57 protein-coding genes, 1 other RNA gene, 6 pseudogenes and 2 riboswitches (1 of these 66 running past the window's edge) are annotated in these 55939 nt (G+C 41.6%); of the genes and pseudogenes, 31 read left to right on the forward strand and 33 right to left on the reverse strand.

From position 1 onward, the window contains the following. The first annotated feature begins 70 nt into the window (after positions 1 to 70). Positions 71 to 1232, forward strand: a pseudogene (locus tag JEU79_RS17130) (IS3 family transposase). A 69-nt stretch (positions 1233 to 1301) separates the two neighbouring features. Here JEU79_RS17130 and JEU79_RS17135 read toward each other — a convergent pair. The 8 genes and pseudogenes from JEU79_RS17135 to JEU79_RS27610 form a co-directional block, all read right to left on the reverse strand. Continuing rightward, a complete protein-coding gene (locus JEU79_RS17135; RefSeq protein ID WP_198265083.1) occupies positions 1302 to 1853 on the reverse strand; it encodes a transposase in 552 nt (183 codons plus the stop codon). A gap of 74 nt (positions 1854 to 1927) precedes the next feature. Beyond that, positions 1928 to 2119: an IS66 family insertion sequence element accessory protein TnpB gene (gene tnpB / locus JEU79_RS26715; protein WP_343075015.1), complete on the reverse strand. Its 192-nt coding sequence runs from the start codon at positions 2117 to 2119 to the stop codon at positions 1928 to 1930. An 11-nt stretch (positions 2120 to 2130) separates the two neighbouring features. Next, positions 2131 to 2262: pseudogene (gene tnpB, locus JEU79_RS27605) on the reverse strand (IS66 family insertion sequence element accessory protein TnpB); the annotation flags it as partial. 277 nt (positions 2263 to 2539) lie between these two features. Continuing rightward, complete coding sequence (locus JEU79_RS17145) at positions 2540 to 3241, reverse strand: IS3 family transposase (RefSeq protein ID WP_425511153.1); 702 nt, start codon at positions 3239 to 3241, stop codon at positions 2540 to 2542. 56 nt (positions 3242 to 3297) lie between these two features. After that, a pseudogene (locus JEU79_RS28770) lies at positions 3298 to 3522 on the reverse strand (transposase); the annotation flags it as partial. Between the two features lie 100 nt (positions 3523 to 3622). Next, a complete protein-coding gene (tnpA, locus tag JEU79_RS17150; RefSeq protein ID WP_198262602.1) occupies positions 3623 to 3946 on the reverse strand; it encodes an IS66 family insertion sequence element accessory protein TnpA in 324 nt (107 codons plus the stop codon). 99 nt (positions 3947 to 4045) lie between these two features. Further along, on the reverse strand, positions 4046 to 5293 hold the full coding sequence (locus JEU79_RS17155) for a Wzz/FepE/Etk N-terminal domain-containing protein (RefSeq protein ID WP_198265085.1): 1248 nt from the start codon (positions 5291 to 5293) through the stop codon (positions 4046 to 4048). A gap of 65 nt (positions 5294 to 5358) precedes the next feature. Beyond that, the gene (locus tag JEU79_RS27610; RefSeq protein WP_281400943.1) at positions 5359 to 5493 is read right to left on the reverse strand and encodes a hypothetical protein; all 135 of its coding nucleotides are present in this window, start codon (positions 5491 to 5493) and stop codon (positions 5359 to 5361) included. 54 nt (positions 5494 to 5547) lie between these two features. Here JEU79_RS27610 and tnpA (JEU79_RS17160) point away from each other — a divergent pair, with 54 nt between their 5' ends. The 5 genes from tnpA (JEU79_RS17160) (at position 5548) to JEU79_RS27620 (ending at position 7884) form a co-directional block, all read left to right on the forward strand. Continuing rightward, positions 5548 to 5877 (forward strand): IS66 family insertion sequence element accessory protein TnpA, encoded by a 330-nt coding sequence (tnpA, locus tag JEU79_RS17160; RefSeq protein WP_198263024.1) that lies wholly within the window; start codon positions 5548 to 5550, stop codon positions 5875 to 5877. Beyond that, positions 5874 to 6239 (forward strand): IS66 family insertion sequence element accessory protein TnpB, encoded by a 366-nt coding sequence (tnpB, locus tag JEU79_RS17165; protein WP_198263025.1) that lies wholly within the window; start codon positions 5874 to 5876, stop codon positions 6237 to 6239. The genes tnpA (JEU79_RS17160) and tnpB (JEU79_RS17165) overlap by 4 nt, the downstream gene beginning before the upstream one ends. Before the next feature lie 106 nt (positions 6240 to 6345). Next, on the forward strand, positions 6346 to 6750 hold the full coding sequence (locus JEU79_RS26725) for an IS66 family transposase (protein ID WP_198264909.1): 405 nt from the start codon (positions 6346 to 6348) through the stop codon (positions 6748 to 6750). A gap of 11 nt (positions 6751 to 6761) precedes the next feature. After that, a complete protein-coding gene (locus tag JEU79_RS27615) occupies positions 6762 to 7217 on the forward strand; it encodes an IS66 family transposase (RefSeq protein WP_281400944.1) in 456 nt (151 codons plus the stop codon). After that, the gene (locus tag JEU79_RS27620) at positions 7198 to 7884 is read left to right on the forward strand and encodes an IS66 family transposase (protein WP_281400945.1); all 687 of its coding nucleotides are present in this window, start codon (positions 7198 to 7200) and stop codon (positions 7882 to 7884) included. The genes JEU79_RS27615 and JEU79_RS27620 overlap by 20 nt, the downstream gene beginning before the upstream one ends. Here the strand turns inward: JEU79_RS27620 and JEU79_RS17175 are convergent. The 10 genes and pseudogenes from JEU79_RS17175 to JEU79_RS17215 form a co-directional block, all read right to left on the reverse strand. Next, positions 7860 to 8123 carry a transposase domain-containing protein gene (locus JEU79_RS17175; protein ID WP_425511184.1) on the reverse strand — a complete coding sequence of 88 codons (264 nt, stop codon included), beginning with the start codon at positions 8121 to 8123 and terminating at the stop codon, positions 7860 to 7862. The genes JEU79_RS27620 and JEU79_RS17175 overlap by 25 nt on opposite strands. Beyond that, positions 8106 to 8740, reverse strand: a pseudogene (gene tnpC, locus JEU79_RS17180) (IS66 family transposase); the annotation flags it as partial. The pseudogene tnpC and the gene JEU79_RS17175, both read right to left, overlap by 18 nt. Positions 8741 to 8765: 25 nt before the next feature. Then, on the reverse strand, positions 8766 to 9065 hold the full coding sequence (locus tag JEU79_RS17185) for an IS66 family transposase zinc-finger binding domain-containing protein (protein WP_198265087.1): 300 nt from the start codon (positions 9063 to 9065) through the stop codon (positions 8766 to 8768). Continuing rightward, the gene (locus JEU79_RS17190) at positions 8999 to 9388 is read right to left on the reverse strand and encodes a transposase (protein WP_198265088.1); all 390 of its coding nucleotides are present in this window, start codon (positions 9386 to 9388) and stop codon (positions 8999 to 9001) included. The genes JEU79_RS17185 and JEU79_RS17190 overlap by 67 nt, the downstream gene beginning before the upstream one ends. 163 nt (positions 9389 to 9551) lie before the next feature. Continuing rightward, positions 9552 to 9818, reverse strand: coding sequence for an IS66 family insertion sequence element accessory protein TnpB (tnpB, locus tag JEU79_RS17195; protein WP_198265089.1), 267 nt, complete (start codon positions 9816 to 9818; stop codon positions 9552 to 9554). Then, the gene (gene tnpA / locus JEU79_RS17200) at positions 9815 to 10138 is read right to left on the reverse strand and encodes an IS66 family insertion sequence element accessory protein TnpA (protein ID WP_198262602.1); all 324 of its coding nucleotides are present in this window, start codon (positions 10136 to 10138) and stop codon (positions 9815 to 9817) included. The genes tnpB (JEU79_RS17195) and tnpA (JEU79_RS17200) overlap by 4 nt, the downstream gene beginning before the upstream one ends. Before the next feature lie 86 nt (positions 10139 to 10224). Next, positions 10225 to 10848, reverse strand: a complete 624-nt coding sequence (locus JEU79_RS17205; RefSeq protein ID WP_214660613.1) for a 5-formyltetrahydrofolate cyclo-ligase — start codon at positions 10846 to 10848, stop codon at positions 10225 to 10227. 88 nt (positions 10849 to 10936) lie between these two features. Further along, positions 10937 to 11115: non-coding RNA, 6S RNA (gene ssrS / locus JEU79_RS28775), on the reverse strand. Between the two features lie 56 nt (positions 11116 to 11171). Further along, positions 11172 to 11483 (reverse strand): cell division protein ZapA, encoded by a 312-nt coding sequence (locus tag JEU79_RS17210; protein ID WP_198265091.1) that lies wholly within the window; start codon positions 11481 to 11483, stop codon positions 11172 to 11174. Further along, positions 11480 to 11734 carry a TIGR02449 family protein gene (locus JEU79_RS17215; RefSeq protein ID WP_246540364.1) on the reverse strand — a complete coding sequence of 85 codons (255 nt, stop codon included), beginning with the start codon at positions 11732 to 11734 and terminating at the stop codon, positions 11480 to 11482. Before JEU79_RS17215 ends, JEU79_RS17210 begins: the two co-directional genes overlap by 4 nt. Positions 11735 to 12043: 309 nt before the next feature. Here JEU79_RS17215 and JEU79_RS17220 point away from each other — a divergent pair, with 309 nt between their 5' ends. The 4 genes from JEU79_RS17220 (at position 12044) to JEU79_RS17235 (ending at position 17111) form a co-directional block, all read left to right on the forward strand. Next, entirely contained in the window at positions 12044 to 12661 is a 618-nt protein-coding gene (locus JEU79_RS17220; RefSeq protein ID WP_198265092.1) for a YecA/YgfB family protein, read from the forward strand. Positions 12662 to 12686: 25 nt separating this feature from the next. Next, a complete protein-coding gene (gene pepP / locus JEU79_RS17225) occupies positions 12687 to 14144 on the forward strand; it encodes a Xaa-Pro aminopeptidase (protein ID WP_198265093.1) in 1458 nt (485 codons plus the stop codon). A 189-nt stretch (positions 14145 to 14333) separates the two neighbouring features. Continuing rightward, entirely contained in the window at positions 14334 to 15677 is a 1344-nt protein-coding gene (ubiH, locus tag JEU79_RS17230) for a 2-octaprenyl-6-methoxyphenyl hydroxylase (protein ID WP_198265094.1), read from the forward strand. Between the two features lie 177 nt (positions 15678 to 15854). Then, entirely contained in the window at positions 15855 to 17111 is a 1257-nt protein-coding gene (locus JEU79_RS17235; protein ID WP_198265095.1) for a UbiH/UbiF/VisC/COQ6 family ubiquinone biosynthesis hydroxylase, read from the forward strand. Between the two features lie 8 nt (positions 17112 to 17119). Here the strand turns inward: JEU79_RS17235 and JEU79_RS17240 are convergent, their stop codons facing one another. Beyond that, positions 17120 to 18172 carry an ABC transporter ATP-binding protein gene (locus JEU79_RS17240; protein ID WP_198265096.1) on the reverse strand — a complete coding sequence of 351 codons (1053 nt, stop codon included), beginning with the start codon at positions 18170 to 18172 and terminating at the stop codon, positions 17120 to 17122. Positions 18173 to 18328: 156 nt separating this feature from the next. Here JEU79_RS17240 and JEU79_RS17245 point away from each other — a divergent pair. After that, positions 18329 to 19825, forward strand: a pseudogene (locus JEU79_RS17245) (ISKra4 family transposase). A gap of 27 nt (positions 19826 to 19852) precedes the next feature. On the opposite strand, the gene JEU79_RS17250 reads toward JEU79_RS17245, so the two are convergent. Together JEU79_RS17250 and JEU79_RS17255 are read right to left on the reverse strand one after the other, a co-directional pair. Continuing rightward, positions 19853 to 21490 carry an ABC transporter permease gene (locus tag JEU79_RS17250; protein ID WP_246540366.1) on the reverse strand — a complete coding sequence of 546 codons (1638 nt, stop codon included), beginning with the start codon at positions 21488 to 21490 and terminating at the stop codon, positions 19853 to 19855. A 13-nt stretch (positions 21491 to 21503) separates the two neighbouring features. Further along, positions 21504 to 22553 carry a Fe(3+) ABC transporter substrate-binding protein gene (locus JEU79_RS17255; protein ID WP_198265097.1) on the reverse strand — a complete coding sequence of 350 codons (1050 nt, stop codon included), beginning with the start codon at positions 22551 to 22553 and terminating at the stop codon, positions 21504 to 21506. A 196-nt stretch (positions 22554 to 22749) separates the two neighbouring features. Between JEU79_RS17255 and arfB the strand changes: the two genes are divergently transcribed. The 12 genes from arfB (at position 22750) to dsrE2 (JEU79_RS17315) (ending at position 34235) form a co-directional block, all read left to right on the forward strand. Then, positions 22750 to 23184: an alternative ribosome rescue aminoacyl-tRNA hydrolase ArfB gene (arfB, locus tag JEU79_RS17260; protein ID WP_198265098.1), complete on the forward strand. Its 435-nt coding sequence runs from the start codon at positions 22750 to 22752 to the stop codon at positions 23182 to 23184. Between the two features lie 68 nt (positions 23185 to 23252). Continuing rightward, a riboswitch (glycine riboswitch) is annotated at positions 23253 to 23365 on the forward strand. A 35-nt stretch (positions 23366 to 23400) separates the two neighbouring features. After that, a riboswitch (glycine riboswitch) is annotated at positions 23401 to 23479 on the forward strand. Positions 23480 to 23676: 197 nt separating this feature from the next. Then, on the forward strand, positions 23677 to 24684 hold the full coding sequence (gene lipA / locus JEU79_RS17265) for a lipoyl synthase (RefSeq protein ID WP_198265099.1): 1008 nt from the start codon (positions 23677 to 23679) through the stop codon (positions 24682 to 24684). Positions 24685 to 24754: 70 nt separating this feature from the next. Further along, positions 24755 to 25885: a glycine cleavage system aminomethyltransferase GcvT gene (gcvT, locus tag JEU79_RS17270; protein WP_198265100.1), complete on the forward strand. Its 1131-nt coding sequence runs from the start codon at positions 24755 to 24757 to the stop codon at positions 25883 to 25885. A gap of 57 nt (positions 25886 to 25942) precedes the next feature. Then, the gene (gene gcvH, locus JEU79_RS17275; protein ID WP_198265101.1) at positions 25943 to 26338 is read left to right on the forward strand and encodes a glycine cleavage system protein GcvH; all 396 of its coding nucleotides are present in this window, start codon (positions 25943 to 25945) and stop codon (positions 26336 to 26338) included. Between the two features lie 44 nt (positions 26339 to 26382). Continuing rightward, a complete protein-coding gene (gene gcvPA / locus JEU79_RS17280) occupies positions 26383 to 27798 on the forward strand; it encodes an aminomethyl-transferring glycine dehydrogenase subunit GcvPA (protein ID WP_198265102.1) in 1416 nt (471 codons plus the stop codon). Further along, a complete protein-coding gene (gene gcvPB / locus JEU79_RS17285; protein ID WP_198265103.1) occupies positions 27791 to 29284 on the forward strand; it encodes an aminomethyl-transferring glycine dehydrogenase subunit GcvPB in 1494 nt (497 codons plus the stop codon). Before gcvPA ends, gcvPB begins: the two co-directional genes overlap by 8 nt. Positions 29285 to 29419: 135 nt before the next feature. Continuing rightward, positions 29420 to 29782: a diacylglycerol kinase gene (locus JEU79_RS17290; RefSeq protein WP_198265104.1), complete on the forward strand. Its 363-nt coding sequence runs from the start codon at positions 29420 to 29422 to the stop codon at positions 29780 to 29782. A gap of 37 nt (positions 29783 to 29819) precedes the next feature. Next, positions 29820 to 30752, forward strand: coding sequence for a carbohydrate kinase family protein (locus JEU79_RS17295; RefSeq protein ID WP_198265105.1), 933 nt, complete (start codon positions 29820 to 29822; stop codon positions 30750 to 30752). A gap of 484 nt (positions 30753 to 31236) precedes the next feature. Next, entirely contained in the window at positions 31237 to 31458 is a 222-nt protein-coding gene (locus tag JEU79_RS17300) for a cold-shock protein (protein WP_198265106.1), read from the forward strand. Between the two features lie 323 nt (positions 31459 to 31781). Beyond that, positions 31782 to 32978: a class I SAM-dependent rRNA methyltransferase gene (locus tag JEU79_RS17305; RefSeq protein WP_198265107.1), complete on the forward strand. Its 1197-nt coding sequence runs from the start codon at positions 31782 to 31784 to the stop codon at positions 32976 to 32978. Further along, positions 32978 to 33778 carry a prolipoprotein diacylglyceryl transferase gene (gene lgt, locus JEU79_RS17310; protein ID WP_198265108.1) on the forward strand — a complete coding sequence of 267 codons (801 nt, stop codon included), beginning with the start codon at positions 32978 to 32980 and terminating at the stop codon, positions 33776 to 33778. The genes JEU79_RS17305 and lgt overlap by 1 nt, the downstream gene beginning before the upstream one ends. Next, positions 33771 to 34235, forward strand: coding sequence for a sulfur carrier protein DsrE2 (gene dsrE2 / locus JEU79_RS17315; protein ID WP_198265109.1), 465 nt, complete (start codon positions 33771 to 33773; stop codon positions 34233 to 34235). Before lgt ends, dsrE2 (JEU79_RS17315) begins: the two co-directional genes overlap by 8 nt. 73 nt (positions 34236 to 34308) lie before the next feature. On the opposite strand, the gene dsrE2 (JEU79_RS17320) is transcribed toward dsrE2 (JEU79_RS17315), so the two are convergent. Next, a complete protein-coding gene (dsrE2, locus tag JEU79_RS17320) occupies positions 34309 to 34836 on the reverse strand; it encodes a sulfur carrier protein DsrE2 (protein ID WP_198265110.1) in 528 nt (175 codons plus the stop codon). A gap of 428 nt (positions 34837 to 35264) precedes the next feature. Here dsrE2 (JEU79_RS17320) and JEU79_RS17325 point away from each other — a divergent pair, with 428 nt between their 5' ends. Beyond that, complete coding sequence (locus tag JEU79_RS17325) at positions 35265 to 36194, forward strand: TauD/TfdA family dioxygenase (RefSeq protein ID WP_198265111.1); 930 nt, start codon at positions 35265 to 35267, stop codon at positions 36192 to 36194. 210 nt (positions 36195 to 36404) lie between these two features. Here the strand turns inward: JEU79_RS17325 and JEU79_RS17330 are convergent, their stop codons facing one another. Together JEU79_RS17330 and JEU79_RS17335 are read right to left on the reverse strand one after the other, a co-directional pair. Next, the gene (locus tag JEU79_RS17330; protein ID WP_198265112.1) at positions 36405 to 37256 is read right to left on the reverse strand and encodes a thymidylate synthase; all 852 of its coding nucleotides are present in this window, start codon (positions 37254 to 37256) and stop codon (positions 36405 to 36407) included. Between the two features lie 2 nt (positions 37257 to 37258). After that, positions 37259 to 39187 (reverse strand): transglycosylase SLT domain-containing protein, encoded by a 1929-nt coding sequence (locus JEU79_RS17335; protein WP_198265113.1) that lies wholly within the window; start codon positions 39185 to 39187, stop codon positions 37259 to 37261. A 267-nt stretch (positions 39188 to 39454) separates the two neighbouring features. Between JEU79_RS17335 and dusA the strand changes: the two genes are divergently transcribed. Continuing rightward, complete coding sequence (gene dusA, locus JEU79_RS17340; protein WP_198265114.1) at positions 39455 to 40435, forward strand: tRNA dihydrouridine(20/20a) synthase DusA; 981 nt, start codon at positions 39455 to 39457, stop codon at positions 40433 to 40435. Positions 40436 to 40660: 225 nt separating this feature from the next. After that, entirely contained in the window at positions 40661 to 40801 is a 141-nt protein-coding gene (locus JEU79_RS17345) for a hypothetical protein (RefSeq protein ID WP_198265115.1), read from the forward strand. Positions 40802 to 40951: 150 nt separating this feature from the next. Here the strand turns inward: JEU79_RS17345 and JEU79_RS17350 are convergent, their stop codons facing one another. Next, positions 40952 to 41803: a PP2C family protein-serine/threonine phosphatase gene (locus JEU79_RS17350; protein WP_198265116.1), complete on the reverse strand. Its 852-nt coding sequence runs from the start codon at positions 41801 to 41803 to the stop codon at positions 40952 to 40954. A gap of 46 nt (positions 41804 to 41849) precedes the next feature. After that, a complete protein-coding gene (locus JEU79_RS17355; protein WP_281400949.1) occupies positions 41850 to 42218 on the reverse strand; it encodes a SecY-interacting protein Syd in 369 nt (122 codons plus the stop codon). Positions 42219 to 42294: 76 nt separating this feature from the next. Here JEU79_RS17355 and JEU79_RS28780 point away from each other — a divergent pair. Next, positions 42295 to 43444: pseudogene (locus tag JEU79_RS28780) on the forward strand (IS3 family transposase). A 156-nt stretch (positions 43445 to 43600) separates the two neighbouring features. Here JEU79_RS28780 and JEU79_RS17365 read toward each other — a convergent pair. The 3 genes from JEU79_RS17365 to JEU79_RS17375 are packed head-to-tail and all read right to left on the reverse strand — an operon-like array spanning position 43601 to position 48712. Further along, the gene (locus tag JEU79_RS17365) at positions 43601 to 43888 is read right to left on the reverse strand and encodes a SecY-interacting protein Syd (RefSeq protein WP_198265119.1); all 288 of its coding nucleotides are present in this window, start codon (positions 43886 to 43888) and stop codon (positions 43601 to 43603) included. Beyond that, on the reverse strand, positions 43889 to 44524 hold the full coding sequence (locus JEU79_RS17370) for a YigZ family protein (RefSeq protein ID WP_198265120.1): 636 nt from the start codon (positions 44522 to 44524) through the stop codon (positions 43889 to 43891). Positions 44525 to 44545: 21 nt separating this feature from the next. Next, on the reverse strand, positions 44546 to 48712 hold the full coding sequence (locus JEU79_RS17375; protein ID WP_198265121.1) for a cyclic nucleotide-binding domain-containing protein: 4167 nt from the start codon (positions 48710 to 48712) through the stop codon (positions 44546 to 44548). A gap of 255 nt (positions 48713 to 48967) precedes the next feature. On the opposite strand from JEU79_RS17375, the gene hrpA reads away from it, so the two are divergent. After that, positions 48968 to 53152, forward strand: a complete 4185-nt coding sequence (hrpA, locus tag JEU79_RS17380) for an ATP-dependent RNA helicase HrpA (protein ID WP_425511185.1) — start codon at positions 48968 to 48970, stop codon at positions 53150 to 53152. A 20-nt stretch (positions 53153 to 53172) separates the two neighbouring features. Here hrpA and JEU79_RS17385 read toward each other — a convergent pair whose 3' ends face one another. After that, positions 53173 to 53808, reverse strand: coding sequence for a trimeric intracellular cation channel family protein (locus tag JEU79_RS17385; RefSeq protein ID WP_198265123.1), 636 nt, complete (start codon positions 53806 to 53808; stop codon positions 53173 to 53175). Further along, positions 53805 to 54008: an SAP domain-containing protein gene (locus JEU79_RS17390; RefSeq protein WP_198265124.1), complete on the reverse strand. Its 204-nt coding sequence runs from the start codon at positions 54006 to 54008 to the stop codon at positions 53805 to 53807. The genes JEU79_RS17385 and JEU79_RS17390 overlap by 4 nt, the downstream gene beginning before the upstream one ends. Before the next feature lie 213 nt (positions 54009 to 54221). Here JEU79_RS17390 and JEU79_RS17395 point away from each other — a divergent pair, with 213 nt between their 5' ends. From JEU79_RS17395 to JEU79_RS17405, 3 genes are read left to right on the forward strand one after another with little or no spacing between them, the layout of a single operon-like run. Next, positions 54222 to 54446: a DUF2835 domain-containing protein gene (locus tag JEU79_RS17395; RefSeq protein ID WP_198265125.1), complete on the forward strand. Its 225-nt coding sequence runs from the start codon at positions 54222 to 54224 to the stop codon at positions 54444 to 54446. Next, a complete protein-coding gene (locus tag JEU79_RS17400) occupies positions 54446 to 54928 on the forward strand; it encodes a PaaI family thioesterase (RefSeq protein ID WP_198266057.1) in 483 nt (160 codons plus the stop codon). Before JEU79_RS17395 ends, JEU79_RS17400 begins: the two co-directional genes overlap by 1 nt. A 56-nt stretch (positions 54929 to 54984) precedes the next feature. Further along, the gene (locus JEU79_RS17405) at positions 54985 to 55347 is read left to right on the forward strand and encodes a pentapeptide repeat-containing protein (protein ID WP_198265126.1); all 363 of its coding nucleotides are present in this window, start codon (positions 54985 to 54987) and stop codon (positions 55345 to 55347) included. A gap of 45 nt (positions 55348 to 55392) precedes the next feature. On the opposite strand, the gene JEU79_RS17410 is transcribed toward JEU79_RS17405, so the two are convergent. Beyond that, complete coding sequence (locus JEU79_RS17410; RefSeq protein WP_198265127.1) at positions 55393 to 55728, reverse strand: PilZ domain-containing protein; 336 nt, start codon at positions 55726 to 55728, stop codon at positions 55393 to 55395. Positions 55729 to 55854: 126 nt separating this feature from the next. Next, positions 55855 to 55939, reverse strand: partial view of an IS66 family transposase gene (locus JEU79_RS17415; RefSeq protein ID WP_198265128.1) — the final stretch only. It continues 428 nt past the right edge of the window; only the last 85 of its 513 coding nucleotides appear in the window; its start codon lies off the right edge, out of view; the stop codon is at positions 55855 to 55857.

Genomic DNA, 55939 nt, shown 5'->3' on the forward strand with positions numbered 1-55939 from the left:
TCATTAATGTGGCTATACTTAACCGGACACACAACTTAAAATAACTAAAAGATAAAAAGTGTGACCTAAAATGAATGATCAAACAAAAAAACCGAATAAAAGCTATACATCAGAATTTAAAGAATCAGCTGTCAAATTAGCTAATGAGACGGATCAACCCGTTTCTCAGACTGCCAGGGAGCTAGGTGTTAATGTAAATACTCTACATACCTGGATCAGTAAATATTCCAAACCGGTGAAGACGGTAGCCAATAGAAGTGATGAACACATTTATGATGAAGTAAAACGTCTGAAAAAAGAATTGGCAAAAGTGATTCAGGAGCGTGATTTATTAAAAAGGCCACAGCGTACTTTGCAAGGGAAACTTTGTGAAGTACGCATGGATAACTGATCAGGCTAAAGATTACCCGGTAACGATTCTGTGCCGTTTTATGGATGTTTCCGTAGTTGCTATTATGATTGGGTTAGCTCTCCTAAAACGGATAGAGAGAAAGAAAATGAAGCGCTTACTGAGCAGCTAAAAAAACTGTTTGAAGACAGTCGCAAGACTTATGGAACCCGTCGTCTTAAAAAGAAAACTGGCTGAAAAAGGCGTTCATATAAGCCGCCGGAGAATTGGTCGATTAATGAAAAAAGCCGGTTTGTTTTGTAAAACGAAGAGACGCTTTAAAGCGACGACTAATTCCAAGCATAATAAGCGTATATCTCCAAATTTACTGGAAAGAGAGTTTACTGTCTCTCAACCTGATCGCTACTATGTGGGTGATATTACCTATATTGCCACCAAGGAAGGCTGGTTATATTTAGCGGTTGTCATTGACTTATTCTCTAGGCAAATTGTTGGCTGGTCGATGGATGAGCGAATGAAAGCCAAGCTAGTCAATGATGCTTTACTGATGGCCATATGGAAGCGTAAACCAATGGATGGATTGCTTTGGCATACTGACCGAGGTAGCAAATATGCCTCTGATAGTCATAGAAAAATATTGTCGGATCATAACATAATTCAGTCTATGAGCCGCAAAGGAAATTGCTGGGACAATGCTGTATCAGAGAGCTTCTTTCATAGTTTGAAAACTGAATTGACGCACCATTGTCGATTCAAAACCAGAGTAGAAGCAAAGCAGGCAATATTTGAATATATTGAGGTATTTTATAATCGGGAGCGACTTCATTCGGCTAATGATTATTTGTCACCAGTCGATTATGAAATACAGCAGGAAATAGCTTAAATCGATTGATTGAAGAGGGGTAAAAGGCGACATAAATGCCGCCCATTACCGTTGACGGCCATCGGCTCCTCAGCCTGTGCCGTGAAGATATTGTAACAGGATCATTACCGTTGTGAAAATACCTTGGGTGAATGGAACGGCTCTATCGTTCCAGAGGGCAAAGCCCTTTCTCTTCATCTGTTTAAAGTTAACATGAGAAACTAAAATGATAGGAAATACAAAATGACAAAAATCACTTGAAACAGCCAAAAAATATTTAGAAAACTGTCCGGAAAAGTGTTGACACATCACATGCAAGTGATGACCGCAGTCACAGACTTGTTCTGCTTCAGATAACTCATGACGAACAACTTTACGAGGTAGGTCTTTAGGTAAAGGCTTACGACCGGGCTTTTTACGCTCATAAGTAATGGTTTCACGGACTTCCGGTGCTTCTTCGGCGAACGTTTCTGCCTCATTAAAGAAGTCGGGGTGAACTTCTTTTTCACTGGAAGTACCAAACCGTTTATGTTGCAACAGACGAAATTGTTCCTCATACCAGTCCACTTTTGACTGGAGTTCAAGCACCCTGTTTTTGAGCGTTGGTATCTCTTCTGGTAGTATTTTGTCTGTTGAACTCATGCGTTATATTATACTAAAAATGAGCGTTAAATGCTTGTATTTATTCTGTTTAATGCGCATCTAAAGGGACTTTTTTAGTTGTTTTCCAGACCATGAATTTCAGGGTGAGCATGGTGTTGTGTGCAAGATAAACCATCCAGTAACCACTGTAATTCTCTCAGTGTTAACGAAAGAGTGGGTTGTTCTTTTTCCATCGGCCACTGGAATTTCCCTTTTTCAAGTGTACGATAGTAAAGCCAGAAACCATTACGCTCCCAGTACAGTATTTTAAGTTTATCTCGCTGACGATTACAAAAACAAAGACACTGCCATCAAAGGGATTGTGTTCCAATTGCTCTGAGACAATCAGTGATAGCCCATTGGTTGCTTTTCTCATATCGGTAACACCAGAAACCTGATGTGTCAACACTTTTCCGGACAGTTTTCTAAATATTTTTTTGGCTGTTTCAAGTGATTTTTGTCATTTTGTATTTCCTATCATTTTAGTTTCTCATGTTAACTTTAAACAGATGAAGAGAAAGGGCTTTGCCCTCTGGAACGATAGAGCCGTTCCATTCACCCAAGGTATTTTCACAACGGTAATGATCCTGTTACAATATCTTCACGGCACAGGCTGAGGAGCCGATGGCCGTCAACGGTAATGGGCGGCATTTATGTCGCCTTTTACCCCTCTTCAATCAATCGATTTAAGCTATTTCCTGCTGTATTTCATAATCGACTGGTGACAAATAATCATTAGCCGAATGAAGTCGCTCCCGATTATAAAATACCTCAATATATTCAAATATTGCCTGCTTTGCTTCTACTCTGGTTTTGAATCGACAATGGTGCGTCAATTCAGTTTTCAAACTATGAAAGAAGCTCTCTGATACAGCATTGTCCCAGCAATTTCCTTTGCGGCTCATAGACTGAATTATGTTATGATCCGACAATATTTTTCTATGACTATCAGAGGCATATTTGCTACCTCGGTCAGTATGCCAAAGCAATCCATCCATTGGTTTACGCTTCCATATGGCCATCAGTAAAGCATCATTGACTAGCTTGGCTTTCATTCGCTCATCCATCGACCAGCCAACAATTTGCCTAGAGAATAAGTCAATGACAACCGCTAAATATAACCAGCCTTCCTTGGTGGCAATATAGGTAATATCACCCACATAGTAGCGATCAGGTTGAGAGACAGTAAACTCTCTTTCCAGTAAATTTGGAGATATACGCTTATTATGCTTGGAATTAGTCGTCGCTTTAAAGCGTCTCTTCGTTTTACAAAACAAACCGGCTTTTTTCATTAATCGACCAATTCTCCGGCGGCTTATATGAACGCCTTTTTCAGCCAGTTTTCTTTTTAAGACGACGGGTTCCATAAGTCTTGCGACTGTCTTCAAACAGTTTTTTAGCTGCTCAGTAAGCGCTTCATTTTCTTTCTCTCTATCCGTTCTTTTTTCAGACGTTTTACTTCATCATAAATGTGTTCATCACTTCTATTGGCTACCGTCTTCACCGGTTTGGAATATTTACTGATCCAGGTATGTAGAGTATTTACATTAACACCTAGCTCCCTGGCAGTCTGAGAAACGGGTTGATCCGTCTCATTAGCTAATTTGACAGCTGATTCTTTAAATTCTGATGTATAGCTTTTATTCGGTTTTTTTGTTTGATCATTCATTTTAGGTCACACTTTTTATCTTTTAGTTATTTTAAGTTGTGTGTCCGGTTAAGTATAGCCACATTAACCAGATAAACCTGATTGACTGTGATGCCCGTTATCATGAAACAGTCCTGAGCAAATCCAGAATGGACTTGAGCTGATTCAGGTTCGTATCAGAATTGATTTCCAAACTGAAACCATTGGTATGGCTTACTTTAATTGCATTGCTTGTGGGGGAATTGGCCAGTAAATTAATGGGAATGAGTTGATTGTTGGTGTTGACCTGTTTTGATGAGCTAACATAACCCAACTTCTTTCGATAATAGCTAAAAATATGAGAGGGTATCTTATGTTGTTGACAATAAACTGCCTGGCTTAAGTTACTGGCTTGGCAGGCCTCTATGTGTTGCTTCATCGAAGCATCTTTTGAATGGTTGCTCATTTGTATCTCCAAATTACGAATTGAAGATCATAGTTTGAGCTAACTGAAGCTTATTGTGAACGTGGGTTTTAATTGACGTTTACGCTGTTCGTTAAGCGCTTACAATTGTTCTGCTTTTCTATTGTGTTTCAGTAGTGCTAGTTTTTTTTCTAAACCACGTAGCTCCGTAATAAAAGGGTCGTCATTAGTACGATTTTTGAGTTGTTCTACTTTTCTATTGTATTTAAGCAATTTCAGTTTTTCTTCCAGACCTCTTAACTCTTTGATAAAAGGATTATCATTTGTTCGCTTTGTGAGAGAGACTATTTCCGCTTCTAATGCTTCATAGCCTCGGGTGTACAGTTGTGGTGTATTACTTGAGATGTCCGTCATGATTTGAGATTTGATGTTGGCTGACTTACTAATTTTCTTCAATTTATAAGCAATAGGCTCTTTGAGCCCCATTGAATGGGCAATTTCACTGGCCTCGACTAGTTTTTTGATACGATCTAGGCGCTTGCCTTTTGCAGAGCCCTTCAAGGTATTTATTCTATCTGTGAGTTTTTTTCGTTCTAATAAATTTGCCGTTTCTAGGCGATCAATTTCATCCAAGCGTTGTTTTTTGGCTAATTCCCTGAGACTTTTTATTTGATCTTCAATTTTTTTCCGCCCTAGAGAGTCAGCTGTTTCAAGTCGTACGGCTTCATCCAAGCGTTGTTTTTTGGTTTTCTCTAACAATAAGTTCATTTCGAGTTTAAGTTGTTTTTTTTGTTCGACCAGCCTAGCATTTATATCAGCAATCAATTCTGTTTTGGTTGTCAGCTCAGCCTGTGTTGCAAAACTATTGAGAATATCGGCAATCAGTACGGGGTCTCTTCCTTCTAACGAGAAGATGCTCGTTGGGAGTGAATAACCCCCTTTTTTGGGGTTAGGAATGGTTAACTTAAAATATTCATTAAATTGATTAAAAATTTCATTCACATTAGTATCTTTGTTGCGGTTAGGCTCAAAGTGATCAACCAAGTTCATTTGTTCAAACAATTGTTTTCTAATCGAAATTGAGCCTAAATTCTCTCGAAACATTGCATACACGGTTTCTGCTTTAACACTTGAAACACCCTCAATATTCAAGGATTGTATGTCATTGTTTGCTGGTGGCAGAAATATTATTTCTGCTTTATAGATTGGCGTGGTAAAAAGAGCATAAAGCAGCGCTAAGAGGGTGACAATGGCTATTGTTGATAAGATTGCTTTTTTCTGTTTGACCAATGCTTGCCAAAGGTCATAAAGGTTAATTTCATTTTCATCCTGAATTGGATATTGGGGGTAAACCAGGACTTGCTGTGGAGGTGTATTCTTATCAGTCATAGAAGGAGGTCTTATTGCTCATTTTTTTAGATGACAGGAATTCTAGCACTTTTTATCAGAATTGTTTATTTTATTACTGTATTTATTTTTTTATCCATGATATTTGCAGTTATTTCTAAAATCATGGGATAAAATTGAGCAATTTCTGCTTGCTGCTGGATAGGATAAGGGTAAGCGCTTAACCATCTAGCGTTATTCAAAAAATATCTCCCCTGCCTCATAATCAATCCATCGATTAATTATGAGGCACATCAATGAAACCAGAAACCCAAGCCAACTCAAAACAATTTTGGCAAGACCACGTTAATCAATGGAATGAAAACAGTATCAGCCAGGCATCCTATTGTCAGGAACATGGGCTACCCATCAAACGTTTTGGCTATTACAAGCGTAAGTTGCTGGGTGCAACAACGCAAACCAGTGCGATGACAAAGGGGAATGGTTTTATTCAACTATCCTCCCCGAAACACTATTCAGCCCGCACCTCAGCATTAATTGTAGAATTACCCAATCAGCTACGCATTGAAGGGGTGACTGCCGATAATGTACAGCTGGTAAAACAATTAGCAGGACTGTTCCAATGAAGTCAGCCATACGTCCATCACTCAGCCTGCCACAGGTGTATCTCTATCTGAAGCCTGTTGATTTTCGTAAAAGTTTTATTGGCCTCAGTGCCATTGTTGAATGTGAATTAGGTCATAATCCTTTTGCAGGCCATCTGTATGCCTTTACCAATCGTCAGCGTAATAAAATTAAATGCCTCTTCTGGGATAATACCGGTTTTGTACTCTATTACAAAAGTCTCTCAGAAGAAAAGTTCAAATGGCCAAAGGGTGAAGATGACCTGATGAATATCACCGGACAACAAATCAACTGGCTATTAGACGGCTATGATATCAGTGTCATGAAACCGCATAAGAAATTGCATTATGAGTCTGTATTTTAAGTACTTTTAGTCTATTTTTTGTTATAATAAAGCCATGCAAAACAAGGCTGAATCCACAAAAAACGACTCTATATTTTCCGCTTTTTCACACGCGGACAAGAATGAATTGTTGAGTGTCATTGAACAGAAAAACCACCGTATAAAAATACTGGAAGAAGCCCTTCGTCTGGCTCGTAGTAAACGCTTTGCACCCAGCAGTGAAAAAAGTGATGGTCAGGAACGCTTATTTGATGAAGCTGAGCAGGCGGCTGACGATGAGGGGCTCCCTGAACCTAAAACCACTTCGCCTAAGAAGAAAGAAAAAACAGGCAGGAAGCCTTTCTCAAAGACTATTCCAAGAGTCCCTGTCTTCATCGATCTGACAGATGAAGAAAAAGCCGGTGCCATTGAGGTTTTTACACTAAAGTCAGAGAAGAGCTGGATATCATTCCAGCTAAAGTCCAAATACTGGAATACTTCCAGGAAAAAGCCGTCTTTGCAGGCACCAATGACACAGACAGTCGTTCAATGAAAGCTGCGGTCATGCCAAAACATCCATTACCTAAATCAATGGGCAGTATTCACCTGATGGCACACATCATTATCTCAAAATATGCCGATGGTTTGCCTCTGTATCGAATGGAAGGCATATTATCACGCTATGGCGGCGATATAACCCGAGCCACCATGGCCAATTGGGCTATTAAACTGGCTCATCAGTTCCAGCCGCTCATCAACCTCATGCGAGAACATCAACTGTCGGGTGACATCATCCAAATGGATGAAACGGTGCTCAAAGTATTAAAAGAGCCGGGACTCAGTGCTCATTCGAACAAATACATGTGGGTCAGTCGTGGCGGGCCACCTGGACAACCCAGTGTGCTGTTTGAATACGATCCTTCTCGTAAGAAGGAAGTACCACTGCGCCTGCTTGATGGCTTTAGCGGCTATCTGCAAACCGATGGCTATGCCGGTTACAATGCCGTGTGCACAAAATAATGCCACATCGGTCGGCTGCTGGGATCACACTCGCCGTAAATTCAAAGATTCTCAGACGGCACAACCAAAGAAAAAGAGCAATCAAAAGCCTACAAAAGCCGATGTGGCACTGGCCCATATCAATAAGCTGTATTTAATTGAGCGTGAGATAAAAGAAGCCAGTGTTAATGAAAAATTTAAGGTTCGTCAGAAACAGAGCCTGCCGCTTCTTGAGAAAATAAGAACATGGGTCGATAACACCCTGGGCAAAGTGCCGAACGACAGCTTGACAGGAAAAGCACTCACCTATATTAATAATCAATGGCCTAAGCTGACTGTTTATTGTGAAGATGGTCGGTTGAATATCAGTAATGTGCTGGCAGAAAATGCTATCCGTCCATTCTGCGTGGGTAGAAAGGCCTGGTTATTTTCAGATACGCCAAAGGGTGCACATGCCAGTGCAGTTCATTATAGTTTTATTGAAACCGCTAAGGCCAATGATATTGAGCCATATGCGTATATGGTCTATGTATTAACCCAATTACCTTATGCGGATACGGTTGAAAAGCTGGAAGCATTGCTTCCCTGGAATTTTAAAAAATCAGAATTGGAAAAGGTAAAGAACGCTGTTCGGTATACGTCAAAACTTCCCACGTTGACGTATCATTCCACTTTATTTAAAGGCTGAATTTTTTCAGTCAAATTCCATGGCAACAATTGCTCTAAAGCCTCATCATCATAATGCCTGCCCAGCTTAGGTAACTCAGTCAGAATGTGTGTTAAAAAGGCAAAGGGCTCTAGGTTGTTTGCTTTCGCTGTTTGCACGATTGAATATAAAATAGCACTGGCCTCAGCACCACGAGGATTTTGGTTCATGACCCAGTTTTTGCGCCCAATCACAAAGGGTTTGATCCGCCGCTCTGCCATATTATTATCAATCTGGAGGTTGCCCTCTTCAAGATAGACAGTCAGATACTTCCATTGATTGATCACATAACGAATAGCGACACCCAACTTACTGTCTTTTGTTGTTTTAGTCACTTTATCATCACACCACTTTTTAAAGTCATCCAGTGTGGTTTGCTTTTTTCCTGACGGATCAGGTAACGTTGTTCAGCATTGAGCGGTTTGATTTGTTTTTCAATCGCATACAATTTAGCAATTTTACTGATCGCCATTTGTACCATGCCAGGCTTTTTCTGACTGTTCTTGGGTAATGCTTTTAAGGCATCATGGAACTTGCGACGAGCATGTGCCATGCAGCCTAATAAAGTGACTTCACTGTTCTCATTTTCGAATATATGATAACCGGGAAAGCCATCCGTTTGCAGGTAACCTGAAAACCCCGTTAAAAAGGTTTTGGCATGTTGGCCTGCACGAGTAGGCTGATACTCATACAAAACAATGGGACACTTGGAATGATAGCCGCCACTTTGATAGAGCCACATATAAGATTTAGGGCAATTCTCACGTCCATCATGGATCACTCGCATCGTTGTTTCATCGGCCTGGATGATTTTCTGCCTAATGAGATAATACAACAACCGATTATAAAAGGGTTTGAGTAATTCAGCTGATTTTAAGCACCCAGTTGGACATACTGGCTCTGGAAAGTGTTATCTTATAGCGTTTAAATATCGCTTCCTGTCGATAGAGAGGCAAGCTGTCTAGGAATTTAGAAACAATGATATAGGCCAGCAGGCTGGGTGATGCAAAACTTCTAGGAATGGGCTGTGCAGGCTTAGGAGCAGTTTTAACGCCTTCCTCACAAGCACGACAGGCATATTTAACCTGAACATGTTCTACAACATATACCTGAGCAGGAACAATTTCCAGTTGCTCTGAGGTCTCTTCACCAATTTCATGCAAGTGATGACCGCAGTCACAGACTTGTTCTGCTTCAGATAACTCATGACGAACAACTTTACGAGGTAGGTCTTTAGGTAAAGGCTTACGACCGGCTTTTTACGCTCATAAGTAATGGTTTCACGGACTTCCGGTGCTTCTTCGGCGAACGTTTCTGCCTCATTAAAGAAGTCGGGGTGGGCTTCTTTTTCACTGGAAGTACCAAACCGTTTGTGTTGCAATAGACGAAATTGTTCCTCATACCAGTCCACTTTTGACTGGAGTTCAAGCACCCTGTTTTTGAGCGTTGGTATCTCTTCTGGTAGTATTTTGTCTGTTGAACTCATGCGTTATATTATACTAAAAATGAGCGTTAAATGCTTGTATTTATTCTGTTTAATGCGCATCTAAAGGGACTTTTTTAGTTGTTTTCCAGACCATGAATTTCAGGGTGAGCATGGTGTTGTGTGCAAGATAAACCATCCAGTAACCACTGTAATTCTCTCAGTGTTAACGAAAGAGTGGGTTGTTCTTTTTCCATCGGCCACTGGAATTTCCCTTTTCAAGTGTACGATAGTAAAGCCAGAAACCATTACGCTCCCAGTACAGTATTTTAAGTTTATCTCGCTGACGATTACAAAAAACAAAGACACTGCCATCAAAGGGATTGTATTCCAATTGCTCTGAGACAATCAGTGATAGCCCATTGGTTGCTTTTCTCATATCGGTAACACCAGAAACCAGATAAACCTGATTGACTGTGATGCCCGTTATCATGAAACAGTCCTGAGCAAATCCAGAATGGACTTGAGCTGATTCAGGTTCGTATCAGAATTGATTTCCAAACTGAAACCATTGGTATGGCTTACTTTAATTGCATTGCTTGTGGGGGAATTGGCCAGTAAATTAATGGGAATGAGTTGATTGTTGGTGTTGACCTGTTTTGATGAGCTAACATAACCCAACTTCTTTCGATAATAGCTAAAAATATGAGAGGGTATCTTATGTTGTTGACAATAAACTGCCTGGCTTAAGTTACTGGCTTGGCAGGCCTCTATGTGTTGCTTCATCGAAGCATCTTTTGAATGGTTGCTCATTTGTATCTCCAAATTACGAATTGAAGATCATAGTTTGAGCTAACTGAAGCTTATTGTGAACGTGGGTTTTAATTGACGTTTACGGTTTATAAAAATTTGCTATAAGCCTTTTCTGTAACAATGCCATTAAGCTTGATGTCCCATGCTTGCGATTCTAGCTGTGTTACTTTTTGCAGTGCGTGGGCAATACCCATAAAAATGGGTTTTTCAGCTGAATTTGCTTGCATATGTTGTAGCGCGCGGTCATAAAAACCACCCCCCATTCCCAAGCGATTACCTAGGTCATCAAAGGCCACCAAGGGCGCTAATACAAGATCTAATTGTTGCGCCGATTTGAGTTGTGAGTCTTGATATTCAGGCTCAAGTATCCCAAAGTTGTTCTTTTTCAACACTGTTTGTTCACCATAAGCGGCAAAGGCCATCATGCCTTGCGTTTTGTCCAGAATGACTGGTAGATAAGCGTATTTCCCATCTAATGCTATGTGCCTGAGTAATGGTTCGAGATCAACTTCCCCATCAGCGGATAAATACAAAGCAATGTGCTGAGCATCTTGATACTCTGTGGAGTCAATGATGGTCTGACAAATGCTTGTGCTATGTTGTTCTTGATCAGAAGCCGTTAATTGACGTCGTTTTTCCCGCAGTGTATTTCGTAGTGCTTTAGCTGAGGTTTTATTGCTATGCGTTGCAGAGAAATTTTCAGGGGTCATCATATATTGCCAAGATGGATACGAGTATGTATAGATTAAGAAATTAGAGATGAAAGTGTTGAGGTAAAAAGAAGAGAGTGGAAGAACAATTTGCACCGTCGCAAACTTTCGCTCTTGAACCTATCGGTTCAAGTGGAGATATGACTGATAAATTAGGCTTTCTGCTCACTTATAAAATAAGGGCAGGCATGCACACATCATCAGGCGCGCATCCCCGGGGTAAAAGATTACGGCTCAAGAAGTACCCAGTTTGCTAACCTGTGTAAAGAGAACTTCCACAGGCTTAATTATAAACCTCTCTTTCTCAGGATAAAAGCAATTCCTTATAATTCCATCTGTTTACTTTCGTTCACGGCTCCGTCAATTTTCTCTCTTAACTGTCTAAGTTGTTGTTGTATTTGACTTTCATTGGCAGTTTGATGCTGTTGCTGCAATAAATCATGGGCTAGATTTAATGCTGCCATCACCGCAATGCGGTCACTACCGATGACTTTGCCGGTGGTGCGTATTTCCAGCATCTTGTCATTTAATAAGGCTGCCGAGTCTTCTAAACTCTCTTTATGATTGGGTGCGCAGGCAATGCGGTAGTCTTTTTCCAGTATTTTGACTGTAACGGGTACTGTTTCGCCTTTCATCCGTTACTCTCCATGCCTTTGAGACGGTTAATGATTGCTTCGACACGGGTGCGAGCGGTTTCGGTTTTTTCCATAAGTCTGGAACGCTCGACCTGTAAAAATTCTTGTTGTGAACGCAACTGAATATTTTCTTCCTTTAGTTGGTTGATGGTGCCTAGTAGCACATCGACGCTTTCATCCAGTCGCTTGAGTTCGATATCCGTATCGGTGGCGACATTTTCGACTATCTTTTGAGCCATAGTTTCAATCATATTTCTACCCTATTGGCTACTCTGTTGTTTTTGTTTTTATAACGTTTTTATAACAGTGTAGGTATACTCATTACTTTTAGTGTCTATAGTAGAATTCATTCCGGCAATGGTCAATGGGAAAACAACAATCTATAAGGGAAATGTTGATTAACTGGGGTATAATTCTATTATTTAGAGAATGAATCACATTTTGTTCGCTTTCGAGGCGTAAGGTGTGGTTTTAAATAAGCAACCGTAGGCTTTTTGTCGGTGGCGAGTTTTGTTTTAATAGATGGATGTCATTTAATAATTGAGTAGTCAGAAGGGTTTATGTCAGAAGTAAAGGAAATAGCAGTAAATATTGCACAGATCAAAGCTGATCTTGAGAAACTGGATAGTGAAATGTCGCCATCAGAGGTGCATGGCACTTTGTGTGGTGCGCTATGTGGTAAGCCAGATTTGAATTTACATGACTGGCTATCAATGACTTTTTTTACGGCGGATGATGAGAACGTGAACGCGATTACTTCGCGTGGTTTATTATTTGAGGCGATTGCTGATTCGTTTAAAACATTCTTTTTAGAGACGGTTAAAGCACTTTCTGATAATAGTTTGAATTTTCACCCGCTTTTACCCGAAGAAGGCAGTGAAAGTATGCGTTTACAAGCCATTGCTGAGTGGGCTCAGGGTTATTTGATGGGGCTGAGTTTGGCTGGGGTGAAAGGCTTTACAGATTATCCTGGGGAAGTTAAAGAATTTGTCGAGGCCATGGCATCCATTGCAACCGTAGATGACTATGAATTAGCAGGTGATGATAGCGACGAAGAAGCCATTATCGAGTTTATCGAATTTATTCGCATCGGTGTGTTATTGACCAATGAAGAAATGAACCCAATAAGAGTGCCCATAGACATTCCACCCACCGATAACGAAGATACACTTCATTAAACATTAAATACTAAATACTCAAACTATGATAACAACTAAAGAGTTCACTCGTCGCAGAAAACACCTAATGCAGGACATGGGCAATGATAGCATTGCTATCCTACCCACCGCTGTTGAGCAAGTTAGAAATCGGGATGTGAATTTTATTTTCCGCCCAGATAGTGACTTTTTGTATCTCACTGGATTTTGGGAGCCTGAAGCCGTATTAGTCTTGATTCCCGGACGCAAGCATGGCGAATACGTTTTGTTTTGTCGGGAAAAAGACGAAACGCAAGAAATCTGGCATGGTCGCCGTGCGGGTCAAGAGGGCGTATTGGAAAAATTCGCGGCGGATGATTCTTTTCCTATTTCGGACATTGATGAGATTCTGCCGGGGCTGATGGAAAATAAAACCCGGGTATTTTATACCATGGGTATTCATGCCGATTTTGATCAGCGTTTGACTGGCTGGGTGAACCAGTTGAAGCAAAAAGTGCGTATGGGTGTCAATGCGCCGGGTGAATTCGTTGCGCTGGATCATGCTTTGCACGAAATGCGCTTGTTCAAATCCGCCAGTGAAATTAAAATGATGAAAAAAGCGGCCAGTGTTTCTTGTCTGGGACATGAGCGTTTAATGAAAATATGCCAGCCGGGCTTATACGAATATCAACTGGAAGCAGAATTTATTCATCATTGTATGTTTAATGCCTGTCGAGAACAGGCCTACCCATCCATTGTTGGTGGCGGTGAAAATGGCTGTATTTTACATTACACCGAGAATAATATGCCCTTGAAAGCGGGGGATTTAGTCTTAATCGATGCCGGTGGTGAATATCAGGGCTATGCCTCGGATATTACTCGCACTTATCCAGTGAATGGACGTTTTTCGACTGAGCAAAAAGCGCTTTATGAATTAGTGTTGGAAGCACAATTGGCGGCCATTGAAATGGTTTATCCCGGCAGTCATTGGAACGCGCCTCATGAAGCGGCAGTAAAAGTCATTACTCGGGGGCTGGTTAAATTAGGCCTGCTCAAAGGGCGTGTAGATAAGCTGATCAAAGAAGAAGCCTATAAGCCATTTTATATGCATCGTACGGGGCATTGGTTGGGTTTAGATGTGCATGATGTGGGTGATTACAAGATTGATAATGAATGGCGTATGTTAGAGCCGGGTATGGTGTTGACGATTGAGCCGGGAATTTATACCGGCGATAATCGTAAAATTGCTAAAAAGTGGCGTAATATAGGGATTCGTATTGAGGATGATGTGCGTGTTACGCGTACGGGCTATGAGGTCTTGACGGCACGTGCCGCAAAGACTGTGGATGATATCGAAGCCTTGATGGCCAGTGGCAAAGCATTAGTGGAAACGCCAAGGCTAATAGTGAAAAAAGCAGCGATAAAAAAGACAATAAAAAGAACGCCAGCAAAAAGAACAGTCGCAGTTAAAAAGAAGGCGAAAGTTCCGTCTAGTAAGAAAAAAGTAGTAAGAAAAAAGCGGTGAGTCGAGTTCAAGCCAAATAAAACAGCATTTGTAGGATGCGGTGAGTGCAACGAACCACATCGAAGACGTTTGTTTAAGAAGGTTATTGATGCGGTTCGTTCCTCACCACATCCTACAATTGAAGTGAGTGTTTCCATTGTTATATTTTCATCTTAAAATGTGCAACAAATTATAATTAATAGAGTCAGTATGAGCGAAGCAAGCAATAACTTTTTTGATGTCGTTATCGTTGGCGGCGGTTTAGCCGGAGCGAGTATGGCGCTGGCCTTAGCGCCTGCCTTGGCAAAATCAAAGCGTCGCATTGCGGTGATTGAAGCGCACCCCTATCAGCAACAGCGTTTGCAACCTAGTTTTGATGATCGCTGCCTTGCGCTTGCCTGGAGTTCCAAACAAATCTATCAGTCAATGGGAATTTGGGATGAATTGGCTAAGCATTGTCATGAGGGACAGAGTGATGGCTTTGCGGCCATTAAGCAAATTCATATTTCTGAGCGAGGGCATTTAGGTGTGACCCGTTTGGATCAGCAAAAAGAAGCTGTGCCGGCTTTAGGCTCTGTGGTTGAAAGTCGGGTTTTGGGTGAGGTGCTGGTTGAGCAAATGAAATTGCATGATAATATTCACGTATTTTGTCCTGCGAGCATTGAACAATTGGCAACTAATGCTGATGAAGTCAGTATCAGTCTTATAGTTGATCCTGAGACTGAGCTTGAACCTGAACCTGAGTCGGCTCAGGCGCAGAGCAAGCATCAGAAAATCAAAGCAAGCTTGCTCATTGTTGCAGATGGTGTGAATTCACAAACTCGTGAGTCTTTGGGGATCAAAGTCAATCAAAAAGCGTATGCCCAGACCGCAATCATTGCTAATATTGAAACAGCAATGCCGCATAATAATATTGCCTATGAGCGTTTTACCGACTCAGGGCCTTTGGCGGTATTGCCCTTGACTCGCAATCGTAGTTCATTAGTCTGGACAGTGAAAGATGAGCAATTAGATGACGTGATGGCCATGAATGATGCTGAGTTTAGTCAGGCTTTGCAACAGCGCTTTGGTCATCGCCTAGGACAGATAAAAAAGGTAGGTCATCGTGCGGCTTATCCATTGATGTTAATGACAATTGATAATGAGACACTTGCCTATCAGCAGCGTGTGGCATTGATTGGTAACGCCGCACATGGGGTGCATCCAGTGGCAGGGCAGGGCTTTAATCTAGGTTTGCGTGATATTTCTGCCTTGGCAGAGCTCATTGTAGCTGAAGTGCAAGCCCATAAAAGCGCTGATCTGGGTAATGATGAGTTATTGTCAAGGTATTGGCAATGGCGACAGGCTGACATTAAACAAGTGACTCGTATTACCAATGGCCTGATTAAATTATTTTCCAACCATTCGACTTCTTTGGCAATTTTGAGAAACTCTGGCTTATTCCTGACGGATATTATTTCACCTTTGAAGCATGTGATTGCACATGAAGCCATGGGTAATGGCATATTGCAGGGTAGAATGAGTAAGATGGCAGTGGGTCAGTCCTTGCTTTGATTGGCAGTTAAGTAGGGTGGGCATAGCTTTATCTGCCCACGCTGACTCAATACTTTGTATAGTGACCGTAGGATGCTGCTGAGGAACGAAGCGCATCATCAATAGCAAAATATACATAAAAAATTTAATTATTAACCAGTCCTAGAGTCAGCAACACATAACCCAATAGAACAAACCATGACACAAAAACAAAAACAAGATAAAGCACAAATAAATAAACCGAAGCATTACGACATTGTCATCGTCGGTGGCGGCATGGTGGGTGCAACATTAGCCTGTGCATTAGGCAATAGCTCACTCAAAGTTGCCGTCATTGAAGCCTATCAAAGTGACTTTAACTGGCCAAAAAATTCCCATGACATCCGTGTCAGTGCCATCACTCATGCTAGTCAGCATATTTTTGAAAATCTGGGTGTTTGGGATAGTATGCAACAGGATGGCGTGGCCGCTTACACTAAAATGCATGTCTGGGATGCAACAGGTCAGGGGCAAATTCATTTTGACAGTGTCGAGGTCGGACAGGCTGATCTGGGTCACATTATAGAAAACCGTATTATTCAAAAAGCAGTACAAAATAAATTGGCTGATTTTGATAATATCGAATTATTAATGCCCTTACAATTACAGTCATTACAGATGTATGATTCAGGTGTTGAATTGATTAGTACCGATGGTCAAAAAATAACAACCGATCTTTTGGTGGGTGCAGATGGTGCTAATTCATGGGTGCGAAAACAAACGGAAATCAGCCTGACGACCTGGGCTTATGAACAGAGTGCAGTGGTCTGTAATGTCAGTACCTCAGAAGCCAATCAAAGTGCTTGCTGGCAGCAGTTTATGCCCACGGGGCCATTAGCTTTTTTACCCCTTGAAGATGGCCAAAGCTCCATCGTCTGGTCAACGACTGAGGAGCAGGCTCAGGCATTGGTCGCGATGGATAAACAAGCCTTTAATCAAGAATTACAGATGACCTTTGGTAGTTCTTTGGGGCGCATTCAATTAACGTCCGAACGTGCCAGTTTTCCTTTGCGACTCAGACATGCGAATCAATATGTACAAGAACACCTGGCCTTAATTGGTGATGCCGCACATACGGTACATCCTTTGGCGGGTCAGGGTGTGAATTTGGGCTTATTGGATGCTGCGGTGCTAGCAGAAGAGATTTTACGCGCCCATGAACAACAGCGAGTACTGGGTGGCTTGGCAACACTGCGTCGCTATGAACGTCGTCGTAAGGGCGAAAATATTGCTATGTTAGCAGCAATGGATGGCTTTAAACGTTTGTTCAGCAATGATATTACTCCCTTTAAATTATTGCGCAATTCCGGGCTGAACCTTGCAGATAAACTCAGCCCAGTGAAAAATCTATTGATCAAACGTGCGATGGGTTTGTTGGGTGAGCAAACACCTCTTTTAGCGCGACTCAAATTATAAAACACCGATTATTTCTGGCGTTTAAAAACCACAATATGGCTCACATCTAAGGTAATACCTAAGAGGCTACCTAAGGGATGGTTGTGATGACTCGGGGTGATACATAAAACATTGTTATTGGCGTTGACTTTTAATGTATATAAAAATTCAGCGCCACGAAATACTTTGTCAATGATTCTTAATTGGTTGGGGCTATTATCATCATGAATAATATCATCAGGGCGAATCAATAGTTCTAGTTGACAGCCTTTGCGGCAGCCTTCAGGTATCTTGCCATGAATATTGCCCAAGTCAGTTTTAATGGTGCGATTGCCAATGACTTCACCGGGAAGCATTACCCCCTGACCAATAAAGTTGGCTGCATATTGACTCTGTGGTTCATGGTATAAGTCGTAGGGACTATCCCATTGAATGATCTTACCCTGATGCAATAAACCAACTTTATCAGCCATGGCAAAGGCCTCATGTTGGTCATGAGTGACCAGTATAGCCGTAATCCCTTCTTGCTTAATGATTTTTCCTACTTCAGTGGCTAATTGCTCTCGTAGTTCTACGTCTAAACTGGAAAAAGGTTCATCTAATAAAAGTAGGTCAGGTTTTGGTGCTAAGGCACGGGCAAGTGCCACTCTTTGCTGTTGGCCACCGGAAAGTTGGTGCGGGTATTTATCCCCCGAACCTTCAAGGCCGATCATGGATAATAATTCATTCACCCGTTTTGCTGTGTCAGCGACATTGAGTGCACCGAGGCCAAAGGCAATGTTTTTATTGACGCTGAGGTGTGGAAAAAGAGCAAAATCTTGAAACACCATACCAATATTACGTTGCTCAGGTGGGGTATGGGTGCAATTATCATTGACGACTTTATCACGAATACGTATTTCACCTGTATTGGGTTTCTCAAAGCCCGCGATACTGCGTAATAAGGTGGTTTTTCCGCAGCCGCTTGAGCCGAGCAGACAGCCAATTTCACCTTCTTGTAAGTGCAGATTAATGGCTTGGATCACGGGATGTTTGCCATAGCTAAGACAGACATCGCTAATATTTAAAAGAGGCTTAGTCATGTTTAACAGGCTCGTATTGATTTGGGTGCAGATCTTCTAAAACGATGAAAATAAACAATAAATTCAATAGTTAATGCTTGAAAAATGAAAAGAGAAAGATCAAAATATTGTTTTATAAGCTTCTTAGTTTCATAACCCAATAAAAAGACCTCTCTCATGAACATAGCATACCTAAATTCAAACGATTATTCATTCTTTTTTGGTGCTCAGGATCAACTTGAACAGTTGATTAAACAATTACAAACAGATAAACATAAAAATTGTGAACATGGTGACATAGAAGATTTTATTAACAAGGAAGGTCAGGAAATTTTAAGACGACTACTGCAGGGCTGGCTAGATTTAAAAGCCGCCAACGAGGAAAAAAGAAGCTGTGTTAACACCGTTTCAGGAGACAAGCTGAATTATGTCCGTACAAACACCCATCGTTCGCTGAATAGTTTGTTTGGTCAGGTCACTGCCACCAGAAATGGTTATAGTCAAAGAAATAAAGACAGTTTATTTCCTATTGATGCTGAACTGAATTTATCAACTAACAGTTACAGTGATGGTATTTATTTCAGAGTGTCTAAAGAAGCCATTCGAGGTTCATTCGATGATGTCGTTGAAAGTATTGATAGTACAACTGCTGGTCATGTGCCCAAAAGACAGTGCCTCAATATAGTGAGAGATGTTGCTCAGGATTTTGAAGGTTTTTATAAGAAAAAACGATTTATTGAACCCGAAAAAACATCAGATTTTCTGGTCTTAACCTTTGATGGAAAAGGGATAGTTATGCGACCTGAAGGTTTAAGAGAATGCACAAAGAAAAATGCCCAGAAGAATAAGAAGCTCAAAAGTCGTCTGAGTCAGGGAGAGAAAAAAGACCGAAAACGTATGGCACAAGTGGCTGCCGTTTATACCGTACAATCTCATATTCGTGCTGCTGAATCTATTATGAAAGTAGCAGAAGATGATAATGTCGTTCCTTTTCGAACCCCATTAGAAATAAGCGGGTTTGGGCGAGTGTTGAGCGAGAGGCAGAAACTGTTATTGAGGAAGCATTTCAGGAAGCACTACAAAGAGATCCAAAACAAAAGAGGGAATGGGTTATTTTAATTGATGGTTTACCTCACCAGATCAAACTCATCAAAAAAAAGTGATGAAGAAACTGAGCATCAAAGCAACTATTGTAATGGACTTTATCCATGTCTTGGAATATCTCTGGAAAGCAGCTTGGTGCTTCTTTGATAAAGGTGACGAAGCGGTTGAGGAATGGATAGCTGAAAGAGCAGTCAAAATACTTAATGGCCATTGTTCACAAGTAGCCAAAGGGATCAGACTCAGTGCCACAAGACGGAAAATAGAAAGTAGAGAAAATATTGATAAATGTGCTGATTATTTACTAAAAATAAAGAGCGGTTGCAGTATGGCATCGCATTAAAAGCGGGTTATCCTATTGCCAGTGGCGTTATTGAAGGTGCATGCCGTCACCTCATTAATGACCGACTTGATATAACCGGTGCTCGTTGGAGTCTGCAGGGAGCAGAAGCAGTATTGAAATTACGCTCACTAAAATCCAGTGGTGACTTTGAAATGTATTGGAAGTTTTATAAGAAAATGTCAAAAAAAAGAAATTATGATTTTTTAGAGGTTAACAACTTTGGGCAATGAATTTTGTCGTTTTAAAGGAACTACACCCTATTGATTTTTGGTAATGGCCAGACTGAGCAAGATGACCGGGATAATGCCGGTCATCACAATCATGATAGCAGCACTGGATGCATCGGCAAGGCGTTCATCGGCGGCTAATTCATAGGCGTGTACGGCAAGGGTATTGAAGTTAAAGGGTCGTAGCAAGAGCGTTGCCGGGAGTTCTTTTAACACATCAACAAATACCAGCAAAATAGCAGTGAGCAAAGTGGTTCTCATGATGGGAATATGGACTTTTTTGAGTACTTGAAATGGAGTAAAGCCCATGGAGCGAGCCGCATCATCCATTGAGGGTTTTATTTTCCCAAGTGATGATTCAACTGAGCCGACGGACACCGCTAAAAAACGCACTAGATAGGAAAAAACTAGGGCAAATAAAGTCCCGGAGAATATCAGTCCTGTGGAAAAATCAAACTGGCTTCTAGACCAGTCATCAACGGTATTATCCAACCAGGCAAAGGGGATGACCACACCAATGGCGATGACAGTACCGGGAATGGCATAGCCCATAGAAGCGATACGCACCATTAAACGAATAAAGGGGGTGTTTTTTAAGCGCTGGCCATAGCCCATAAACAATGCCAGCATTAAGGCCAGTAATGATGTCACTAAGGCTAAGGAAAGGCTATTGGCGACCAGAGCATAAAAGTCACTATTGATCATTTCATCAGCCGTTTCTATGGTCCAGATCAGTAATTGAGTAAAAGGTAGGCCAAAACCCAGTATCAGTGGAATCGCACAGGCAGTCGAAGCTAACCAGGCTTGTTTAGGTGAAAGTTTAATGCGTCGGGCATGTGCTTGGCGACCAATTTGTTGATGATATTGTGCCTGACGACGAGAAAAGCGTTCCATCAGAATCAGTATAAAGACAAATACCAATAGTGTTGAAGCCAGTTGCGAGGCAGCAGCGGTATCGCCCAGACCAAACCAGGTGCGAAAAATTCCCGTGGTAAAGGTGGCAACACCAAAATATTCAACCGTGCCAAAGTCGGCTAAGGTTTCCATTAATGCCAAAGATAGGCCAGTGATAATAGCTGGTCGTGCCATCGGCAAGGCAATGGCAAAAAAACTTTTCCAGGGCCCCATGCCCAAGGAACGACTGGCTTCTAGGGTAGTGCTAGATTGTTCCAGAAAAGCTGCCCGAGTGAGTAGATAAACATAAGGATAAAGTACCAGCGACAGCATCATCATAGCCCCGCCCAAAGAACGTATTTCGGGAAACCAATAATCCCTAGGCCCCCAGCCAAATAACTCTCTGAGAAATGTTTGCAAAGGTCCGGAAAAATCTAACATGCCGGTATAGGTATAAGCAATAATATAGGCGGGTACGGCCAAGGGGAGCAATAGTGCCCATTGAAAGAATTTACGCCCGGGGAACTCACAAATACTGGTGAGCCAGGCGGTGGTGATGCCAATGCTTAAGGTGCCAACACTGACGCCGAGCATTAATAATAATGAATTACTGACATAATCAGCCAGTACCGTATCAACTAGGTGTTGCCAGACATCATTGCTGCCCTGAAAGACAAAACTGGTGACGGTGATAACGGGGATAGCAAATAGCAGGCTAATAAAAATTATCCCGAGTTGCCAACGATCAAAGAAGTGCTTGATTAAGTTTTTCAAAGTCGTCTATGAGTTACTTCCAGCCTGCACGATCCATAATCTTAACCGCTTCGGCATTATTCACACCTAATTGATTTAAATTAATGGTATCGGCTTTAAATTCCCCCCAACTTTGCAGTAATTCACTGGCAGGCACGTCCTTGCGTATGGGGTATTCGAAATTGGCATCAGCATACCAGCGTTGTGATGCTTTACTGGCGAGAAACTCAATGAGTTTTTGTGCATTGGCAGCGTTTTTAGCATATTTGGTGACGGCTGCACCGCTGACATTGACGTGAGCGCCACGATCATTTTGGTTGGGCCAGAAAATCGCCATGGCGGCAGCAGCTTTTTTCTGATCGGCTTTTTTCCCCTTGATCATTTTGCCAAAATAATAGGTATTGGCAATGGCAATATCACATTGACCGGAAGCTGCACCTTTTATCTGGTCTCGATCACCACCCTTGGGCTTGCGGGCAAAGTTAGCAACGAACCCATTGGCCCATTGCTGCGTTTTTTCCGCACCATCTGCTGCTAGCATTGAAGCGACTAAGGATTGGTTGTAAATATTGTTGGATGAACGGATACAGATACGATCTTTAAATTGTGGTTCTGCAAGGGCTTCATAAGTGGATAGTTCTTTAGGATCTACGATGCCTTTAACATAAAAAATAGGTCGAGCACGCATGGACAGGCCATACCAATAGCCTTCGGGATCACGTAAATTGGCTGGGATAGCCTGATTTAATGTCTCAGATTGAATGGCTTGTAGAACACCCGCTGCTTTAGCGCGGTATAAACGTCCGGCATCGGTGGTGATAAATACATCGGCATGGGTATTTTTGCCCTCAGATTTAATGCGTTGCAATAAAGCATCAGCCTTGCCGGTGATTAAATTCACCTTAATGCCGGTTTGTTGGCTAAAAATATCTACGATGGGTTTAATTAAGGCTTCTTTGCGAGCTGAATATAAATTAACCTCGGCTGTTTGCGCCCCGGCATTTTGCACAAAGAGTGCTTGAGAAAATGTGCTGATGCTTGCCAGTAATAAGATGTTGATCGTTTTTTTGCTAATGGAAAACATAATATCGAACCTGCTTCTAAAATAAATGATCGAATTTTATACAAACAGGCATCTAATTGCAAATGATAATGTTTATCGTTTGCAATTACTTTGATCTAAATCAAATTAGGGGGGATTTCTATTTCTTATAATCGTAAACTAGTGACTTTCTACGCTTATGCTGTAAATTTGATACAAAAAGAGAGCAAATGAGAACATGAATGATGTGCCGTCTTCTACGCTGGTCATTTCCAATACCGTGACCCTGTCAAATAATGAAATTGAAATGAATTGCATTCGAGCTCAGGGTGCAGGGGGGCAACATGTTAATAAAGTCTCAACTGCTGTGCATCTGCGCTTTGATATTCGTGCCTCTTCCTTGCCTGAAATATATAAAGAAAAATTACTGGCCTATAAAGATCATCATATTACAGCGGATGGAGTGATTATTATTAAGGCGCAACGCTTTCGTTCACAGGATAAAAACAAAGAAGATGCTCGACAGCGTTTGCTTGAAATTATCAAAAAAGCCATGAAAACAGAGAAAAAAAGACGTCCCACCAAGGCCACACGAGGCTCGAAATTGCGTCGAATGGACAAGAAAACAAAGCAGGGTCAACAGAAAAAGTTACGCCGTAAAGTGGCTTATTAAGTAAAAAAGTGAGCAAAAAAAATGAGTTGCTCGGTTTTGCAAAAAACGGTATCATGTGCGCTCGACGCATAGTCCATATGGGAGAGAATGATGTTTAGCTAAGCAATTGCTCGCTAAATCAGTCATCACCGAAGGCGCAACTCACCCGGAAACGCTCAGGTTTCAGAACTGTATGGCTTAGGTATATATGCCTATGATTATCATAGATATATATACCTCGTTGACTCTGGAGAGAGATGGTTCTTAATCCACCGAAGGGGCTCAAGCTCTCAGGTAATTGGACAGAGGGGTGCTTTTTTAGCGCTGATTTTGCAATCGCACGCGGTAAAAAATAGGTCACGTATTTTACACTCACGTATTTTACACTCACGTATTTTACACATTGATACGCTATGATGCGCATTATAATACAAACAGTGACCTTAAAAAGCACCTGAGTAAAATTCAGTTTAGAATTAATACTCTATTTTCAGTCAATAGGCCGGGCTAGTAATGACAAACGATCCACAACTTAAAAATAACATCACCAAGCCACACCAAGCCAAGCTTCACCAGCAAGGCACGGTCACACCTGCACAGCGTTTTATCCCTATTTTTGATCATTCCGATAAGCCAAATGGCTCTCGTATGCCTAGCTATATTCGTCAGGCACTCACGAGTAAAACTAATTTTTCCTCAACGGCTGCCAGCGTTCATGAAAACAAACTAGTGACCGTGTGCGAAGAAGCGCATTGTCCTAATATGAATGAATGTTGGAATCGCGGCACTGCAACCTTTATGTTGCTTGGCGACACCTGTACTCGTGCCTGTGGCTTTTGTGCGGTAAAAACCGGCAAGCCGGATAAGGTCGATCAGACCGAACCGGCTCGTATTGCGCAGGCGGTGGCTGAAATGGCCTTGGATTTTGTGGTACTGACTTCCGTGAACCGTGATGAACTGTCTGATGGCGGGGCGACTATTTTTGCTGAAACACTGACTGAATTGCGTAAAATGGATGACGCAATCGGGGTAGAGTTTCTGACCCCTGACTTTAGAAACTGTCAGGAAAAAGCCGTTGATATTATTACGCAAGCCCTAGAAACAGCCCCTTATTCACCTGATGGCACTCATACAAAAGATACCCGCTTAATCTGGGGACACAATATAGAAACCGTGCCTTCATTGTATAAAGAAGTACGTAAGGGCAGTAAATATCAGCGCTCCTTAGATATGTTGCGCTTAGCCGCTGAGGTGGCGCGAGTAGAAACCAAATCCTCAATTATTTTGGGCTTGGGTGAAAGCGAAGATGAAGTGTATCAGGTGATGCAGGATTTACGGGCTAATCAGGTGAGTCGTATTGCTTTGGGACAATATTTACGTCCCACGCGATATCATTTGCCGGTGAAAAAATATTTACCTCTAGAACAATTTGCTACTTATGAAGTCATGGCTAAGGAGCTAGGCTTTAGCTGGGTAAAATCCGGCCCAATGGTACGCTCTTCTTACCATGCGGAAGATTAGCCGTTTCTACGGTACTATTTGAATGAATATAATAATTAACTAAACAACCAAAGAAAGCGAAGACCAAACTATGACTGATTCTACTGCGCAAGAGACACTGAAAGAAACGCCGATTATCAAGGCGCACCAAGATATGGGTGCTAAGCTGGTTGATTTTGGCGGCTGGAATATGCCCATTCATTATGGTTCACAAATTGATGAACATCATCAGGTGCGTCAGGATGCCGGTATGTTTGATGTTTGTCACATGACCATTGTTGACTTACGTGGCTGTGAAGTTGTGGCCTATTTGGCGAAATTATTAGCCAATGATGTGGCTAAAATTGCCGATAAACCCGGCAAGGCACTCTATAGTTGTATGCTCAATAATAACGGTGGGGTGATTGATGACCTTATCATTTACTCAATGGATACCGCCTGGGTAAGAGTCATTGTTAACTCATCTACCCGTGTTAAGGATCTCGCCTGGATGCGTACTCAAATTGGTAACATGGCGGTTGATTTAGAAGAACGTCATGATCTGGCAATGATTGCTGTGCAGGGGCCTAATGCTCGTGCACTCGCAGGCAAAGCGCTGGGCGATGATATTGCTGGTGGTGAAGCTTTAAAACCGTTCAATGCCTTATTAATTAATGCCGGTGCAGACAATGAACGCTTTGTTGCACGTACGGGCTATACCGGTGAAGACGGTTATGAAATTGTTTGCCCTAACGATCAAGCAGAAGCCATGTGGCGTCAACTCGAAGCCGTAGGCATCAAGCCCTGTGGCTTGGGCGCCAGAGATACCTTACGCTTGGAAGCGGGGATGAATTTATATGGCAATGATATGGATGAAACTCAGTCACCACTGGAAAGCGGACTGAGTTGGACGGTTGACTTTAGCAATGAATCCCGTCAATTTATTGGTCGTGCAGCCTTGGAAAAGCAAAAACAGCAGGGTATAAAATATAAATTTGTTGGCCTGATTTTGCAAGACAAAGGCGTGTTACGTGCACATCAGGAAGTTATCGTTGATGGCACTGATTTAAGAGGTGAATTGACCAGTGGCAGCTTCTCACCTACCATGCAAAAAGCCATTGGCTTTGCTCGCGTACCACTGGAAGCGAAGGAAACCTGTCAGGTAGCGATTCGTAAAAAACAACTGAATGCACAAATCGTGAAACTACCCTTTGTGCGTAACGGTAAAATATTAGTAAGCTAAACTTACGCTATATAAAAATAGACAATAGTAATAACAACCAGAGAAAGGTAAATAACAATGAGTGATATCCCACAAGAATTAAAATATACAAAATCTCATGAATGGGTTCGTACTGAAGATGATGGCACATTAACTATTGGCATTACCGAACACGCACAGGGCTTGTTAGGTGATATGGTTTTTGTTGAACTGCCTGATATCGGTGATGAATTTGAAGCTGAGCAGGATTGTGCTGTGGTTGAATCAGTCAAAGCGGCATCGGATATTTATTGCCCTATCGAAGGCGAAGTGGTTGCAGTGAATGAAGAGCTAGAAGATTCACCTGAGCAAATCAATGTCAATTCTTATCATGAAGGTTGGTTGTTCCGTATTAGACCTTTTAATGAAAGTCATATCGATAATTTGATGGATCCGGATGCTTATGCAGAACTGGTTGAGTCAGAAGAACACTAGTTTTTAGAGATAGCTTTTAAGCAATAAATATTTGAGATAAAACGATGCCATATATACCCCATACCCCCGACGAAGTGAAGCAAATGCTGGCGACAATTGGTGCGGATTCCATTAATGACTTATTTGATGAAATTCCTCAAGCATTGCGTACCGGCGATGATACCGGACTGGATGCGGTCCCAAAGGGAAAGTCCGAAATGTTGGTGCAACGCTTGTTGTCAGAAAAAGCCATGTTAGACGGCACACCGTTGTGCTTTGCCGGAGGTGGGGCTTATGAACATCATATACCCGCCGCATTATGGGAAATTGCCACCCGGGGTGAATTTTATTCAGCCTACACACCCTATCAGGCCGAAGCCAGTCAGGGCACTTTACAAGTAGTGTATGAATTCCAAAGTATGATGGCCAGTTTGACAGCAATGGATGTCTCTAATGCCTCCTTATACGATGGCGCATCCGGTTTGGCCGAAGCGGTCTTAATGTCGGTGCGTGCTAATCGTAAGGCAAAGTCTAAACGTATCCTAATGCCTAAAAATGTGTCACCGGTATATCGTCAAGTGGTGGAAACCATTGTCAGCAATCAGGGCATTACCCTGGAATTAATTGATTTTGATAGCAGTACCGGCACTATTGATATGAGCAAATTAACAGCACAAAGCGAACCTTTTGCTGCCCTAGTTATTCCTCAGCCAAACTATCTGGGACATCTTGAAGATGTACATACTTTGACCGACTGGGCGCATGAAAATGGTGGCCTGGTCATTGCCCAAGTCAACCCAATCGCATTGGCTTTATTAGAAGCGCCGGGTAATTGGGGTGAGAAGGGCGCTGATATTGCCATTGGAGAAGCACAGCCTTTGGGCGTGCCCTTGGCATCAGGTGGCCCCTATATCGGCTTTATTACCTGTAAGCAAAAACTGGTACGTCAATTACCGGGTCGTATTGTGGGACGCACAGTAGACTTGGATGGCAAGCCAGGTTTTTCTTTGACCCTGCAAGCCCGTGAGCAGCATATTCGTCGCTCCAAAGCGACTTCAAATATTTGTACTAACCAAGGTTTGATGGCCACAGCAGCGACGCTCTATGTTGCTTTTCTTGGTACGGACGGCCTGCAAAAAGTGGCGGCTTCCTGCATCGCTAATACCCAGAGTTTGCTCACCCAAGTGGAAAAAATTAAGGGTGTGACTTTGCCCTTTAGTAGTAGTGTCTTCCATGAGTTTGTTATCTCTCTCGATGTGGATGTTGATAAGGTGCTGGAATATCTGGCAGAAGAAGACATTGTCGGTGGTATTAATGTCTCGAAAGATTTTGCGGCTGATGCCGGTGCAGATAATTTATTACTGATTTGTGTGACTGAAACTAAAACTGCGGAAGAGTTAAGTCTTTTTGCTGAATCCTTAGCGCACGTGATGAACAGTCTCAGAGAGTTGGCTGCTATAGGGGGGAACAATAATGACTAAACGTATCGTTGAACAGCAGGGCGAACCACTTATTTTTGAACGCTCTGATGAAAATCGTCGTAGTTCTTCACTGGCACCGAATGTTGATGTGGCTGAAATTTGTAAAAGCCTGCCTGCACATTTGCAAAGAAAGCAAAAACTACAACTGCCTCAAGTGGGTGAGTTGCAAGTCGTGCGTCACTATACGCGCTTATCACAAAAGAACTTCTCCATTGATACGCACTTCTATCCATTAGGCTCTTGTACCATGAAGTATAATCCTCGTGCCTGTAATACTCTGGCGCAATTGCCGGGTATTATTGGTCGTCATCCCATGGCACATCCTTCCCTGAGTCAGGGCATTATGAGCTGTATGTATGACTTGCAAAATATGCTGATGGAAGCCACCGGCATGAAGCAGGTTTCCCTGACCCCGATGGCGGGTGCGCAAGGTGAATTTGCCGGTGTCGCCATGATACGCGCCTATCATGATCATAATAAAGATACTGAACGCTGTGAAATTATTGTGCCTGATGCGGCGCATGGCACTAATCCAGCCACAGCGGTCATGTGTGGTTACAAGGTGAGGGAAATTCCCACCAATGATCAGGGTGATATTGATATTGCAGCATTGGAAAAAATCATTGGCCCACAAACAGCAGGTATCATGCTGACCAATCCTTCCACTTTGGGTGTTTTTGAACGAAAAATTAAGCTTATTGCCGACATGATCCACAAGGCCGGTGGCCTATTGTATTATGATGGTGCTAACTTAAATGCCATTTTAGGTAAGGTGAAGCCCGGTGATATGGGCTTTGATGTGATTCACATGAATCTGCATAAAACCTTTTCTACACCGCATGGTGGTGGTGGTCCCGGTGCCGGTCCAGTAGGTGTTAGTGAGCGCTTACAACCTTTCTTACCTGTACCAATGGTGGCTCATGATGATAAAAAAGGCTATTATTGGGTCACAGAAAAAGAATTGCCTCTGACCATTGGCCACCTTTCAGCCTGGATGGGGAATATCGGTGTACTGTTACGTGCCTATATTTATGCCTTGTTATTAGGCCGTGATGGCATGGAGCGGGTTTCAGAATATGCGACTTTAAATGCTAACTATTTATTAAAACGTCTTGCCGATGCAGGCTTTGAAATTGCCTTCCCTGAACGCCGGGCAAGTCATGAATTTATCTTGACATTACGCAAGGAAACCAAAGAATATGGTACCAATGCCATGGACTTTGCTAAGCGTTTATTAGATTATGGTTATCATGCGCCGACGACTTATTTTCCATTATTAGTACCAGAATGTTTCTTAATTGAACCAACAGAAACAGAAAGTCGTGATGATTTGGATGCCTTTGTCGAAACGATGATAAAAATTAAAGCAGAGGCAATGGAATCGCCTAATTTGTTAAAAGAAGCTCCCTTTGAGCTACCTGTACGACGTTTAGATGATGTCAAAGCAGCCAGAGAGCTGGACTTAAACTTTTATTACCAAGAATAATTAAGTGACCGTAGGGTGGGCACGCTTTTTGTGCCCACGCTGAAAGAGTGCATACAAGGTATGGCGTCTGCGTGGGCAGATAAAGCCATGCCCACCCTACTGTTTTATATTGTTAAAAATTAGGTATCGACCAAAATGAAACCAGGTAAAACCGGGATTGCTCGCATCATTGATGCGGGTGGCTATTCAATGCAGGGATTTGCAGCAGCGTTTAAACATGAAGCGGCATTTCGTGAAGAATTATTTCTTTGCATTGTGTTATTACCCCTAGCAATCTGGCTGGGTGATAGTGGCCTAGAATCAGCGCTAATGATTGCGAGTTTGTTCATTGTCTTAATTGTTGAAATTTTAAATTCAGCCATTGAAGCCGTAGTGGATCGGGTTGGCTCAGAAATGCATGAACTCTCTGGCCGCGCCAAAGACATGGGCTCGGCAGCGGTCTTTTTAGCCCTAAGCAATGTCGTTGTTGTTTGGGGACTGATTTTATTTTTTAATTGATATATTGTAACTATTTAATAAGTTTATAAGGAATTTTATGACAGCTCTAATTTGTGGCTCGTATGCATTTGATCATATTATGGTTTTCCCCGATCGTTTTAAAAATCATATTTTACCAGACAAAATTCACATGCTCAATGTGTCTTTTTTAGTGCCGGATATGCGTCGTGAATTTGGTGGCTGTGCGGGGAACATTGCTTATACACTTAATTTACTCGGTGGTGATGTGACACCGATGGCCACTATCGGTTCTGACTTCGCCCCCTATGCTGCCTGGATGGATAAGTGCGGTATCACGCGTGAATATGTGACTGAAATCGAAACCAGTTATACGGGGCAGGCTTTTATTACCACCGATCAGGATGATAACCAGATCACTGCTTTTCATCCTGGTGCAATGAGTGATTCACACAACAACAAAGTCACTGATGCCAAGGGAGTAAGCATCGGTATTGTTTCTCCGGATGGCCGTGATGGCATGATTGAACATGCGCGTCAGTTTAAAGAAGCTGGCATTCCTTTTATTTTCGATCCCGGTCAGGGCATGCCAATGTTTGGTGAAGATGATCTTAAGCTGTTTTTAGAGCAGGCAACCTGGCTGACGGTCAATGATTATGAAATGCAAATGTTTTTAGACAAAACCGGTATGTCACCTGCAGAAGTGGCAGCTCAGGTTGAAGCATTGATAATTACTCGTGGTGGGGAAGGTGCTGAAATCGTCACTAAAGATAAGAATATAATGATTCCTGTCGTTATCGCTAAGGAAATTAAGGATCCGACGGGTTGTGGTGATGCTTTTCGCAGTGGTCTTTTATATGGTTTGATGAATGATTTAGACTGGGAAATAACCGGGCGTATCGCTAGTTTATTAGGTTCAATTAAAATTGAACAGCATGGCACACAGAATCATAATTTTACCATGGATGAATTTAAAACACGTTTTCAGTCTGAGTTTAATATGAATTTTTAAGTGTTGCCAGGGGTTAATCCGTTAATAAAAGGCTTTCTTTTTCTTGATATGCTTCATGAATTTTCTTTGAAAGAATACTGGAAAACCCGAATTTATTTCGGGTTTTTTAGTATTTCATTTTGTATTTTTATTGCTATAACGCTTTATATATAGCACATAATTCAATCACTCTCTTTTTGTAACGCTTTATTTATGACTTTGGTTTTTTGTGATAAAAATCAATAAAAACTGCCTTTTATATTAAAAATGTCATACCTGTACTACAAAACTAAAATTAAAATAGCAATTTTTTATTTTTCGTATTGCATAAATAAATTGATAAGCGTATAAATAAAAATTACTAAGCAGTTGTGTGCTTTGATGTAGTGATGTTATTTGTTGTAGTGAAAGAGTGTAGTAAATGACGAGGACGTCATTTAATTGCTGCAATTATTACAGTCGTTAAAATTAAATACGGTTATTTTTATTTGTAAGGGATCTAAAAATGGAAAAACGTGAAGTAGGAACAGTTAAATGGTTCAATAATGCCAAAGGCTTTGGTTTTATTGTGCTCGAAGAACATGAGGATATCTTTGTTCATTTTCGCTCGATTCGTGGTGAGGGCTATCGCACTCTGAAACAGGGTTCAGATGTTGAGTTTAGTCTGACCACTGGACAAAAAGGCCTACAGGCTGAAGATGTTATTTCTTTGACTGAGTCGCACTAAATCCAAAGTAATTTAGCTGTTGGTTGAGCATTTGGGACAGATCAAATAAGCTATTTATCTTTATTGGTAGGATGTGGTGAGTGCAACGAACCGCATCAAAAACGTCTATTCAAAGCAATTGATGCGGTTCGTTCCTCACCACATCCTACATCTGAAGTGTAAAGCAGGTTGAGCGTTCTCAGCCTTTTTATCAGAGCTTATTATTTTTTCGTTATTTGAATGCGAGCTCTGATTTCTAAAATTTTCAGTCTAGAACCTAAGCTAGCAGTCATATCTGTGCTATCATTAGCCTTTTGAAATTCCCGCCTAAAAGAGCTGATTATATGAGCAATGAACTCGCTTCCGTTTACCTGAAAAAAGGTCAGGATCGTCGATTAAACCAAGGCCATCTCTGGGTCTATAGCAATGAAATCGATACCCAGAAAACCTCTCTAAAAAGCTTTACTGCCGGTGAACAAGTGATTGTTCATAGTCAAACAGGCAAGCCTTTAGGCATTGCTTATATTAATCCCCACTCCTTGATCAGTGCGCGTTTTATCAGTCGAAATACCTCGGTATTGCTGGATCGCTCTTTGTTTGTGCACCGTATTAAAATAGCCCTGTCTTTACGAGAGCGCTTATTTGCTAAGCCCTATTATCGGCTAATCTTTGGCGAAAGTGATTTACTGCCCGGTGTGGTGGTGGATCGTTTCAATGATATTCTGGTCGTGCAGATCACTACAGCCGGTGTGGAGCAACAACGAGAAGCATTAATTGAAGCGCTGGAAAAAGTGCTCAAGCCGAGAGTTATTTTGCTGCGCAATGATGTCAAAATGCGTGAGCTAGAAGGCCTAGAACTTTATAATGAAGTGATTGTAGGCAATTTGTCCGGCCTAACAACCATTGAAGAAAATGACACCCTATTTCAAGTAGATATACAAAAAGGCCAAAAAACCGGCTGGTTTTATGATCATCGTATGAACCGCGCCCGGGTACAGCAATATGCGCAGGGTAAGCGAGTCTTGGACTTATTTTCTTATGTCGGAGCCTGGGGACTTGCTGCTGCCAAAGCCGGTGCCAGTGAAGTATTTTGTGTTGATGCCTCAGAACAAGCCTTGGATTGGTTAGATGCCAGTGCGGCCATGAATGATTTTAATAATATTACCAGTATTCAGGGCAATGTCTTTGATGTCTTGAAACACCTGCGCAATGAAAGAGAAAAATTTGATATCGTCATTGTTGATCCCCCGGCCTTTATTAAACGCAAAAAAGATTATAAAGAAGGTTTAAATGCCTATCGCCGGGTGAATCAGATGGCGATGCAACTTTGTACCCGTGATGCCATACTGGTTAGCGCTTCATGCTCCCATCACTTGCCTGCAGAAACACTGGTGCAACAAATTCAGGGTGCTGCGCGTCATTTAGATCGCTTTGCGCAGATTTTAGAGCAGGGACATCAAAGCCCCGATCATCCTATTCACCCTGCATTACCTGAAACGGCCTATATTAAATCCTTTCTATCCAGAGTGACGCCCACCTAATGATTGCTTATCCAGAAATTGATCCGGTTGCTTTAGCTGTCGGGCCATTAAAAATTCATTGGTATGGTATTACCTATTTGGTGGCCTTTGCCGGCTTTTGGTTGTTTGCCCGTCTCAAAAGCAAGCAAAAGCACGTTAACTGGACTTATGTGCAAATTGACGACTTGTTATTTTATGGCGCTTTAGGTGTGGTGCTCGGTGGGCGTATTGGTTATACCCTATTTTATAATTGGGACTATTTTATTCATGATCCACTGATTTTATTTCAGGTACAAAAAGGTGGAATGTCATTCCACGGTGGCTTGTTAGGCGTTTTGGCTGCCATGTGGTTGTTTGCTCGCAAAAATAACAAAACTTTTTTTACGGTAACGGATTTCATTGCAGTCATGGTGCCCTTTGGCTTGGCTGCAGGACGTATTGGCAACTTTATTAATGCCGAATTATGGGGCAGACCCACTGATCTGCCCTGGGCGATGATATTCCCAACCGACCCTTTAGGCTTGCCTCGTCATCCCTCAATGTTGTATGAATTCTTTTTAGAAGGGATTTTATTATTTATTATTCTCTGGTTTTATTCCGCTAAGCCAAGGCCGCGCAGGGCTGTATCGGGTTTATTCTTAGTGCTTTATAGTCTATTTCGTTCTCTGGTAGAATTTGTCCGCCAGCCTGATGCACACATGGGTGATAAAGGCTTTATTGCCCAGGAATGGCTGACCATGGGTATGATTTTATCGTTCCCGATGTTGTTATTAGGCCTGTATTTAATCTGGTCTGCTTATAGAGGGGAGAAAAATGCATAAAAAAATGGCGATTATTGCCACTAAAGGTACTTTGGATTGGGCTTATCCGCCCTTTATTCTCAGTTCAACAGCAGCGGCTCTCGGCTATGATGTAGAAATATTTTTCACCTTTTATGGTTTAAAATTATTACAAAAGAATTTAGATTTAGAGGTTTCGTCATTAGGTAACCCCGGTATGCCGATGCCATTTCCTTTGCCGGTTTTAGTACAGGCCTTGCCGGGCATGCAGCATTTTATGACCAGTATGATGAAGAAAAAAATGGAGGATAAGGGCGTCGCACCATTGGATGAATTACGACAACTTTGTCTAGAGGCAGATGTTAAATTTATTGCTTGTCAGATGACTGTAGATTTATTTGAAATGGATATTAATACGTTTATTGATGAGGCATCTTACGCCGGGGCGGCAGCATTTTTTAGCTTTGCGGGGGATTCGGATATAGCGCTTTATATCTAATGGATTAAAACTTGAATCTATTGTCAAAAATGAGATGAACACTCATTTTTGGCAATGTCATTTGGAGCTTTACTTACATGTACAAAGATTGAGTACAAGTTGAATCGTTAGACTCTTCGAAGTAACTCGCTGCACCAACAAACTCAATACCGTCAATGAAATCAGCCTGATCAAAGCCAAACAAATCCACTGTCATCTGACAAGCAAGGAATTTAACTTCTGCTTCCTGACATAAATCACGTAACTCTTCTAATGGTGCTACACCAGTGTTCTTGATGGTTTTCTTCATCATTGTCGTGGCAAAAGTCTCAATGCCAGGAATCTGCCATACGATGTTAGGTATTTTAGGTGCCCAGTCGATGCTTCTGAACCAGCTTGGTCCCATAGGCATTTTCATTGGCATATCAGGGTTACCAATAGGAGAGACTTTTAATGAACTGGTGTCTTTTAATAAGAGTCTCAGACCATAAAAGGTAAAAAAGATTGAGACATCTTTACCTAGCGCTGCTGCAGTACTGGCTAGAATGAAAGGAGGATAACCCCAGTCCAATGTACCTTTAGTTGCGATAATGGTTAATTTGGTATTCGAATTTTTTGACATCTATATATCTCCAAGGGCAATAAGTATCATATTATAATAAAATAAATCTATAAGTTTCTTATAGTGGAATACCCCAGTCTACCATTGTTCAAACTCTGTAGCAAAAAAATGGCTTTTTTCATGTATTTTAATTGTTTTTTTCAATAATTTATTCTACGTAAAATCTGTTATTTAGTGTTTTCCTGGACTACAATTTATTTGTAACGTGAGGATAGCGTGTGATGGCCAAGAAGTGCGTATGAATGGGATTATTCAAAAGCCCATAAAAAAAGAAAAAATAGCCAATATTATGAACATTCTCTTCCCTCAAGCGTAATTTTTCACTATTTTAAGGCAAATAACTGCTTTTCTCTGATCTTCGTCAATTCACTTTGCGACTAATTATATTTTAATAACAGTCAGAAAGCGGATTTAAGAGAAAAGACAATATGCTAAGTCATAAAATAACAAGTTCTATAACAACACCTTTTGCTTTGAATGATGATGATTTTTACCAGCATTGGCGTGATAAAAAACTACTAGGCTATCCTGATAACCTAGGTGAATTGATTGTTGAAATCAATGATCCTCGACAACTCACTCGGCTTGAGAAGCAAAAACTATTGGCAGTCTGTCAAAAATCCAATATGGTCATTTATGCCGGCAAGACGGCTGATGATCCCGATCCGGAAATTCCACTGTCGATGGGTCGAGCCTTCAAGCTCCTTAAATTAGATCATAATTGGTTGGCTGATGAAAGTGGTCTGACCTCATTAACCGTCGTTGATGATGGTGCGCGGCAAAATTATATCCCCTATAGTAATCGTGCCATCAACTGGCATACTGATGGTTATTACAATAAAGCAGACAAACAAATCCATGGGCTGAACTTACATTGTGTCATGTCCGCAGCTATAGGCGGTGAAAATCGTTTGCTCGATCACGAAATTGCCTATCTCAAATTGCGCGATGAAAACCCTGATTATATTCGAGCCTTGATGGCTGATGATGTGATGACAATACCGGCAAGAATTAGTTCTGATGGTGTTGTTGCGCGTCAAGAAGAAGTCGGACCGGTCTTCTCGATCAATGCGATGACGGGTGACTTACACATGCGCTACACTATTCGTACACAAAATGTCATTTGGAAAAATGATCCCCTGACCCAGGCTGCTTTGGCCTTTTTAGAAGCTTTTCTTGAGAGTGATTCAAAGTACATTTATCAGGGTAAGCTAGAGCCTGGAATGGGGCTGATTAGTAATAATGTGCTACATGATCGCAGTGCCTTTGAAGACAGTGATCAGCAAAAAAGATTGATTTATCGGGCTCGGTATTATGATCGTTTAGCCAATACGAATGTGCATGATATTTATGGCTAATCGATATATTACCGGTGGGGTTGGATGGATACTCACTAGTGTCCATCCGTTTATTCTAGAATTATTTGATAGTTATGACTGTAGGGTGGGCATGCTTTTGTGCCCACGCTGAAAGTGTACATAATAAGCGCTTGAGTCAGCGTGGGCAGATAAAGCCATGCCCACCCTACGGTTCTTTATATAAAAAACCTATTTACGGATAGGCACTCACTAAACAGAAAAAGGATATTTAATTGCCTCGTGATGTTCATAGCCAGTAACTTCAAAATCATCCATTGTTACCCAAGTTTCCAGATCATTTAGTGACTTGATATCCGGATTGATTTTCAGTTGTGGCGCAGGGAAGGGCTCACGTTTTAACTGCACATCACGCATTAAATCTAATTGGTCTTCATAAATGTGGGCATTAACAATTTTATGATAGGCTTGGCCTGCTTTATTGCCGGTGATTTGTGCCATTAAGGCTAAAAATACGTAGACTTGCACCATATTGAAGTTGAGTCCCAAGGGTACGTCACATGATCGTTGGGTACTATTGAGATAAAGTGTGCCATCCAGCAATGAAAAATGGTGGCTGTACATACAGGGACGTAAGCAAGCCATGTGAAATGCGCCGGGATGATAAAAGGTATAGATTTCACCACGATTATCGATGCCCTTGGATAAGTTATCAACAATTTGCCGCAAAATATCCACACTACCCCCATCAGGCTTGGGGAAATTACGGCCAATTTTGCCATAAATCAAACCACAATCATCTATCCCTTTACGGTAAGGATTTGCAAGCCAGTCAGGATTTTCATTGGCATTGGCATCCCAGGTCTTAGTGCCGATTTTGCGAAAATCAGCGGCATTGTCATAACCACGAATATAGCCAATAATCTCCGCAATAGCAGATTTCCAGAAACTCTTTCTGGTGGTGACTAAGGGAAATTTAAGACCGGCTACATCATAAGTAAGGTCAGCATTAATGACCGTGAGACAACGTTTTCCCGTTCTCTCATTGTTTACCCAAACCCCGTCATCAACGATTCTCTGGCATAGTTCAAGGTATTGCTTCATTTTTATTTTTTCTTCTTAGGGACATCCGGCATTACCGCGCTTAATCGCGTTTGTGGTAGATCCAGACGTTGTTCATAAATAGCGGTATAAGCCAGAATGCTGCTGACATATTCACGAGTTTCTTTAAAAGGAATGCTCTCAATCCAGCGATCAGCTTTCATGTCCTGTCCATCAGGCAACCAAGCTCTGACTCGATGACCGCCCGCATTATAGGCGGCACTGGCCAGTGCCGGTTGTTTGTAAAACTTCTTTAACATCATATTGAGGTATTTGGTGCCAAATTTGACGTTTGTTTCTGGGCTGAGCAATTGATTTTTGCTATTAAATTTCACTTTCAATTTACGTGCAATGACTTTGCCAGTGGCGGGCATGATTTGCATCAAACCTAATGCGCCTACACGGGAGCGTGCATCCGTTGCAAAGGCACTTTCACGGCGAATAACGGCCAGTGTATAGGCAGGTTGCAGCTTATGTTTATGGGAGTATTTTATTACCCGTTCTTTTTGCAAAATCGGAAAGCGTAAGTCGATATCATTGCGCTCTTTGGTGTGTGCCATGGTGATAATAGCACGGTTATGCCAGCCCCAGTGCTGGGCAACTTTGGCGGCAATGGCGCGGTCATCATTGGGCATTTGCTTGCGAGTGGTGTAATACCATTCCCGTCGGGCTTCAATGGTACGACCTAAGAGATAAAATTCACGGGCGCGTTGAATTCCAGGATGAGTGGCTATACGTTGTAATGATTTATTTGTGGTGGCGAGTGGAGTATTATGAAATTCATAGGGCATAGCCATTTTATCGGCGGCTAAAAAGCCATAATAACTGCGGTTTTGAGCTAATTCAGACCAGTCAGCTTGGGCGGCTTTTTTATCACCACGCTGTTCTTTGCCTGCCGCTAGCCAATATTGCCAGCGAAAACTTTTTTGTTCTTCTTCGGTCATGCGATTAATTGAGCTGGTAATGGCTGGCCAGATGCCCTCGCGAATAGCGCTACGCGCACGCCATTGGCGCACCGTCTCGTCACTATTATTATCACTGATTTTATCTAGCCAGAACCAAGCATTATCACCATGTTTATAGGCCAGTTTCATGCCAATGGCGCGGTACATTTGATCTTGTTCAGAGGATGAAAATTGATGCTTTTTTTCCAAAGCAGATAAAAGTTTTATTGCCGCTTTGGCCTGTCTGCGTGCCATACGTTCCACAGCCTGAACCTGAATAGTGCTTCTCAATAATTGCTTCTGTTTAGAGGCCGGTGTTTGAGCTAATAGTCGGCTTTTAAGTACCTGTGCGGGCTGACGGTATATTTTACCCCATTCTTTGACCCAGGCTTGATCGGACTTGTTCAATGAGCGCGCCAGATAAGAGGCTAGGCTGGTACGGCCTTTTTGCATGGCGATATTAATGCGTCCCCAGAGCAGCTCAGGCGTCATTTTTCCCGCTTGCTTAAAGGCTTTAAAAATTGGGTCACAACTGCGGGGCTGTGATTCACCCACTAGCCAGAGGTTTGGGATTAATTTGTAGGCCTGGGTTTTATGGCCTGTTTTAAGTAAGGCATTGACTTGATGGCATTGTCGCTGGGTTGATTTTTGTGGCGTATAGGCATTGAGGTATTGCTGCCATTGTTCACGTTTGGCCTGTTTATCCAGCCAGGCAGTGCGTAGCCAGCCTTCATAAGGTGTATTTTTATAGTCTTTAAAAAATTGTAGTACTTGTTTTTCGTTTAAACGGGATAATTTATTACGGTATTCTTTGTATTTTAAATATGCCTGTAACGGGTAGCCATCAAGTTGCTGATAGTATTTTTTATAGCGACTATGCTGTTGTTTTTTTAGGGCGGTTTCGGCCTTTAGAAAGAGGCTACGCTGTTTTTTATAGTGATCAGTGAGATCAATTGTCGGGGTGTTATTAGCAAATACTGAAGATGACATGAAAAAGAAAAAACAGAACAGTAAAATAGTGGAGCGTTTAATACCAGATTGAGACGATAAGTGGTACGAACATGACATGGAGTAATTTTTCCGTTTCTTGCGTTGGTTTCAGGTGTTGCTAGTTTACCGCGAGTGTTAAAATTATCAGCCTTAATTGGGGTACTAATTTTACAGGCTAAAGTATAGTATTATACGCACTTATTTTACAGAAGTTATGCTTTTATCAGCTTACTTTTATAATCCTAGAATAACCAAGGGTTTGTCTTAATGTCTCCTAGTAATCCCCGTAGGGTCAGTTTAGCCCCCATGCTCGATTGGACTGATCGGCATTTTCGCTATTTATTACGTCTGATTTCCAAAGAAATGTGGTTATACACAGAAATGGTGACGACCGGGGCGATTGTTTATGGCAATAATCTTGAGCGTTTCCTCGCTTATAGCGAGACAGAAAACCCTCTAAGCTTACAGCTTGGGGGCAGTGATCCGGTTGATTTGGCACATTGTTGTCGTCAGGCTGAGCAATATGGCTATGATGAAGTGAATTTGAATGTCGGTTGCCCCAGTGATCGGGTACAAGCCGGTGCTTTTGGTGCTTGTTTAATGGCTAAGCCTGCTTTGGTTGCTGAATGTATTGGCGCTATGATTGATAGCGTGGATATCCCCATTTCAATCAAAACCCGTATCGGTATTGATCACGAAGATCACTATGAGCAACTACAGGATTTAGTCGCGTCGGTTAGCGAAACGGGTTGCCGTTATTTTACTATTCACGCTCGAAAAGCCTGGCTAGAAGGCTTGAGTCCCAAGCAGAACCGTGATGTACCTCCGTTACGTTATGATTTTGTTTATCAGCTAAAAAAAGACTTTCCCGATTTACATATCACTATCAATGGCGGTATTAAAACCTTGGCAGATATGCAAATGCATCTGGAGCATGTGGATGGGGTTATGATAGGGCGTGAAGCCTATCATAATAGTTATTTAATGGCGCAAGTGGATCAACTCTTTTATGGCTCTGAACAGGCTGCTCCCAGCAGAAAAACCATTATTCATGCCTATGCTGACTATGTTGAACAGCAAATAACTCAGGGTGTGCCCTTAATTCATCTTACTCGCCATGTACTAGGACTGATGCACGCTTGTCCGGGAGCAAAACATTTTCGTCGGGTATTAAGCGAAAATGCCTGGAAAAAAGATCAGGGTGCAGACTTGCTCATCAGGGCAATGGAAGAAGTGGATTGTGATTAGGGCTATTGTTTGGGATCGATCAACCTGCTTTACACTTCAAATGTAGGATGTGGTGAGGAACGAACCGCATCAAAGGCTTTAAACAAACATTTTTGATGCGCTTCGTTGCACTCACCACATCCTACAAGTGTAAAGATAAATGGGCTTATTGGGTCAGTCCCAATTGTTGATTACTTTTTTCTATTATACTACTAAGTGTAGGTATAATTTAATGAGGCGAATAATATGAACTCTTTGGGTATAAAGGAATTACAAAACAATCCTGCTAATTTGACTAAAGCCTTAGATGCGCATGAATACACCTTGATAACAAAGCATAGCAAGCCTATTGGCTTGGCTGTGTCGTTTAATGATGAAATTATCTAAAGATCAAAAAAAATTATATGCAAGAGAATGAAGCGAGAGATTTTTTACAACTTGCTATTGAGCAGGGCTACAGAATTAGTCAAAAATTAATAAATGAGATGTTGTCAAAATTATAATCCTAGAAGAGAAAAATGATTTTAAGACTTGAATTCAGGAAGGTTTAACTAACACCACGCTAATATTATCTTTGCCGCCAGCATTGTTGGCGGCATCCACTAATGCTTGAGCCATTTTCTTGAGTGATTGTTTGCGTTGTGCATGGAGGCAGTGACGTATTTCTTGATCAGAAAGCATATCAGAGAGGCCGTCTGAGCAGAGCAGAAAAATATCATTTTCTTTAATCGTCACTGTATGTTGCTCGGCCACTACTCGACGCCAGGGGCCGATGGCCTTATAAATAATATTATGCTTGGGAGGGTCGCCGTCTTTGCCTGTTTCTACCCAGAGTTGATAATGACTATGATCGGTGCTCAGTTGTTTTAATGTACCCTGATTATAACAATAAGTACGACTATCCCCGACATTAAAAGCATAGAGCTTTTTCTTAGTGAGGCTTGTTGCGGAATGATTCAGAGCGCTACTCATTGAAGCGATTAAAAATCCGGTGACGGTTGTACCCATGCCCCGGCCTTCGGCCAGACCTTTAGCTAAGTTGTAGCAATGGGTTTGATTGTTGGCATCCTCAATAGCATCTTGTAATAATTGATGGATGATTTCTGAGCTGCTCTTACTCTTATGCTTTTCTTGAAGAGAAGGCTGTTGAAGCTTGTCGTCCAGTTTTTTGATATGGTTAAAAAGAGTTTCAATGGCTAATTTACTAGCCACTTCGCCTTCTTCATGCCCGCCCATGCCATCGGCGACAATAAACAAGCCTAACTTTTCATCAATAAGAAAATTATCTTCATTGTGATCTCTGCGTTGGCCGACATCGCTTATGCCTGCAGAATAGAGCCGAATGGGATCGGGCTTATAAGTCAGTTTATCGAAAAACTTTTTCAGCATAAAATTGTCTCAGCGCTATTTCAGTGCGATTTTTTTAGGTTGAAGATTAGGCGTGGCGTTTTCCATAGTCCAGTTCATTAATGAATTGGTTCAGGTCACTGGCCAGCACTTTTTCTACCGGATAGCCCGGGCGTTCCAGTACCACCTGACCAGAATCATTTTCAACACTGATCATGTAGTCTGAATCAGTACAGGCAATAAAAAAAGTTAGAGTTTGTTTATTGCGTAATTTACCCAAGGCATGGCCAATTTGATTTTCAATCAGGCGATCCATATCTGCGCTGTTCCAGACAAATAAAAGTGTTAAATTACCCTGTTGAAAAATAGTATCAATTTGATCCGACCAGTAATGACTAAAAAATAGTTTAATTTCCGGGCGTATTTCGGTGTCCAAGGCTTTTTCCAAGCCTCCCAAATTATTATTTATAGTGGACCCCGAAAACTGGACAATAGGTTAAGATATAAGAGCTAACCTAACGGGGAACAAAAAAATGAGCACAAAAAGAAAAACATTCAACAACAAATTTAAAGCAAAAGTAGCCATTGAGCTTTGAAAGGTCAAAAACAGTCGCAGAAATTGCGTCAGAATTTGAAGTGCACACCACCCAGGTCAATAGCTGGAAAAAGCAGATGCTTGATGGTGCAGCCGATACTTTTTCAAAAAAAATTAGAGAATAAAGATGCTGAACATGAAAAGGAAAAAGAACACCTGTACAGCCAAATAGGTCAACTAAAAGTAGAGGCTGACTGGCTGTCAAAAAAGTTGAAGATGTTCAACTGAGTAGAGCAGAAAAGCGGTGTTGCATAGAAAAGAGCACCCTCAGTTGAGCATCAAAAACAATGTGAGCTTATCGGCCTGAACCGTTCAAGCTATTACTATCAACCTAAAAGCCTCTGCAAAATAAAGATTTAACATTAATGAATTTGATTGATGAGTTGTACATAAAACATCCATTCTATGGCAGTCGTCAAATTCGTAATGCATTAAGATTGAAATGTTATAAAATTAATCGTAAAAAGTTCAACGGCTTATGCGGATCATGGGAGGTTTCAGTGGCACCAAAACCCAATACCAGCAAGCCTTGCAAAGTAAATAACCTCTATCCATATTTGCTCAAAGGAATTGATATTAATAGGAATAACCAGGTTTGGTGCACAGATATCACGTATTTACGGATGCCACATGGATTTGTCTACCTAAGTGCTGTTATGGACTGGAGTAGCCGTTTTGTGCTGTCCTGGGAAGTGTCAACCAGCATGGAAGAAAGCTTTTGTATCAGTAGTCTGGAAACAGCACTGCGACGATATGGAAAGCCAGAAATCTTCAATACGGATCAAGGTGCTCAATATACTAGCAGAGCATTTACAGGTGTTCTAAAGGCCAATGATATAAAAATCAGCATGGACGGCAAAGGCAGAGCAATGGATAACATTATGATTGAACGACTCTGGCGAAGTGTAAAATATGAGGAAATTTACCTCAAGGATTACCAAAGTATTGATGAGCTAAAGAGCTCATTAAAGGAATATTTTGAGTTTTACAACCATGAACGACCACACAGTACACACGGTGGAAAAACGCCTGCAGAGATCTATGGCGTGATGAAAGAAGTTGTTCCAGACTTAAAACGGGCAGCATGATGAGAGGATAATCAACTTTACTGGCAACCGCCTTGTCCACATATCCACAGGCCAAGCCAGTAGCCCTGAGATATATCGCAAGCGTCTCTGGACTACTGGCAGACCTGTGGATATGTGGATAAGACTAATACTATAAATAACCAACAGAATTATATCTTAATATTTGAGAAAGCTGTCTTGACAATGGGGTCCACTGTAATTGGCTTCTCTTTGAATCGGTAACCAGTGTATCGAATCTTGCATTGTTTCAGAAAGAAAGGCATCACCTTGCTGGCACTCTGATGGCCAATCAGGCTCATGTTTAGTGATAGGTGATTCGCCTGTTTCTGCATTCACAACATTAATAAAGCGTTTAAAAAAATTATCCAGGGTGTTATTAAATTTACTTGCCTGTGCTGAAATATCGGTGTTTTTGATGTCTGACATGATTGTATTTGAGTTCATTTATTGATTATGAACAAATGATACCTCACCTTTACAGATGTTACGAATTTGTTGCTGCATATTCTCAATCAGTGTTTGCTCAATTTGGATTTGAAATATGACCAGTGTTTGATATTCTACCTGGGCAAGCTTAACCTCAATTGATTCAAGATAATGCCGGATAGAGGATTCAAAGGAGAAAGAAAATTCTATCTGCCAGTCTTGTAGTTCGACAATTTCTTGAACCGATAATTGCTCAAGTGCTGCTTGGGTACTATTGCTATAAGCACGGATCAGGCCGCCTGCGCCTAATTTAATGCCACCAAAATAACGACTGACAACACAAATTATTTCGCCATAGTGGCTATGTTGTAGGACATTTAAAATAGGCTTACCAGCCGTGCCGGATGGTTCACCGTCATCACTAAAACGCACCGCAGTGGATGATAGAGGAGGGCAGGCAATATAGGCCCAGCAATGATGCCGTGCATCAGGATAGCGCTGTCGGGCTTGTTCGATAATTTGTCGCGCCTTCTCGCTGCTATCACAATGAGCTATATGAGCAATAAACCGACTACGCTTAATTTCAGTCTCTATTTCAAGCGCTTGCTCTGGAATGAAATAACGCGTTGTTTCAGCCATTAATGCCTCAGTCATTAAGAAAAACGCCGTGCTGAATTAGACACCACTTTCTTTTTTTATGGAATCATAGACTGCTTTCAGCTCATCATGAATTGAGTTTTCCTTGGCTGATGGCTTATTGTCTGCTGGAATGTTTGATGGGGCAACGGATGTTTTTAATACCGGTGGCGCAACTTCTTGTTGTGTGTTGCCTAATAATTGTTCGCGACGGCGCTTAGCTTCTTCAATGGCTTGTTTCCTTGCTTCATCTTTTGCTCGGAGTAAGGCGTTTTGGCGCTCAATTTCACGGGAGCGCTGTGATTCAGCTTCCAATTGTACCCGGGCATTATCTGCTTCAGATTGCATGCGATCCAATTCGTTTTGTTGCAGTGCAATTGATTGTTCCTGAAGTTGTTTGTTGATCTGAATTTGTTCTAATTGTTCTTTGAGTTCAAGTGCTTCTTCTTGCGCCTGCTTTTCTAATTCTAATTTTTGTTTTTGTAATTCATTAACTTCCTGCAAGGCACTTTGGCGAGCTGTTTCCAATTGAGTTTTTAATGCTTCAGCTTCTTGTTCTGCAGCTTGCCGATCAGCAGCTAATTGCTGTTTTAAAGCCTCGGCTTCTTTTGTTGCTTCAAGTTTATCAGCTTCTAACTGCTGTTTTAAAGCCTCAGCTTCTTTGCTTGCTTCGAGCTTATCGGTTTCTAATTGTTGTTTTAAAGCCTCGGCTTCTTTTGTTGCTTCGAGCTTATCGGTTTCTAATTGTTGTTTTAAAGCCTCGGCTTCTTTTGTTGCTTCAAATTTATCAGCTTCTAATTGCTGCTTTAAAGCCTCGGCTTCTTTGCTTGCTTCGAGCTTATCGGTTTCTAATTGTTGTTTTAAAACTTCAGCTTCTTTTGTTGCTTCAAGCTTATCAGCTTCTAATTGTTGTTTTAAAGCCTCGGCTTCTTTTGTTGCTTCAAGCTTATCAGCTTCTAATTGCTGCTTTAAAGCCTCGGCTTCTTTGCTTGCTTCGAGCTTATCGGTTTCTAATTGTTGTTTTAAAACTTCAGCTTCTTTTGTTGCTTCAAGCTTATCAGCTTCTAATTGTTGTTTTAAAGCCTCGGCTTCTTTTGTTGCTTCAAGCTTATCAGTTTCTAATTGCTGCTTTAAAGTCTCAGCTTCTTGCATTGCAACTTGACGGTCAGTTTCTAGCTGCTTTTTCAGTTCTTCAACTTCTTGGTTGCCATCTTGGCGAGCTGTTTCCAGTTGTTCTTTCAGCTTGCGAGTCTCTTCCTCGGTTTGCTTCATCAGGACATCTTTTTGTGTTCTAAGCTCTTCAGCTTCGTCAAGTGCTTCTTGTTTTGCTGCTTCAACCTGTTCTTTAAAGGCAAAAATTTCGTGCTGGTATTTTAAAGCTTCATCTTCAAGTTTTTGAGCTTCTTCTGACAGGGATAATTTTTCGGCTTCCAATTGTTGCCGCTGCTGTAATACTGCAGCTTCGAGTTCTTTGCGTTCGGTGTCAATTTCATGCGCCATATCTTGACGTAATTTGTCCATGTCAGAACGAGCCTGTGCTGTTTCAGCACGGACTTGTTCTAGTTCATTTTCAAATTCTTCACGGGCTAATTCTGCGGCTTGCGCACGCTCATTGGCACTATCAATACGTTGTTGTGCTTCGGCTAATTCCTCAGAGCGTAGTTTTTCCTGTTCTTCTCGCTCAAGTTTCTCAGCCTTCATTTGCTCGGCAAGGCGTTGCATTTCATCTTGTGCGTCAACACGTGCTTGCTCAGCTGTTAAACGCTGACTTTCGTGTTGATCTGCTTCTTGCTGAGCCTGATTGATTTTTTCTTGTAGTGCATTCTCCTGCTCCATGCTTAAGCGAGCGTATTCTTCAGATAAAGCTTCTTGGGCAGCATCCATTTCGGCTTTAATGTTGAGTAACTCGTCTTCAGCAGTGGTTTTTAAATGGTTGCTATGCTGGTCTTGCAAAGAGGCTTGCTCTTGCTGTTGTTTTTCCAGCTCTTTTGCCATTTGTTCTTTGGCTTCGAGCATTTCCTGTTTAAGGCGTTCGACTTCAGCTAGTGCGGCCTCTCTGTCCGCATCAATTTTTTCTGCGCGTTCTTTTTCTTCCTGAGCCTTGATGCGGGCTTCATGAATTTCGGCATGTTGGCGGGCATCGGCATCTTTTCTCAGGCGCTCAATTTCTTCTTTGGCATTGAGCAACTCGGATTCTGCTTGAGAAGAGAGTTTGGCGAGATCTTCAGATTGTTGCAAGGCTTGTTCAGCTTCTTCACGCACCCGTTGTGCTTCAGCAATAGCTTCTTCAGCCCGTTTTGCCTCTTCTTGTGATTGTTTTTGAGCTTCAGCTAAAGCGGCTTCTTTTTCACTGAGTTGTTCCTGACTGGACTGGCGAATGGCTTCTTCAGCATCTTTTCGAGCTTGTTCTGCCGCTTCGGCACGTTTACCTTCTTCTTCTGCTCGTTTAAGCGCTTGCTCAGACTCTTGTCGGAGACGATTGGCTTCTAATTCAGCATTTTCTGCTCGTTCAGCTTCAGATTTTGCTTTAGAGAGTGCGTTATTGACTTCATCAGATTTTACCTGCAAGGCTTCTTTGTGTAATTCTTTGGCTGTTTCTTCCGCTTCTTTTCGCGCCGCTTCTGCTGCTGTTGCCCGTTGTGCTTCTTTTTCAGCTAATTGTCGGGCAGAGTCTGCGTCATCGCGTAACTTCTCTGCTTCTTTCTCGGCCTTAATGCGTGAGGCTTCGGCTTCGGCTTTGAGGTGTGTTTCTTCTTCTACCTGTTGTTTAATTTGATCGAGTTCGAGTGATGACTTGCCTTGCTCTTCTTGTTGTGCTTCAAGTTGTATTGCTTTGAGTTGTGCTGATTTCAGAGCAAGTTCTGCTTGCTGAGCACGCTTGGCTTCTTGCTCGGCTTTTTTAAGGGCTTCTTGAGCTTCTCCACGTAAATCTGCTGCCATGCCCTCAGCTTCTTTGCGGGCTGTCTCTGCGATATTGAGTTGCTTGGATTGCTCTTCGGCTTTTTTTCGTGCGGCTTCAACTTCCGGTGAGGTAATGGTTTCCTGGCGACGTTCGGTAACTGCTGGTGAGGCTTTTACTGGCGCTATGGGCTTATTTTGAGAGACAACTGGTTTAGCGGCAGGCCTTACAGCTTCCTTATTAGGGGAAGTGGTGGCAGCACTTTGAGAAATATCGGCTGCGCCAACGCCACCTTCAATAATAGTACAGTCATAACCCTGCTGAATAAATAAAAATGCCCCAGCAATACTGCGATTCTCGTTGCTGGAATATATAATATAGTGTTTCTCTGCAGAGAGCTTGCTTAATTGGCTGCGGATTAAATTAATTGGGATATTGATGCTATCAGCTAGGCCATTGGCGGCAAATTCATTTTCATTACGCACGTCAATGAGCTGAATCTCTGCTTGATTCAGTGCTGCGATCTCACTTTGTTTGATGCGATGTATTAAGGGTGAAACCAGTAGATCAATAAAATCTTTTTTGTCTAGCGAAAGAATTACGCCATCGGTTTGCATGGTAACGCTCGCACCACGGATACCACCGGTAATGAGTGCTTCTTCACCAAAGCCATCGCCCAGGCGTAATTCTGCTAAGGTGACTTGGTCGCCAGTGCTGGGATTGGTTTTTGTGACGATGCAACGGCCTTGTTGAATGATGTAGAATTTGTCATCATTGGCATCATTTTCTTTAATGACACTGGAACCCATGGCTAGCGGTGTTTCCTGTAAGCGCATCATCAGAGCCTGGATATTGGACGCAGGCAATTGTAAGAAGGCATTGGATTGTAAAAAACGCGTCATCCAGTCTTCGTCTTCATCATCCAATTCAGTCACTTCGATACTGGACGGTGCATTCCAATTGAGCAAAATATCTAAGAGATCCCGATCAATAATTAAAATGCTAATGTCGGTTTTCGCTTTAGCTGAAGCGGGACGAGGGATAGCGTTGGCAATGGCATTTTTGGCGGCATTGGAATTAGCTTCAATTAATTGTGCTTTGCTGCCAGACTCTTTAACTTCTACTGTGCCTGAGAGTAGGTATACTGTCCATTTGTCCTTATCACCCTGTTTAAAAAGCATCCGCCCAGCAGGAATTTTTTGCACGGCTGACTTTTCAATCACCTCTTGAACTTTATCAAGACTTAGAGAATCTAAGGGTGAAAATTTCTTTATGATGTTTACATCTAGATTAGGCGCGGCAGCCATTTAATTACTCCGATTACCAGTTTATCCAGGATGGGCATTCCAATCCTGGGCTTAGTCAAATGTTTATGGATGATAAGCTGGCAGTTAAATTGTTACAGTTCATCGATATCTGTGATACTGCTGTTAAATTTTTTCTGTCGTGAGACGTTATCTCTTAATTCTAGCAGAAACACTCAAAAAGCAAACATTGAAGTCATAATTTTTTGAACCAGTTCGGTTATAATCATCTTTCAGCTAAAAATAAGTCAAAAAATTATAAAAAATATGAACCAGAACACATCTCATCAGGCATTTCAGCAACAGCTTGCCCGTTTACGTGAACAAATTAAGCAATGTTATCTCTTTGACCGTTATCCTTTGAAAAAACAATTGGATAAAGCGTATTTGATGCTGAAAAAAATGCCTAAAATAGAGTTTCAACCTGAAGTAGAGTCTCAAAAGGATAGAAAAAGCCCTTCTAAGACCGCTGTCTCGGATGAAAGTTCTAGTCGTGATAAGCAGAATTCAAAACAGTTAAATTATTTGCTTGATTTGATACTACGATGCGAGAAAAAGATTGCTCAGTCTGTAGCAAAAGTCACACAACGCAAACAAGCATTGCCCAAGCCTCAATTCCCTGATATTTTGCCGGTATCAAGGAAGTTGCATGAAATTCAACAATTATTGAAAAAACATCAAGTGATTGTGGTTGCAGGTGAGACGGGCTCTGGAAAAACCACCCAATTACCTAAAATAGCCCTCAGTATTGGTCGGGGTGTGATGGGACAAATTGCCCATACTCAGCCCCGTCGTTTGGCGGCTCGCAGTGTTGCAGAGCGTATTGCTGATGAGTTGAATACGCCTTTAGGTGAAAAAGTGGGCTTTAAGGTGCGTTTTAGCGATCAAAGTCGTGAAGAAACTTATGTCAAATTGATGACGGATGGTATTTTATTGGCTGAGACACAAACGGATCGTTTTTTAAATCGCTATGACACCATTATTATTGATGAAGCTCATGAGCGCAGTTTAAATATTGATTTTTTGCTGGGCTATATCAAGCAACTCCTGCCTAGACGACCTGATTTGAAGGTCATTATTACCTCGGCAACCATCGATACGGAACGCTTTTCGCAGTTTTTTAACAATGCCCCAGTAATCGAGGTATCGGGTAGAACCTATCCTGTTGAAGTTCGCTACAATGCGATTGAAGATGATAGCGATATGATTGATGGTATTTTATTGGCGGTCGATGAATTAGCCACGGAAACCGATGGTGATATTCTGGTGTTTTTGTCCGGTGAAAGAGAAATTCGTGAAAGTGCTGAAGCCTTGCGTAAACATCATCCTGATCACACGGAAATATTACCGCTTTATGCCCGCTTATCGCCCGGTGAACAGCGGCGTATTTTTTCCAGTCATAGTGGCCGACGTATTATCCTGGCGACCAATGTGGCTGAAACATCCCTGACCGTACCGGGAATTCGTTATGTGATTGATACGGGCTTTGCGCGTATCAGCCGTTATAGTGTGCGCCATAAAATTCAACGCCTACCCATAGAAAAAATATCCCAAGCCTCAGCCCGCCAGCGCAGTGGTCGCTGTGGACGGGTGAGTGATGGTATTGCCATTCGCCTTTATAGTGAACAGGAACATGATCAACGTCCGGGCTTTACCGAGCCGGAATTGCTCAGAACAAATTTGGCTCAAGTTATTTTGCAAATGCTGTCCTTACGCTTGGGTGATATAAAAGATTTTTCCTTTTTAGAAAAACCCTCAGACAAACAAATTAATGATGGTTATTTGTTGCTGGAACAGCTCGGAGCGATTAATTCTGCACGACAATTAACGGCCACTGGACGTTTACTGGCTCGGCTATCGGTTGACCCGAAAATAGGCCGGGTGATTATTGCCGGACAGCAGCATAAGGTATTGTCTGAGGTGTTGATCATTGCTTCGGCTTTGAGCTGTCAGGAACCCCGTGAACGTCCCGTTGAAAAACAACAGGCTGCGGATGAAAAACATGCTCAATATGCGAGTCAACGTTCTGACTTTATCACTTTTATCAATTTGTGGCTGAGTTATGAGCAGCAACGCAAACACCTGACACAAAATAAACTGCGTAAATATTGTAAGGCCAACTTTTTATCCTTTATGCGACTGCGTGAGTGGCGGGAACTGTATCAGCAATTATTGGGGCAATGTAAAGATTTAGGCTTTCGCTTAAATGACTTGCCTATTTTGAATCATGACCAGCCGCGTGATGATGAAGATAAATTAGATTATGCTGCTATTCATCAAGCCTTATTGACGGGCTTTTTGGGTAATATTGGTTTTAAAGAAGATAAAAATACTTATCTGGGCGCACGCAATATGCGTTTTGGTATTTTTCCCGGATCACGCCTCTATAAACGTAAGCCAAAATGGTTGATGGCGGCTGAGATTGTGGAAACCTCAGCGGTCTTTGCCCGTACTGTGGCAGGGATTGAGCCGCAATGGTTGGAACAGCAGGCACAGCATCTGATTAAACAGCATTATTTCGAACCGTTCTGGGAAGAAAAGTCAGGTCAGGTTTCTGCCTGGAGTCGGCTGAGTTTGTATGGCTTGGTGATTAATGCGAAAAAGAAAGTCAACTATGGTCCGATTGATCCTGAAATTTCACAGACAATTTTTATTCGTGATGCCTTGGTCAGTGGTGATTATCACGATCAAAATCGTAAGACACCGCGTTTTATAAAATATAATTTAGCATTGATCAATGAATTGGAACACTTAGAACACAAATCAAGACGCAAAGACTTATTGGTTGATGAACTGGCTATTTTTGAATTTTACCAGCAACGCATAAAACATGACTTAATGCTTAATAATGACAGTGCTCAGCAGCCATTTATCTATACCCGTGCGGCATTTGAACAATGGCGTAAGAAAGTAGAGGCCAATGATCCAGAATACCTCTATTTGCAGCAAGCAGACTTGTTAAAAAAAGATGCCGATCATATTTCTGATGAACTTTATCCGCCCACCATTATGAATCGAGACTTGCAATTACCGCTGGAATATCATTTTTTACCGGGACACGCACTGGATGGGGTGACACTGGTTTTCCCCTTGGCGGTGATAAATCAATTGGATGAAGCGGTTTTTGAGTGGTTAGTGCCCGGTCTCATTCGAGAAAAAATCACCTTATTATTGCGTGCTTTACCCAAGGTGATACGCAAACAATTTGTGCCTGTCCCCGATACGGTTACAGATTTTTTAGAACAAAAAGCTTATCGTCAGGGTGATTTAATGGCGCAATTACTGGAATTTCTTAAATCCCGTCTTTCTTATACCCTGTCTAATCAGCTGGATCATGAATTAAGACAGGATGATTCAAGCAATTTTATGAGTAAAATTCCGGATCATTTAAAAATGAATTTTAAGATCATTGATAAGGATGGTCATGAAATTGATAGTAGTCGAGATCTGTCATTGTTGAAGTTGCAATGGGGTGACAAAGCACTTGCTCAGTTTGAACAGTCCAGTGAAGGCATGAGTGCGATGGATGATTCTATTGAACGTCAGGGCATTGTGGAATGGGATTTTGATGCCTTGCCCGAAGCCATTGTCATGGAACGACATGGTATGACCATGACGCTTTATCCGGCCTTGTGTGATCAGCAGGATAGCGTGGCCATCAAGTTGTATGATCAACATCAAATGGCTCAGGATAATCACGGCCAGGGTATTTTTCGTTTAATTCGTCTGAGATTAGCCAAGCCGCTAAAACAATTACAGAAACAATTGCCCTTTATTGATAAGGCCTGTTTATTGTTCACGCCTTATGGTACTTGCACATCATTAAAACAGGATATTGTTATTGCGATTCTACTTAATTGTTGGCGTGAAGTGATGACAAAGTCAGCAGTAAATATCGATGCCATTCGTAATAAATGCGTTTTTGAGCAAGTGGCTTTAGCTGTAGAAAAAACATTAGAAAACGATAAAGTTGATGTTTGTCAGACGGTGCTCAATGTTTTACAGGCGAATCAAGCATTGGCTAAACAGCTAAAAGGTAATATTCCTTTTAATTTGGTAATTACTTTGGCTGATATTAAAGCCCAGCAAAGCCATTTGATTTATCCGGGCTTTGTGGCGCAAACGCCTCTTATCTGGCTCAAGCGTTTGCCACGCTATATTAAAGGCATGACGATACGACTGGAAAAGGCCAAAAGTGATCCCCGTCGAGATGCTTTGAATCAGATGCAGATAACGCCTTTATGGGAACAATATGCACTTAAAATTCAAGCTTCTAAGGAAGATAAAAATACCCTAGATGGATTGTTTTTTTCCGATATTGAATTACAAGACTATCGTTGGCTCATTGAAGAGCTGAGAATTTCATTGTTTGCTCAGGAACTAAAAACATCTCAGCCAGTGTCCGTTAAACGTTTAGAAAAAAAATGGCAGGCTTTATTATAAGTTGTGAAGTGTTTTTGAACTTATGACTTAAAACGAAATCGAGGTAGACTGATTTTGTAATACATTGCTAAGAGACGTGCAATAAAAATGCTTAAGCCAGCAATAATGGCAGCGCTGGCCACCTCTAAATTAAAATAAATCAGTATTATAAATAATAATGAGCCTAACCAGGACACTGTGGCATAGAGCGGACTACTAAACACAACAGGTGGTTCGTTACACAGCACGTCACGAAAGATACCCCCCATCGTACCGGTTATGACACCCATAAAGCTCGCGACTAAAGGAGGAATGCCAATCATGAGTGAAACCAATGTGCCTGCTATGGCAAAGGTGGCTAAACCTGCAGCATCAGCGACTAAGAAAAACCGAGGTGGGATGCGTACGAGTCGAGCTAAAATAAAAATAGCGATAGCACTACTCAGCGAGGCAATAAAAAAACTTTGATCAATGATCCAAAAAACACCACGATCCAATAACATATCACGTAATGAGCCCCCACCTAATCCAGTGGCTACGGCAATAATAATCACACCAAATAAATCGAATTGTTTAAAGCCTGCTTTAAGCACACCTGAAGCAGATGAAACAATCACTGCCAATAAGGTTATCCAGTATAAATTTTGTAATAGTTCGGGGGTTGGATCAAGATTCATGCGGCTTTTTTTCTGGCCAGGTTAAAGCAGTCTTCTTTCCAGATGCAATTGCTTTGATCGCAATAATCATTGGATGCCGAGCTAAAACAGTCAAAATTACCTTCGCTGATCTGTATGTGTTTGACCAATAAGGTTTTATTGAGTTTACCACTTCTGAGGCCATTTTTTTTTGCTATTTTTCTGATTTCTTGCATTTTCATGAGATTAAATTCCTTTGCTTGTATAACTCATTTCCATATCTTTTAAGGATATATTAATAGTTGAGTTGTATTGTTGATAGTGACATAGATATTTTTTATTAGTGCGATTTTAGTATAGAATTATTTAAATACAATGACTTTTTAAAAAATGTTATATAAAAATGAGAAATAGGTTTATATTTTTTATCAGAGAAAAATGGTCGGGTATTTTAAATGAATGAAATTCGTTTTCGCCTTGCGATCAGTGCGCAGGATTATCTGCGTTATTATCAGGGTGAGGTTGATTCGGTCACAGTACAGCTTATCGATGGGCGTACGGTGCAGTTTCCGGCCAATGCACTACGACAACATATTGATCAGTCGGGAATAAATGGTAGTTTTAGAATTGTTTTTGATGAAAATAATAAAATGCTGAGCATGGAAAGGGTGTCTAATTGATGTCATTGCTACAGTTTTTTTCACCCGCGATTCGTCTGCGTTTTTATCCGCCTTTTTGGCTGATGCGGATTAGGGTTTTACAGATGGATCCACTGTGGCGAATAGTGCATATCCGTTTGCCTTTAACCTGGTTGTCAAAGAATCCGGGTGGCGCCATGTTTGGTGGCTTTCAGGCCTCATTAGCTGATCCGATTGCTGTACTGGCTTGTTTGAAATTATTTCCCGGCTGTGAAGTCTGGACGCGCAATTTACAAGTCAATTTTATTCGTGAAGGACGTACTGATCTGGTTTTGCGCTTTGAAATCTCCGATCAACAAATTACTGAGATCTCTCAGGCAATGGCGCAAAGAGGGCGAGCCAATCCTGTTTTTGAATATGGATTTTACGATATGGAGGAGCAGCTTTGTACCGTTATTACTTGCCGTGTCGCTATAAGACCCTCAGGATATATTCCTCGGACTAGGACAATTAAATCTGCATAGGCTATACTTTAAACCCTTGAGGGTGTCGATAAACTTTTTCAATTAGGAATGAAAAAATGAGTAATAAACCAGTAATTTCAAATGATCCAATGTATCAACTGCTCAGAGAAGGAAAGGTTAAAGAATTTAATATTAAAAAGCAGGCGGGTGAATATTGTAATTTAAAGGCATGTGATTTCCGTTCGATTGATTTACGTGGAATTGATGCTGTGGGTTTAGATTTCAGAGGCTGCTATTTTAGAATGTCTGATCTGAGAGGGGTGGACTTTAGAGGCTCGTTATTGGATGGTTGTAGTATCAATGGTGCCAAAATCTCAGGGACTTATTTTCCGCTGGAAATAACGGCACAAGAAGTACTCCTATCCTTTGAGCATGGTACACGCTTGCGCGTACCACGCGTAAAAAAAGAAGCAGAGTAGTTCCTCGGACTTAGCCTGCTGCTACACTATTTGCTTACACTATTGCTACATGGCAATACGTTGTTGAGCTTGGGCGGGTGTTGCATATTGTTGTATGCTGTTGACAATGTTGTGATCCTCTTTGTTTCTGAATATCACTCCAATGCCCTTGTTGTTGTTGTGAACTATCTTTGCTTTGATATTGATAGGTACTTTTGATAGTTCTGGTAGGGTGAGTGTTAATTCAATTTTAGAGTTATTACAGAGTGACATGGCGGCGGTTTCGATAAACATGCCGTTATGACTGATATTCACTGCCTTGCCGCGTATTAGACCGAATGCGGGATAGCTGATGACTAAATCTACCGATGATGGTTTTCTGACATTCCAACGTTTGTTCATGAAAATCCCCCCTCTTTGCTTTAGTGTTACTTTTATTTTTTCTTCTTAATATCCCTGAAATGCATATTGTTTTTATATTTGAAACGTTAGTTTAGCGAATTAAAAAAATGGATGGAATGTAAGCGCTTAACGAACAGCGTTCTTTACCTTTTCCAATTCTGATTTTTTAAAATTCCAGGGAAGCAATGCTTCCAGCTTTTCAACCGTATCC

This window comes from sulfur-oxidizing endosymbiont of Gigantopelta aegis (assembly GCF_016097415.1).
In the GTDB taxonomy this organism is placed as follows: domain Bacteria; phylum Pseudomonadota; class Gammaproteobacteria; order GRL18; family GRL18; genus GRL18.

Bases quoted from the DNA above. Each gene is read 5' to 3' on its own strand.
- dsrE2 (WP_198265110.1), bottom strand. From the start codon at position 34,836: ATGTCAAAAAATTCGAATACCAAATTAACCATTATCGCAACTAAAGGT.
- JEU79_RS17210 (WP_198265091.1), bottom strand. From the start codon at position 11,483: ATGAAAGGCGAAACAGTACCCGTTACAGTCAAAATACTGGAAAAAGAC.
- gcvH (WP_198265101.1), top strand. From the start codon at position 25,943: ATGAGTGATATCCCACAAGAATTAAAATATACAAAATCTCATGAATGG.
- ubiH (WP_198265094.1), top strand. From the start codon at position 14,334: ATGAGCGAAGCAAGCAATAACTTTTTTGATGTCGTTATCGTTGGCGGC.
- JEU79_RS27615 (WP_281400944.1), top strand. From the start codon at position 6,762: ATGCCAAAACATCCATTACCTAAATCAATGGGCAGTATTCACCTGATG.
- JEU79_RS17365 (WP_198265119.1), bottom strand. From the start codon at position 43,888: ATGAACTCAAATACAATCATGTCAGACATCAAAAACACCGATATTTCA.
- JEU79_RS17255 (WP_198265097.1), bottom strand. From the start codon at position 22,553: ATGTTTTCCATTAGCAAAAAAACGATCAACATCTTATTACTGGCAAGC.
- JEU79_RS17405 (WP_198265126.1), top strand. From the start codon at position 54,985: ATGAGTAATAAACCAGTAATTTCAAATGATCCAATGTATCAACTGCTC.
- JEU79_RS17135 (WP_198265083.1), bottom strand. From the start codon at position 1,853: ATGAGTTCAACAGACAAAATACTACCAGAAGAGATACCAACGCTCAAA.
- JEU79_RS17350 (WP_198265116.1), bottom strand. From the start codon at position 41,803: ATGCTGAAAAAGTTTTTCGATAAACTGACTTATAAGCCCGATCCCATT.
- JEU79_RS17220 (WP_198265092.1), top strand. From the start codon at position 12,044: ATGTCAGAAGTAAAGGAAATAGCAGTAAATATTGCACAGATCAAAGCT.
- tnpA (WP_198263024.1), top strand. From the start codon at position 5,548: ATGAAACCAGAAACCCAAGCCAACTCAAAACAATTTTGGCAAGACCAC.
- JEU79_RS17290 (WP_198265104.1), top strand. From the start codon at position 29,420: ATGAAACCAGGTAAAACCGGGATTGCTCGCATCATTGATGCGGGTGGC.
- JEU79_RS17300 (WP_198265106.1), top strand. From the start codon at position 31,237: ATGGAAAAACGTGAAGTAGGAACAGTTAAATGGTTCAATAATGCCAAA.
- JEU79_RS17410 (WP_198265127.1), bottom strand. From the start codon at position 55,728: ATGAACAAACGTTGGAATGTCAGAAAACCATCATCGGTAGATTTAGTC.
- JEU79_RS17175 (WP_425511184.1), bottom strand. From the start codon at position 8,123: ATGGCAGAGCGGCGGATCAAACCCTTTGTGATTGGGCGCAAAAACTGG.
- JEU79_RS17190 (WP_198265088.1), bottom strand. From the start codon at position 9,388: ATGAGTTCAACAGACAAAATACTACCAGAAGAGATACCAACGCTCAAA.
- JEU79_RS17155 (WP_198265085.1), bottom strand. From the start codon at position 5,293: ATGACTGATAAGAATACACCTCCACAGCAAGTCCTGGTTTACCCCCAA.
- tnpA (WP_198262602.1), bottom strand. From the start codon at position 10,138: ATGAGCAACCATTCAAAAGATGCTTCGATGAAGCAACACATAGAGGCC.
- dusA (WP_198265114.1), top strand. From the start codon at position 39,455: ATGTCTCCTAGTAATCCCCGTAGGGTCAGTTTAGCCCCCATGCTCGAT.
- JEU79_RS17385 (WP_198265123.1), bottom strand. From the start codon at position 53,808: ATGAATCTTGATCCAACCCCCGAACTATTACAAAATTTATACTGGATA.
- lgt (WP_198265108.1), top strand. From the start codon at position 32,978: ATGATTGCTTATCCAGAAATTGATCCGGTTGCTTTAGCTGTCGGGCCA.
- JEU79_RS17295 (WP_198265105.1), top strand. From the start codon at position 29,820: ATGACAGCTCTAATTTGTGGCTCGTATGCATTTGATCATATTATGGTT.
- JEU79_RS17240 (WP_198265096.1), bottom strand. From the start codon at position 18,172: ATGACTAAGCCTCTTTTAAATATTAGCGATGTCTGTCTTAGCTATGGC.
- JEU79_RS17375 (WP_198265121.1), bottom strand. From the start codon at position 48,712: ATGGCTGCCGCGCCTAATCTAGATGTAAACATCATAAAGAAATTTTCA.
- gcvT (WP_198265100.1), top strand. From the start codon at position 24,755: ATGACTGATTCTACTGCGCAAGAGACACTGAAAGAAACGCCGATTATC.
- dsrE2 (WP_198265109.1), top strand. From the start codon at position 33,771: ATGCATAAAAAAATGGCGATTATTGCCACTAAAGGTACTTTGGATTGG.
- JEU79_RS17370 (WP_198265120.1), bottom strand. From the start codon at position 44,524: ATGACTGAGGCATTAATGGCTGAAACAACGCGTTATTTCATTCCAGAG.
- tnpB (WP_198263025.1), top strand. From the start codon at position 5,874: ATGAAGTCAGCCATACGTCCATCACTCAGCCTGCCACAGGTGTATCTC.
- JEU79_RS17390 (WP_198265124.1), bottom strand. From the start codon at position 54,008: ATGAAAATGCAAGAAATCAGAAAAATAGCAAAAAAAAATGGCCTCAGA.
- JEU79_RS17325 (WP_198265111.1), top strand. From the start codon at position 35,265: ATGCTAAGTCATAAAATAACAAGTTCTATAACAACACCTTTTGCTTTG.
- JEU79_RS17305 (WP_198265107.1), top strand. From the start codon at position 31,782: ATGAGCAATGAACTCGCTTCCGTTTACCTGAAAAAAGGTCAGGATCGT.
- gcvPB (WP_198265103.1), top strand. From the start codon at position 27,791: ATGACTAAACGTATCGTTGAACAGCAGGGCGAACCACTTATTTTTGAA.
- JEU79_RS17345 (WP_198265115.1), top strand. From the start codon at position 40,661: ATGAACTCTTTGGGTATAAAGGAATTACAAAACAATCCTGCTAATTTG.
- tnpB (WP_198265089.1), bottom strand. From the start codon at position 9,818: ATGATAACGGGCATCACAGTCAATCAGGTTTATCTGGTTTCTGGTGTT.
- JEU79_RS17215 (WP_246540364.1), bottom strand. From the start codon at position 11,734: ATGATTGAAACTATGGCTCAAAAGATAGTCGAAAATGTCGCCACCGAT.
- JEU79_RS17335 (WP_198265113.1), bottom strand. From the start codon at position 39,187: ATGTCATCTTCAGTATTTGCTAATAACACCCCGACAATTGATCTCACT.
- JEU79_RS17395 (WP_198265125.1), top strand. From the start codon at position 54,222: ATGAATGAAATTCGTTTTCGCCTTGCGATCAGTGCGCAGGATTATCTG.
- JEU79_RS27620 (WP_281400945.1), top strand. From the start codon at position 7,198: ATGCCGTGTGCACAAAATAATGCCACATCGGTCGGCTGCTGGGATCAC.
- tnpA (WP_198262602.1), bottom strand. From the start codon at position 3,946: ATGAGCAACCATTCAAAAGATGCTTCGATGAAGCAACACATAGAGGCC.
- pepP (WP_198265093.1), top strand. From the start codon at position 12,687: ATGATAACAACTAAAGAGTTCACTCGTCGCAGAAAACACCTAATGCAG.
- JEU79_RS17400 (WP_198266057.1), top strand. From the start codon at position 54,446: ATGTCATTGCTACAGTTTTTTTCACCCGCGATTCGTCTGCGTTTTTAT.
- lipA (WP_198265099.1), top strand. From the start codon at position 23,677: ATGACAAACGATCCACAACTTAAAAATAACATCACCAAGCCACACCAA.
- JEU79_RS17205 (WP_214660613.1), bottom strand. From the start codon at position 10,848: ATGACCCCTGAAAATTTCTCTGCAACGCATAGCAATAAAACCTCAGCT.
- JEU79_RS17235 (WP_198265095.1), top strand. From the start codon at position 15,855: ATGACACAAAAACAAAAACAAGATAAAGCACAAATAAATAAACCGAAG.
- arfB (WP_198265098.1), top strand. From the start codon at position 22,750: ATGAATGATGTGCCGTCTTCTACGCTGGTCATTTCCAATACCGTGACC.
- gcvPA (WP_198265102.1), top strand. From the start codon at position 26,383: ATGCCATATATACCCCATACCCCCGACGAAGTGAAGCAAATGCTGGCG.
- JEU79_RS17330 (WP_198265112.1), bottom strand. From the start codon at position 37,256: ATGAAGCAATACCTTGAACTATGCCAGAGAATCGTTGATGACGGGGTT.